General features: G+C 51.8%; 60 protein-coding genes and 1 pseudogene (1 of these 61 running past the window's edge). 33 read left to right on the plus strand and 28 right to left on the minus strand.

Translation table 11 applies throughout. The annotated features are described in order from the left end of the window. Positions 1–240: pseudogene (locus ACN2TU_RS26480) on the plus strand (hypothetical protein); the annotation flags it as partial. Positions 241–428: 188 nt separating this feature from the next. On the opposite strand, the gene ACN2TU_RS26485 reads toward ACN2TU_RS26480, so the two are convergent. From ACN2TU_RS26485 to ACN2TU_RS26495, 3 genes are all read right to left on the minus strand, one after another. After that, on the minus strand, positions 429–788 hold the full coding sequence (locus tag ACN2TU_RS26485) for a DUF7344 domain-containing protein (protein ID WP_435159788.1): 360 nt from the start codon (positions 786–788) through the stop codon (positions 429–431). A 28-nt stretch (positions 789–816) separates the two neighbouring features. After that, complete coding sequence (locus ACN2TU_RS26490; RefSeq protein WP_435159854.1) at positions 817–1,515, minus strand: helix-turn-helix domain-containing protein; 699 nt, start codon at positions 1,513–1,515, stop codon at positions 817–819. A 121-nt stretch (positions 1,516–1,636) separates the two neighbouring features. Beyond that, positions 1,637–2,458 (minus strand): IS5 family transposase, encoded by an 822-nt coding sequence (locus tag ACN2TU_RS26495; RefSeq protein ID WP_435159789.1) that lies wholly within the window; start codon positions 2,456–2,458, stop codon positions 1,637–1,639. A 155-nt stretch (positions 2,459–2,613) separates the two neighbouring features. Between ACN2TU_RS26495 and ACN2TU_RS26500 the strand changes: the two genes are divergently transcribed. The 4 genes from ACN2TU_RS26500 to ACN2TU_RS26515 all read left to right on the plus strand — a co-directional run bounded on the left by ACN2TU_RS26500 (position 2,614) and on the right by ACN2TU_RS26515 (position 4,883). After that, positions 2,614–2,844, plus strand: a complete 231-nt coding sequence (locus ACN2TU_RS26500) for a DUF7317 family protein (RefSeq protein WP_069452556.1) — start codon at positions 2,614–2,616, stop codon at positions 2,842–2,844. Then, on the plus strand, positions 2,841–3,371 hold the full coding sequence (locus ACN2TU_RS26505) for a PIN domain-containing protein (RefSeq protein WP_435159790.1): 531 nt from the start codon (positions 2,841–2,843) through the stop codon (positions 3,369–3,371). Before ACN2TU_RS26500 ends, ACN2TU_RS26505 begins: the two co-directional genes overlap by 4 nt. A gap of 205 nt (positions 3,372–3,576) precedes the next feature. Next, entirely contained in the window at positions 3,577–4,362 is a 786-nt protein-coding gene (locus ACN2TU_RS26510; RefSeq protein ID WP_435159791.1) for a ParA family protein, read from the plus strand. Further along, complete coding sequence (locus ACN2TU_RS26515) at positions 4,359–4,883, plus strand: DUF8160 family protein (RefSeq protein WP_435159792.1); 525 nt, start codon at positions 4,359–4,361, stop codon at positions 4,881–4,883. The genes ACN2TU_RS26510 and ACN2TU_RS26515 overlap by 4 nt, the downstream gene beginning before the upstream one ends. A gap of 11 nt (positions 4,884–4,894) precedes the next feature. Here the strand turns inward: ACN2TU_RS26515 and ACN2TU_RS26520 are convergent, their stop codons facing one another. Both ACN2TU_RS26520 and ACN2TU_RS26525 read right to left on the minus strand, forming a co-directional pair. Beyond that, positions 4,895–6,103, minus strand: a complete 1,209-nt coding sequence (locus ACN2TU_RS26520; RefSeq protein WP_435159855.1) for a Cdc6/Cdc18 family protein — start codon at positions 6,101–6,103, stop codon at positions 4,895–4,897. Positions 6,104–6,661: 558 nt separating this feature from the next. Beyond that, positions 6,662–7,102, minus strand: a complete 441-nt coding sequence (locus ACN2TU_RS26525) for a helix-turn-helix domain-containing protein (RefSeq protein ID WP_435159793.1) — start codon at positions 7,100–7,102, stop codon at positions 6,662–6,664. 134 nt (positions 7,103–7,236) lie between these two features. On the opposite strand from ACN2TU_RS26525, the gene ACN2TU_RS26530 reads away from it, so the two are divergent. Beyond that, on the plus strand, positions 7,237–8,088 hold the full coding sequence (locus ACN2TU_RS26530) for a geranylgeranylglycerol-phosphate geranylgeranyltransferase (RefSeq protein ID WP_435159794.1): 852 nt from the start codon (positions 7,237–7,239) through the stop codon (positions 8,086–8,088). Between the two features lie 43 nt (positions 8,089–8,131). On the opposite strand, the gene ACN2TU_RS26535 is transcribed toward ACN2TU_RS26530, so the two are convergent. Next, positions 8,132–9,541, minus strand: coding sequence for a cytochrome P450 (locus ACN2TU_RS26535; RefSeq protein WP_435159795.1), 1,410 nt, complete (start codon positions 9,539–9,541; stop codon positions 8,132–8,134). A 115-nt stretch (positions 9,542–9,656) separates the two neighbouring features. Here ACN2TU_RS26535 and ACN2TU_RS26540 point away from each other — a divergent pair, with 115 nt between their 5' ends. Beyond that, on the plus strand, positions 9,657–10,766 hold the full coding sequence (locus tag ACN2TU_RS26540; protein ID WP_435159796.1) for a helix-turn-helix transcriptional regulator: 1,110 nt from the start codon (positions 9,657–9,659) through the stop codon (positions 10,764–10,766). A gap of 791 nt (positions 10,767–11,557) precedes the next feature. Next, on the plus strand, positions 11,558–12,394 hold the full coding sequence (locus ACN2TU_RS26545) for a hypothetical protein (RefSeq protein ID WP_435159797.1): 837 nt from the start codon (positions 11,558–11,560) through the stop codon (positions 12,392–12,394). 317 nt (positions 12,395–12,711) lie between these two features. On the opposite strand, the gene ACN2TU_RS26550 is transcribed toward ACN2TU_RS26545, so the two are convergent. The 3 genes from ACN2TU_RS26550 to ACN2TU_RS26560 form a co-directional block, all read right to left on the minus strand. Continuing rightward, the gene (locus tag ACN2TU_RS26550) at positions 12,712–13,119 is read right to left on the minus strand and encodes a hypothetical protein (RefSeq protein WP_435159798.1); all 408 of its coding nucleotides are present in this window, start codon (positions 13,117–13,119) and stop codon (positions 12,712–12,714) included. 238 nt (positions 13,120–13,357) lie between these two features. Continuing rightward, positions 13,358–13,687 (minus strand): DUF7344 domain-containing protein, encoded by a 330-nt coding sequence (locus ACN2TU_RS26555; protein WP_435159799.1) that lies wholly within the window; start codon positions 13,685–13,687, stop codon positions 13,358–13,360. Then, on the minus strand, positions 13,684–14,109 hold the full coding sequence (locus ACN2TU_RS26560; RefSeq protein ID WP_435159800.1) for a DUF7344 domain-containing protein: 426 nt from the start codon (positions 14,107–14,109) through the stop codon (positions 13,684–13,686). The genes ACN2TU_RS26555 and ACN2TU_RS26560 overlap by 4 nt, the downstream gene beginning before the upstream one ends. 217 nt (positions 14,110–14,326) lie before the next feature. Between ACN2TU_RS26560 and ACN2TU_RS26565 the strand changes: the two genes are divergently transcribed. The 3 genes from ACN2TU_RS26565 to ACN2TU_RS26575 all read left to right on the plus strand — a co-directional run bounded on the left by ACN2TU_RS26565 (position 14,327) and on the right by ACN2TU_RS26575 (position 18,419). Further along, entirely contained in the window at positions 14,327–14,977 is a 651-nt protein-coding gene (locus ACN2TU_RS26565) for a helix-turn-helix domain-containing protein (RefSeq protein ID WP_435159801.1), read from the plus strand. 260 nt (positions 14,978–15,237) lie between these two features. Next, positions 15,238–15,597: a DUF7344 domain-containing protein gene (locus ACN2TU_RS26570; protein ID WP_435159802.1), complete on the plus strand. Its 360-nt coding sequence runs from the start codon at positions 15,238–15,240 to the stop codon at positions 15,595–15,597. A 2,438-nt stretch (positions 15,598–18,035) separates the two neighbouring features. Then, positions 18,036–18,419, plus strand: a complete 384-nt coding sequence (locus ACN2TU_RS26575) for a DUF8070 family membrane protein (RefSeq protein WP_435159803.1) — start codon at positions 18,036–18,038, stop codon at positions 18,417–18,419. A 165-nt stretch (positions 18,420–18,584) separates the two neighbouring features. On the opposite strand, the gene ACN2TU_RS26580 is transcribed toward ACN2TU_RS26575, so the two are convergent. After that, complete coding sequence (locus tag ACN2TU_RS26580; protein WP_435159804.1) at positions 18,585–19,328, minus strand: hypothetical protein; 744 nt, start codon at positions 19,326–19,328, stop codon at positions 18,585–18,587. A gap of 632 nt (positions 19,329–19,960) precedes the next feature. On the opposite strand from ACN2TU_RS26580, the gene ACN2TU_RS26585 reads away from it, so the two are divergent. Further along, entirely contained in the window at positions 19,961–20,509 is a 549-nt protein-coding gene (locus ACN2TU_RS26585; RefSeq protein ID WP_435159805.1) for a hypothetical protein, read from the plus strand. 355 nt (positions 20,510–20,864) lie between these two features. On the opposite strand, the gene ACN2TU_RS26590 is transcribed toward ACN2TU_RS26585, so the two are convergent. Together ACN2TU_RS26590 and ACN2TU_RS26595 are read right to left on the minus strand one after the other, a co-directional pair. Further along, entirely contained in the window at positions 20,865–21,197 is a 333-nt protein-coding gene (locus ACN2TU_RS26590) for an ArsR family transcriptional regulator (protein WP_435159806.1), read from the minus strand. A gap of 154 nt (positions 21,198–21,351) precedes the next feature. After that, positions 21,352–21,834, minus strand: a complete 483-nt coding sequence (locus ACN2TU_RS26595) for an Lrp/AsnC family transcriptional regulator (protein WP_435159807.1) — start codon at positions 21,832–21,834, stop codon at positions 21,352–21,354. Positions 21,835–22,555: 721 nt separating this feature from the next. On the opposite strand from ACN2TU_RS26595, the gene ACN2TU_RS26600 reads away from it, so the two are divergent. Next, a complete protein-coding gene (locus ACN2TU_RS26600; protein ID WP_435159808.1) occupies positions 22,556–22,855 on the plus strand; it encodes a HalOD1 output domain-containing protein in 300 nt (99 codons plus the stop codon). Between the two features lie 96 nt (positions 22,856–22,951). Here the strand turns inward: ACN2TU_RS26600 and ACN2TU_RS26605 are convergent, their stop codons facing one another. Next, on the minus strand, positions 22,952–23,791 hold the full coding sequence (locus tag ACN2TU_RS26605) for a TrmB family transcriptional regulator (RefSeq protein ID WP_435159809.1): 840 nt from the start codon (positions 23,789–23,791) through the stop codon (positions 22,952–22,954). Positions 23,792–24,275: 484 nt separating this feature from the next. Further along, positions 24,276–24,590, minus strand: coding sequence for a DUF7344 domain-containing protein (locus ACN2TU_RS26610; protein WP_076433540.1), 315 nt, complete (start codon positions 24,588–24,590; stop codon positions 24,276–24,278). Positions 24,591–24,748: 158 nt separating this feature from the next. Here ACN2TU_RS26610 and ACN2TU_RS26615 point away from each other — a divergent pair, with 158 nt between their 5' ends. After that, positions 24,749–25,240, plus strand: a complete 492-nt coding sequence (locus ACN2TU_RS26615) for an Lrp/AsnC family transcriptional regulator (RefSeq protein WP_435159810.1) — start codon at positions 24,749–24,751, stop codon at positions 25,238–25,240. A 134-nt stretch (positions 25,241–25,374) separates the two neighbouring features. Here ACN2TU_RS26615 and ACN2TU_RS26620 read toward each other — a convergent pair whose 3' ends face one another. After that, on the minus strand, positions 25,375–25,713 hold the full coding sequence (locus ACN2TU_RS26620; RefSeq protein WP_435159811.1) for a DUF7344 domain-containing protein: 339 nt from the start codon (positions 25,711–25,713) through the stop codon (positions 25,375–25,377). 462 nt (positions 25,714–26,175) lie between these two features. Beyond that, positions 26,176–26,544 (minus strand): helix-turn-helix transcriptional regulator, encoded by a 369-nt coding sequence (locus tag ACN2TU_RS26625; RefSeq protein ID WP_435159812.1) that lies wholly within the window; start codon positions 26,542–26,544, stop codon positions 26,176–26,178. Between the two features lie 368 nt (positions 26,545–26,912). Between ACN2TU_RS26625 and ACN2TU_RS26630 the strand changes: the two genes are divergently transcribed. The 4 genes from ACN2TU_RS26630 to ACN2TU_RS26645 all read left to right on the plus strand — a co-directional run bounded on the left by ACN2TU_RS26630 (position 26,913) and on the right by ACN2TU_RS26645 (position 30,899). Then, on the plus strand, positions 26,913–27,623 hold the full coding sequence (locus ACN2TU_RS26630; RefSeq protein WP_435159813.1) for a phosphoglycerol geranylgeranyltransferase: 711 nt from the start codon (positions 26,913–26,915) through the stop codon (positions 27,621–27,623). 135 nt (positions 27,624–27,758) lie between these two features. Next, entirely contained in the window at positions 27,759–27,998 is a 240-nt protein-coding gene (locus ACN2TU_RS26635; RefSeq protein ID WP_435159814.1) for a hypothetical protein, read from the plus strand. Between the two features lie 334 nt (positions 27,999–28,332). Then, entirely contained in the window at positions 28,333–29,289 is a 957-nt protein-coding gene (locus ACN2TU_RS26640; RefSeq protein WP_435159815.1) for a DUF3267 domain-containing protein, read from the plus strand. A gap of 257 nt (positions 29,290–29,546) precedes the next feature. Beyond that, on the plus strand, positions 29,547–30,899 hold the full coding sequence (locus ACN2TU_RS26645; RefSeq protein WP_435159816.1) for a hypothetical protein: 1,353 nt from the start codon (positions 29,547–29,549) through the stop codon (positions 30,897–30,899). 9 nt (positions 30,900–30,908) lie between these two features. Here ACN2TU_RS26645 and ACN2TU_RS26650 read toward each other — a convergent pair whose 3' ends face one another. Genes ACN2TU_RS26650 through ACN2TU_RS26660 form a run of 3 tightly spaced genes read right to left on the minus strand, consistent with a single transcriptional unit; the run spans position 30,909 to position 31,506 of the window. Then, positions 30,909–31,103 (minus strand): hypothetical protein, encoded by a 195-nt coding sequence (locus ACN2TU_RS26650; RefSeq protein WP_435159817.1) that lies wholly within the window; start codon positions 31,101–31,103, stop codon positions 30,909–30,911. Positions 31,104–31,105: 2 nt separating this feature from the next. Next, complete coding sequence (locus ACN2TU_RS26655) at positions 31,106–31,276, minus strand: hypothetical protein (protein WP_435159818.1); 171 nt, start codon at positions 31,274–31,276, stop codon at positions 31,106–31,108. Beyond that, on the minus strand, positions 31,273–31,506 hold the full coding sequence (locus tag ACN2TU_RS26660) for a winged helix-turn-helix domain-containing protein (protein WP_435159819.1): 234 nt from the start codon (positions 31,504–31,506) through the stop codon (positions 31,273–31,275). Before ACN2TU_RS26660 ends, ACN2TU_RS26655 begins: the two co-directional genes overlap by 4 nt. Before the next feature lie 255 nt (positions 31,507–31,761). On the opposite strand from ACN2TU_RS26660, the gene ACN2TU_RS26665 reads away from it, so the two are divergent. The 7 genes from ACN2TU_RS26665 to ACN2TU_RS26695 all read left to right on the plus strand — a co-directional run bounded on the left by ACN2TU_RS26665 (position 31,762) and on the right by ACN2TU_RS26695 (position 41,024). After that, a complete protein-coding gene (locus ACN2TU_RS26665) occupies positions 31,762–32,172 on the plus strand; it encodes a hypothetical protein (protein ID WP_435159820.1) in 411 nt (136 codons plus the stop codon). A gap of 10 nt (positions 32,173–32,182) precedes the next feature. Next, positions 32,183–33,586 (plus strand): TrbL/VirB6 family protein, encoded by a 1,404-nt coding sequence (locus ACN2TU_RS26670; RefSeq protein ID WP_435159821.1) that lies wholly within the window; start codon positions 32,183–32,185, stop codon positions 33,584–33,586. 151 nt (positions 33,587–33,737) lie between these two features. Beyond that, positions 33,738–34,010: a PrgI-related protein gene (locus ACN2TU_RS26675; protein WP_435159822.1), complete on the plus strand. Its 273-nt coding sequence runs from the start codon at positions 33,738–33,740 to the stop codon at positions 34,008–34,010. Between the two features lie 43 nt (positions 34,011–34,053). Beyond that, the gene (locus ACN2TU_RS26680) at positions 34,054–36,966 is read left to right on the plus strand and encodes a VirB4 family type IV secretion system protein (RefSeq protein WP_435159823.1); all 2,913 of its coding nucleotides are present in this window, start codon (positions 34,054–34,056) and stop codon (positions 36,964–36,966) included. Beyond that, positions 36,963–37,223: a hypothetical protein gene (locus tag ACN2TU_RS26685; protein ID WP_435159824.1), complete on the plus strand. Its 261-nt coding sequence runs from the start codon at positions 36,963–36,965 to the stop codon at positions 37,221–37,223. The genes ACN2TU_RS26680 and ACN2TU_RS26685 overlap by 4 nt, the downstream gene beginning before the upstream one ends. After that, a complete protein-coding gene (locus ACN2TU_RS26690; RefSeq protein ID WP_435159825.1) occupies positions 37,220–38,284 on the plus strand; it encodes a DUF8128 domain-containing protein in 1,065 nt (354 codons plus the stop codon). The genes ACN2TU_RS26685 and ACN2TU_RS26690 overlap by 4 nt, the downstream gene beginning before the upstream one ends. Further along, positions 38,277–41,024, plus strand: coding sequence for a type IV secretory system conjugative DNA transfer family protein (locus ACN2TU_RS26695; protein ID WP_435159826.1), 2,748 nt, complete (start codon positions 38,277–38,279; stop codon positions 41,022–41,024). The genes ACN2TU_RS26690 and ACN2TU_RS26695 overlap by 8 nt, the downstream gene beginning before the upstream one ends. Here the strand turns inward: ACN2TU_RS26695 and ACN2TU_RS26700 are convergent. From ACN2TU_RS26700 to ACN2TU_RS27055, 4 genes are all read right to left on the minus strand, one after another. Then, positions 41,021–41,539: a helix-turn-helix domain-containing protein gene (locus tag ACN2TU_RS26700; protein ID WP_435159827.1), complete on the minus strand. Its 519-nt coding sequence runs from the start codon at positions 41,537–41,539 to the stop codon at positions 41,021–41,023. The genes ACN2TU_RS26695 and ACN2TU_RS26700 overlap by 4 nt on opposite strands. 1,429 nt (positions 41,540–42,968) lie before the next feature. Further along, entirely contained in the window at positions 42,969–43,658 is a 690-nt protein-coding gene (locus tag ACN2TU_RS26705; protein ID WP_435159828.1) for a hypothetical protein, read from the minus strand. Between the two features lie 215 nt (positions 43,659–43,873). After that, a complete protein-coding gene (locus ACN2TU_RS26710) occupies positions 43,874–44,428 on the minus strand; it encodes a SprT family zinc-dependent metalloprotease (RefSeq protein WP_435159829.1) in 555 nt (184 codons plus the stop codon). Positions 44,429–44,464: 36 nt separating this feature from the next. Then, positions 44,465–44,668: a DUF8118 domain-containing protein gene (locus ACN2TU_RS27055; RefSeq protein ID WP_472850227.1), complete on the minus strand. Its 204-nt coding sequence runs from the start codon at positions 44,666–44,668 to the stop codon at positions 44,465–44,467. 581 nt (positions 44,669–45,249) lie between these two features. Here ACN2TU_RS27055 and ACN2TU_RS26715 point away from each other — a divergent pair. The 3 genes from ACN2TU_RS26715 to ACN2TU_RS26725 are packed head-to-tail and all read left to right on the plus strand — an operon-like array spanning position 45,250 to position 46,750. After that, positions 45,250–45,432, plus strand: coding sequence for a hypothetical protein (locus ACN2TU_RS26715; RefSeq protein WP_435159830.1), 183 nt, complete (start codon positions 45,250–45,252; stop codon positions 45,430–45,432). 8 nt (positions 45,433–45,440) lie between these two features. Continuing rightward, the gene (locus tag ACN2TU_RS26720) at positions 45,441–46,466 is read left to right on the plus strand and encodes a hypothetical protein (RefSeq protein WP_435159831.1); all 1,026 of its coding nucleotides are present in this window, start codon (positions 45,441–45,443) and stop codon (positions 46,464–46,466) included. A gap of 26 nt (positions 46,467–46,492) precedes the next feature. Further along, positions 46,493–46,750 (plus strand): hypothetical protein, encoded by a 258-nt coding sequence (locus ACN2TU_RS26725; protein WP_435159832.1) that lies wholly within the window; start codon positions 46,493–46,495, stop codon positions 46,748–46,750. Positions 46,751–46,794: 44 nt separating this feature from the next. Here the strand turns inward: ACN2TU_RS26725 and ACN2TU_RS26730 are convergent, their stop codons facing one another. Next, positions 46,795–47,184 (minus strand): SWIM zinc finger family protein, encoded by a 390-nt coding sequence (locus ACN2TU_RS26730; RefSeq protein WP_435159833.1) that lies wholly within the window; start codon positions 47,182–47,184, stop codon positions 46,795–46,797. A 179-nt stretch (positions 47,185–47,363) separates the two neighbouring features. Between ACN2TU_RS26730 and ACN2TU_RS26735 the strand changes: the two genes are divergently transcribed. Further along, positions 47,364–47,609 carry a hypothetical protein gene (locus ACN2TU_RS26735; RefSeq protein ID WP_435159834.1) on the plus strand — a complete coding sequence of 82 codons (246 nt, stop codon included), beginning with the start codon at positions 47,364–47,366 and terminating at the stop codon, positions 47,607–47,609. A 34-nt stretch (positions 47,610–47,643) separates the two neighbouring features. Here ACN2TU_RS26735 and ACN2TU_RS26740 read toward each other — a convergent pair whose 3' ends face one another. The 3 genes from ACN2TU_RS26740 to ACN2TU_RS26750 all read right to left on the minus strand — a co-directional run bounded on the left by ACN2TU_RS26740 (position 47,644) and on the right by ACN2TU_RS26750 (position 49,258). Next, on the minus strand, positions 47,644–48,132 hold the full coding sequence (locus ACN2TU_RS26740; RefSeq protein ID WP_435159835.1) for a Pycsar system effector family protein: 489 nt from the start codon (positions 48,130–48,132) through the stop codon (positions 47,644–47,646). 6 nt (positions 48,133–48,138) lie between these two features. Then, complete coding sequence (locus ACN2TU_RS26745) at positions 48,139–48,891, minus strand: adenylate/guanylate cyclase domain-containing protein (RefSeq protein WP_435159836.1); 753 nt, start codon at positions 48,889–48,891, stop codon at positions 48,139–48,141. Positions 48,892–49,072: 181 nt separating this feature from the next. Beyond that, the gene (locus tag ACN2TU_RS26750; RefSeq protein WP_435159837.1) at positions 49,073–49,258 is read right to left on the minus strand and encodes a hypothetical protein; all 186 of its coding nucleotides are present in this window, start codon (positions 49,256–49,258) and stop codon (positions 49,073–49,075) included. A 389-nt stretch (positions 49,259–49,647) separates the two neighbouring features. Here ACN2TU_RS26750 and ACN2TU_RS26755 point away from each other — a divergent pair, with 389 nt between their 5' ends. From ACN2TU_RS26755 to ACN2TU_RS26770, 4 genes are all read left to right on the plus strand, one after another. Continuing rightward, complete coding sequence (locus ACN2TU_RS26755; protein WP_435159838.1) at positions 49,648–51,792, plus strand: ATP-binding protein; 2,145 nt, start codon at positions 49,648–49,650, stop codon at positions 51,790–51,792. Then, positions 51,785–52,567, plus strand: coding sequence for an adenylate/guanylate cyclase domain-containing protein (locus ACN2TU_RS26760; protein WP_435159839.1), 783 nt, complete (start codon positions 51,785–51,787; stop codon positions 52,565–52,567). Before ACN2TU_RS26755 ends, ACN2TU_RS26760 begins: the two co-directional genes overlap by 8 nt. Continuing rightward, positions 52,567–53,079, plus strand: coding sequence for a Pycsar system effector family protein (locus ACN2TU_RS26765; RefSeq protein WP_435159840.1), 513 nt, complete (start codon positions 52,567–52,569; stop codon positions 53,077–53,079). The genes ACN2TU_RS26760 and ACN2TU_RS26765 overlap by 1 nt, the downstream gene beginning before the upstream one ends. A gap of 122 nt (positions 53,080–53,201) precedes the next feature. After that, positions 53,202–54,737 (plus strand): hypothetical protein, encoded by a 1,536-nt coding sequence (locus ACN2TU_RS26770; RefSeq protein WP_435159841.1) that lies wholly within the window; start codon positions 53,202–53,204, stop codon positions 54,735–54,737. Here the strand turns inward: ACN2TU_RS26770 and ACN2TU_RS26775 are convergent. Then, positions 54,734–55,058: the 3' portion of a DNA-methyltransferase gene (locus tag ACN2TU_RS26775; protein ID WP_435159842.1), read on the minus strand. Its footprint extends 728 nt past the window's final position; the window shows 325 of its 1,053 coding nt (coding positions 729–1,053); its start codon lies off the right edge, out of view; its stop codon occupies positions 54,734–54,736. The two genes, ACN2TU_RS26770 and ACN2TU_RS26775, sit on opposite strands and share 4 nt — an antisense overlap.

Genomic DNA, 55,058 nt, shown 5'->3' on the forward strand with positions numbered 1-55,058 from the left:
ATCGTCGAACTCGCAACGTCAGCCGCGCTCGACACCGTCTCGATTCACCGTGTTACAAACGCCTCACTCCAAATCGCAGGGAACGGGTATCAAGTCCAACTGCCGGGTGCTGCAGATGCAGGATTTCACATTGGTGATCAAGCGCCCTGCACGCCAGCGCCAAATCTGCTCGTGATTGCAGCAGAAGAATCGGGACGAGTGGCAGCCGATATAGTGACAATTCGGAAAGAGCAAGCCTGAAACCAGTAAGACTACTCGGTGTGCCGTTCGTCCAAATCGGCTCTGTTGAAATCCTCTTCTTTTGACACTGGCCATGGTAGAACTACTGGTCACTACACGCCCATATTGTTCGTCGCCCTTATTTCCTCAATTATATGATCTGGCACCAGACGAAAATAGAGAAGAGAATGGACAGCGGTTGATCGACACTAGCGTTGGATCGGCCCTTCAAGAGTGGGGTCGGCATCGAGGATTGTAGACACGGTCGGCTGTACATGCTCGAACTGTTCGGTCGGTTCCACGAGCTGTCGATTTGGATCATTGGTGATGAGCCCCTCTGAGGCCAACTTTGGGAGGTGAACGTGATGGAGTGAGAGGCGAATCTCTGCTATCACGTCTTCAGACGCCTCTGCAATTGAGGTCTGATGATTGTACTTGAGGATAGCCTGCGTGAGGTCATCGAGCGTCAACGACCGCTGTTCTTCTGCGAGTACTCCAAGTACGATACGACGATGCTGGTGTTGACACAGGTCGAGTACCGAGTCGAAGGCGGTAGATGATCCATTCATTGTTTTCACTATGGGTGCTCGACGGGCATCAGGATAGATTTTTCATACACAAACCGATTTTACATAGTCGTTCAGGATCGGCTGTGACTGCCGAGAGCGTACTCCCGAGGACGTGCTTGATCCCACCCCGGAGACGGGAACCGACGGCCTGCTGTGAGATGCCGAGTTCCTCGCCGAGTGCTTCCAATGTGACCTGCCGCGGGGAGTCGAAGTAACCGCGCTCGTAGGCGAGCACCAGTGCCTCTTGCTGGGTGTCGGTAAGGCCGTATTCAGTCGTCGTCTCCACCGGTGTGAGCGCGTGTAACTCCGTCAGCGTGATCGGGATGTCCAGCTCTCGACAGCGTCGTTGAAAGTCTGCGATGTTGCTTCGATCGTCGCCGCGGATCTCGAACGTCCACAGCTGATTTGTGCCAACGGCCTTGAGGAGTGGCACCTCTGTCTCCGTCAATACGGTTAGCACGTCGGCGTAGTCGAGCATCCACTCAACGCGTAACAGGTACTCGTCCTCGACAGAGTCAACGAGCCGAATCTCCTTCACGCCCGGGTGCTTGGTGAATGTGCTCTCGATGTCGGCGACTTCGGTTCCCCGTACCCAGAAGTAGGGGATTACCACGTCCCGCGCGGGGATCAGTCGCTCCAGTTCGACCGTCACGTTCGGCAGTTGGCTGAACACTGTTCCCAAGGGGAATTGGTCTGACGGAACCGTGAACGTCGCTTCGGTAGCCATCGTCTTTCCTGTGGGCTTCCAGACGTATAGGTCTACGACAAATCGTACCATGCTCAGGACGCCACCGTTCCCGGACGCTTGATCGCCCGGATATAGTTGCCTGCTGCCTCTGTACTGCTCGTTAGATAGCTCGGTCGAGGTTGTGGACAATACACGTTAGGGCGAGTTCACGAAACTGCTTCCACCAGCGTCGTGACCGGACGAACGCACCGTATTTCCGTTTGAGTCGGGAGTTCACCGTTTCGCTCTGGCTTCGCTGGCCGTAGAGTTCAGTATCCAACCGAGCGTTCCACGCTTTCTGAAGTGAGGAGAACTCTCGGTGTTTGATGAGCGGACGAATCGAATTTTCGCGGGCAATCGCCCGAACCTGCTGATCGTCATATCCCTTGTCTCCAAGCAGAACTCCGATTTCAGCTGCGTTGCGGTTGATCAGCGATGGTGCGATCTGCGTATCGTGTTTTCGGGTTGTTGTGACGTGGAGGTCAAGGATTGCGTTTGCTCTCGTATCGACTAAGAGTGTGACTTTTAGTTGTTGAACCGTCAGCTTCGCTCGTTTTGTGTAATGCTTTGAGGCGTGACTGCGGGCGAATCCTGAAGCGTCAATCCCCGCAACACTGTTAGTCGGGAGCAGTGAAACAGAGAGATTGAGAAGCACTCGCCAGACCGCCATATCGAGTCTATCGAACGCTTTGCACAGCGTTGACGGGGAAGGAAGTTCAGTGAGGTTGATCGCTTTCCGAATACGGGCCATCTCGATGAGTTCATCGAGGAGTGATCGGTAGGTTGTGTTCTTCCGAACTTTGAGACACAGGAGAACGATGTGCTGATGAATCGTGTAGCGTTGTTTCGAGAACTTCGAGGAGTATCGAGCCACAGTACGTTGCGCTAACTGAAATGCTTCTTCTACAAATTGGAGTAATCGTGACTTCGGGAGAGTCTGCATTCTGTCAAACTACCGCCCAAACTTGTAACTCCTCAGGGATTTCAACAGAGCCTCCAAATCCGAATAACCCACTTCTCGCGTATAAGCGAATACCAAAGTCAAGACAGTCGGAGACACATTAATAGGTCAGCCACTCATTTGTTCAAATAGAATCTATGGCTACCGACCGCCGCAGCAACACCGTGCAAAATAAAGAGGAGCTCGCGACGACGATCGGGCTCTACGTCCTTGGTGAAATCTCACTCGGGAAAGCCGCAGAGCGCACTGGTGTTACTCGCTGGGAAATGGAGGAAATCCTCCAGGATGCAGGCGTTGAGCTTCGCCTCGGTCCGCAAACCAAAGACGATCTTGAAGACGAAGTCGACGTTGCACTTGATATTGAATGAGCAAGCCATTCTCTCGCCCTCTTTTCCTTGATGCAACAGTTCTGAGTAACTACGCGAGTACCGACTCTATCGATTGGCTCGTTTCGACGTTTGATGGTCTCCAAACCGTCCCTGCCGTCAAGGATGAAATGTCACAGGGATACGACGCAGGATATACGTACCTGAAAAATGCGGTCGACGTGCTCGAGGTGGGTGAGATCAAGCTCAGAGAAAGCGCAGCCACAGAGCTTCAAGAGGAGTATCCAGAGATCCAGCAGCGGCTTGATCTCGGCGAAGCGGAGGCGCTTGTGGGTGCTCACGTGACTGGAGGAACACTCGCCACAGATGATGCACAAGGGCGTTCACTCGCATCGTCGTACGACGTTCCCGTGACTGGCTCAATTGGGCTTCTTGTCCGAGGAGTCGTCGAGGGGCAACTAACTGTTGAGACAGCAGATGAGTGGTTAACAACGTGGGTCGACAAGCGAAACTACTTTTCGCCGGTTGAGAGCGTGATGGCGGTACTACCGGACGGATTCGAGGAATAACGGATACCATCCTCTACGGTATCGGTGTAATCTCTTCCAACAGTATATAAAGCAGGATATATCCAGTCTTCCAAATCCAGCGATATCGGGGAGGTCATCTGGTTTTTCTGACTGATGTCTGACGTAGAACTAAGTTGTATGCAGAACACGGATAATATAGGACACAGGTACTACCCGTATTACCCGTGTCACACGGACAATACACATGACACTTGCAATCTCAATTGCGATGCAAAAAGGCGGCGTCGGGAAGACAACAACCGCGCTCAACCTCTCAGGAGCCCTCGCCGACCGAGGGAAGGAGGTGCTGCTTGTTGATGCTGATCCACAGGGATACGCGACAAAATCCCTCGGTCTCGGAGATCAATACCTGGTCGATGACATTACCATGTATGATGTGTTCCTTGATGCGAACAATTTCGACGAGGTCAACGAACTGGTTGTCGAGTACGATGAATTCGATGTCCTGCCCTCGCATCTCAGAATGTTCAAACTTGAAAAAGAGCTTCATTTTGAGCGACGAGCCGAGAAGCGGCTGTCGATGATGCTTGATGAGCTCGACAAAGAGTATGATTACATCATCATGGACTCACCGCCAAATCTCGGTCCACTCACCGACAACGCGATCATCGCATCGGAACACGTGTTGTTCCCGGCACAAGCCCACGAAGCTAGCAAAGACGCGCTTGAAATGCTATTTGACGAGATAGAATCGATCGAGAGCGAATTTGGGATTGATATTGTGACGATGGGAGCGGTCGTCAACATGACCACCCGTGATAATATTAACAAAGGGATGATCGACTGGTTCAACACCGCGTTTGGTGAAGAACACGTCTTCGAAATCCCAGATCGAGCTGCTCTTCGACGAGCATGGCAGCAAGGGAGATCGATTTTTGGGTATGAAGGTGAGCGACACGAAGAGAAAACGATCGAGGATCTGCAAAGTAGGTATAATGACCTGGCCGATCACGTGGAGGGTTACCAATGACTGAACAAGTAGACAAAAACGAGGAGCTGAGCGACCGATTTAGCACGCGAAGCAAACCGAAGAATAACTCGGATAGCACGGAAGATGCGAAGGATACGGGTGATAAAAGTGATCCGGGTGAGGTGAAGGATACGAGTGACACAGATGGTACAGGTGGTATGGGTGGCACGGGTCACACGGGTGAGGCAGATGACCAAGGTACCGTAAAAAAAGTACAAGATGCAGATGATACAGGTCACACGGATGGTGCAGATGATACGGAGAATGCGGGCCACACGGGTAATACGGGCCACACAAAGAACACGGATAGCACACGAAATCGAACGCAATACGTGATGTACCTACCAGATGATCTCCAGGAAGAGCTCAACAATCTCTACGATCAATACAACGGTCAAAGCTTGATCAACGGAAATGGAGGGATTGAGAAGCACAAAGACTTCCTCGAGGGATTAGTTCGAGCTGGGCTTGAAAACGACGATCTAGACGAGTATATCGGTGTGAAAGGCCAGTCGAAGTGAAATCCTGAGACTCACGACTCAAAGAGATCTGAAACACGGGCGTTACTTTGCTGCAAAGCATTCTCGACGATCTCCTGTCGTATATCCAGGCTATACAGGTAGTAGCTGCCGCCGTGAATACCATCATTCCGTTCATCATGTTGGATGAACCCCTTCAGTCGAAGCTGACTGATACGGTCATGGATGGTTCGGTCGGAAACAATATCCGAGCTAACAAGGTCAGCGACTACCTGGTACCGTTCGTAGATATCCGACCGTTTGCATGGTGTTTTACCTTCGCTCTCTAGTTGGAGTAAACTGAACAACGTCAACTGACTTTGTGTCGGTAAGGATTCGAGCTCGTCCTGTACTTTTCCTTTCTCGATTAAATCCCGAGCCTCTCGAACGTAGCTTTCGCCAACCTCCGAATCGTCCCGTGTACGCGCCAGATCTCCCGCTTTATACAACAATTTTAACGCCTGTCTCGCGCTTCCTGATTCTTGAGCTGAAAACGCCGAACACAATGGAATCGTATCACCGTCCAAAACCCCATCACGAAACGCGTTCGTCGCACGCTGTTTGAGGATATTTCGAAGTTGGTTTGCATCATATGGTGGGAAGTGGATCTCCTCGTCGCAGAGGCTGTCTTTCACGCGTGCACTCAGATTATCCCGGAACGTGAAGTCATTCGAGATCCCGATAACGCCGACTAGTGTATCATCTACACTCTCGTTGTCGTTCGCTCGTGGCAGTTCATAGAGGATGTCGTCGTCATTGCCAATCGAATCGATCTCGTCCAGAACAACGAGCAAGTGGGTTGCATCTAAGTCGTTGATATGATTCCACAGCATCTGGTACACTTGGCTTGACGCATATCCCGTGGACGGAATTTTCTCGGTCGTATCTCGGAATTGGTTCACGAGATCAACCGATACCTGATAGCTGCTAGACGCAGATTTGCAGTTCAGGTTTACAACTTCGATATTGAGATCGTCATAGTTCTCTTGGTCGGATAGTAACTGGTTCAATACGAGCCGAGTTGCAAGGGTCTTCCCGACACCAGTTTGACCATATAAGAAGATGTTTTTCGGCGGAGCAGCATTAATGACGGGACGGAGTGCTTCCTGGTACTCGGATAATTCAGCATCACGCTCTACTAGTTCTTCCGGACGATAGTTATCACGGAGAACAGCTTCGTTGACGAAGATTGGGTCATCCCGAGTGAATTCCTTCAACCCCATTGTTTCTGATATGAGACCATGATGGTATAGTATATAAAACCCGGCGTTCACGAGCAACATGAGCTTCACCAGCTTCACGAGTTGCTAACTCTTTAAGTACAGTCCCTCTCCGTTTTTCACGAGAAGGCCTCCACAAACCACTGGGGGACTGCTACAGGGATCAGCTTCCCGTGTATCTTGGTTAGAAAACACTCGGTGTATAACCATAGTAAACGCTTTGAAGAATGGAAAGATTTAACACTGTGTTTGTTATACTAGTCCGTAGTAGGTCTAGTCTAGTGGCGCATGGACTAGAAAATAAGTGTTTTTAGCGCCATCGGGCTTTCTCAAGAGAGAGCTCGTGAAAAGTGGTGTGTGGGTGTCTCGACCCGGTGTGCCAACGTGTAGCATGGGCTCGTGAAATTTGGAGTGTCAGACGTACCGCTGTCTGCCAAATCCAGCTATACAGCGTTACGCTCACCAGTACAATATACTAATGCCAATTCCAGATCGAGCCATCTCCACGTTTTGATTCAACCTCAGTATATTGCTACTTGGGAGGTTGAATCCGTTGAATGATTAGTTCACGTGAAGTTCTGTGAGTTGATTCATAACCGCATCCGTCCAGGTGTCCAGTTCGTGCTGGAGCCACTTTGTGGTCTTATCGAGCGACTGTGCAACATGGAAATATTTGACGCCCCCGTCAGCGGCATTCCGGGGATACCGAGTCACAAATTCTTGTCCGAGAAGCGATTTCAATTGTTTACCAATTGTACTGGGATCGCGGTCAAGAATATCTGCAATCTCTGCGATTGAGCAGTGTGGATGATCGAGTATCACCAAATATACGCGAAATTCAGCTTCGTTGATTCCGCAAACCGTTGCCATTGCGTCCGTCAGTTCCACATTAGGGCTTCTTTCGAGAAGTTGCTGAAACGCCTGGGTTCGTCTGGAGGGGTTCTCTGCTTGACCATCAGAGCATGCCGATTTTCCCGCTATTTTGTCGTCTGCTATTTCCATAGCAGAATTATCTAGTGATGACTAATAGGTTTTTCCGACACACCAACAAAAGCATGCGACGGGATTCTATTCAACCTGATTACGATGTTATCCGTTTCGTGTTGTTTATAGCCACTGCAAAGAAAATCGCTGGTGTGTCATCTGACGAGCGCATTCGAGGACTTCTCGAACTCACCCGGCCAGGGAATGCCATTGCGTCGGGCGTACTGACGTTTACTGGCGCGTTCGTTGCTCAAGGCAGCGAAATTCTGTCCCATCTTGGCGCGAGCAGTGCCGCCGTCGTCACAACGATTCTTGCTACTGGTGCGGGTATGGCTATCAACGACTACTTCGATCGGGATATCGACCGAATCAACAACCCCGAGCGGCCCATTCCGCGTGGTGCAGTCTCCCCCAGAACTGTCCTCATCTTTAGTCTTGTCTTGTTTGCTATCGCTGGCACACTCGCTCTGATGCTTCCGATGCTGGCAACGGGTATCGCCATTCTCAATCTTGTTGCGCTCGTCACGTATACAGAATTCTTCAAAGGGCTGCCGGGGGTCGGCAACCTGCTTGTGTCGTACCTTGGCGGGAGTACATTCCTGTTCGGTGCAGCCGCTGTCGGCAATTTGAGTCCGGCAGTTGGTGTCCTGTTCCTGTTAGCAGCACTGTCGACGTTCGCACGCGAAGTAATCAAGGACGTCGAGGATCTTGCAGGCGATCGCGAGGAAGGACTGAATACACTTCCAATCTCGATCGGTCGACAGCCAGCACTGTTGATCGCGATGGTAGTACTCCTTGTCGGGATGCTCGCGAGTCCGATACCGTATTTCATTGGCACCTTTGGCACAGCGTATCTCGTCTTAGTTGCACCGGCGGTTCTCCTCATGCTCTACTCCGGCTATCGAAGTTTCGACGACCCAGCGGGCGGGCAGTCACTATTGAAGTACGGGATGTATATCTCGGCAGTGGCATTCATCGGCGGACGCTTAACCCTCCTTGTGTGAAATGCGTATCTGCCTCAGAAAAAGCCACATCGCAGATGAACCACTATTTTGAGTTCTCTCGCTCCTTCATCCACATCGGTAGGCCATCCTGAGTTTGAAGCGTGAGTTCGGGTTCAATCGACATCGAGTCGTCTTCTCCTTTCCACTCAAATACCCAGCCTTGCCCAATCGTCGCCAACACCAGTGTTGCTTCGAGCAGCGCAAAGTCGCGCCCAATACACGTCCGACGCCCACCACCAAACGGCATGTACGCGTATTCGGGCAACTGATCTTCTAAGTCTGCTTCCCATCGATCCGGTCGGAACGACTCCGGATCGTCGTAGAATCGCTCGTCACGATGGACGGCAAAGATACTCAGATGCACCTCTTCATCGGCCGGCAGCTCATATCCGTTGACCTCGACTGCCCGAGTAGTTTGACGGGGTATCGTGTGGACTGATGGATACAGCCGCATGGTCTCTTTGACAATCCGACGCGTGAGCGTGAGGTTCTCAATATCTGCATGCGTCGGTGCATCGCCATCAAGGACAGAATCGAGTTCCTCATGAAATGCGTCTTGGATCTCCGGATGCGTAGCAAGAGAGTACCAGGCAAATGCAAGAGCCGATGCCGTGGTCTCGTATCCCGCGAAGATCATTGTAATCATCACTCCCTCAACTTCCTTCTGGCTCAACTGATTCCCATCCGTTGCTTCGCGTGCTTCCTTGAGTTTCGAGAGAAGCGTCTCTGAGTGATGAGTGTCGATGTTATCCGATGGGGCCTGCTCTGCGAGAAGCTCGCGAATTTCTGTTCGAAGTCGTTCTTTCGAGTGCTTAAAATCACGACGAGAGAGGGTTGGAACCCAATTCGGCAACAGCCAGGATGTGGGTGCAAACCAGCTGTTGAGACCATCTGCTGCAGTACGAAGATCGTCACCCTCTCCAGGCTGAAGTTCGCGGCCAAAGAGTGTCGCGAACAGCACCTCAAGGGTAAGATTCTGCATTTCGGTTTCCATGTCGCGAATTTCTCGATGGCGCCAAGTATCGAGACGGCGTTGTGTTGTCGCTACCATGGAGTCGCTGTACTCTGCAACCTGCCTTCGGGTAAAAAACGATTGGAGTACACCCCGCTGTCGACGCCATTGATCACCCTCTGCCGCAAGTACACCATCTGCAAATGCGGTTTGAAAATCATCGGTCTTGCCAAAGGCATCGATTTCGGTTACCAGGGCTTGTTTAAAGTAGTCTGGATGAGCGAGTGCGAATACTTGACTGCCTGGCAGTTTCATCCGATAGACGTCGCCACACTCTTCGATTGCTCGGTCGACGAAATCGAACGGACCCTGGGCGAAATCGATCGTATGGCCGATAAAGGGATGTCCTTCAGGAGTTGGAGGGTGGCGGAGATTTGATTTCATAATATTGTATCCTGTGACACCATAAATAAAACCAGTGAGGCCCGACTCTCTTGCCATTTTATAGGAATTAGTTGAACATATTGGCTATATTTCCATATATTTTGAATTCACACAGTCAACTTCGTAATTATATAAACAACATAAACAAAAAACTACTGTAGGAGATGACGATATGACTACTATGGATTGTCGAGCGATGAATCCACTGTCTGGTGAAGAACTGGTTGTCCGAGATGAAATCAACGAGGCGATTGATTCAAACCGTTTGCTTGTACTCCGCACGATCAATTCGCTCTCGAATCCAGTCACTCAAATCGATATCACCAATGAGATCGACCCAATTCGACAAGTGGTCTCAACTCACCTCGCTGTGCTTCAGGATCGAGGGTTCGTAAATCGTGATGAGAACAAAATCGAGCTGACTGCTGGCGGTCTTTTGTTTCTTGATGCGTTTGATACATGTCTTGAGACCCTTTCAGAGGAAGAATTGGGCCTCCTCACTCGCTCCGACTATCTGCTCCCTATTTTGGAAGCACTGACGAGTGAACCGTACCGAGTCCATGAGTTCCAAACAGCACTCGATGAGCCACCCTCTGATTCCACAATCAGGCGTGCTCTGTCCGACTTCGTCGAGAAAGACTGGGTAGGAGGGGGTCGTGGTGAATACCAAATCACAGAAACCGGTCGGCAAGTGCTGTCGGCCTATACTGACTTAGCAGCATCGCTCACGCAGCTTATCGAGAAAGCGCCCTGGTTCCAACGCCTCCCACCAGAAAATGCGACCGTCCCAATCCAGGCGCTCGCTGACGCCGAGTTAACCATCTCGAACCCGAGTAGCCCCTCTTCCGTTTTGACCACAGCATTGGCACTCTACGACAGGAACGTTGACCGATTTCGCGGAATGAGTTCTATTTACAATTCGCTCCTTTTCAAAACCTACAACAAGATTCAGCAATTCAATATCGGGCCGAACTATGAGGTCATCGTGGATCGACCAACGTTTTTCAAGATGCTTGAGACGACTGATTTTGAGTATCAGGTTGACGATGAGGATATCGACGGTGATGACCCACTGGTTCTAGACACATCTCATACGCTTGGCATCGGTATCTATGACGAACGAAAAGTAGCAATTGGTGCGTATAACAAGTTCGGACGGGGCCAGCACATTGCGATGATTGTGAGTTCGGATGATCGTATTGTCGAATGGGCCATTGATCTGTACGAAACCTATCGTGAGCAAGCGAAGCACCCGACCGAAATGGAGCTAGCTCCGTACTAGAGGTCGTTATACGCTTATTTTCTCCATTAGTCTGCTTTTGCTGTGGTATCTAAAAATGTCGTCTCTATTTTCATTGTTTCATACGAATTAACATCGTTAACTGCGATGCAAATAATACATCCCGGTGAGAAGCAATAGCCACGCCGGAGGTGAGTTCCCGACCCACGCGCCTGGATAGCTCGTCAGTTGACGTTGTCCGGGCGGCACACGCTAACCGCATGGCTCTCGGGATAACTGCTGCCGGTGCGCAAAGCAGCGAACGTCTGTGGGATCTAAGCACTCGTTCGCGGGCGCACCGACCGTCTCTGGCGTAGCATGACCCAGTTACAAGTCTATGATCATGTCCCAGAGTACTCGAAACTACGAATCCAGTTCTTGTAAAGTTTCCCCGCTGTCGGACGCGCAGTGCCGGCTAAATCAGTGGGCAAAGTCTTCAGAGCAGAATCATCCGAGTTCGTTGTCGACGGACCCCTCCACATCCTCTCCACGCCTCTCAACGCGCGTCTCCTCGCTGACGACAGCCAACGAACTCAAGCAGCATCCGTACCGTGATCCAGATCGGCTGCGGACTGTCTTTGAGCAGGAAGGAACAATCGCTGGCACCGCTGCCCACTTCGACGTGTCAGAAACCACAGCTCGCCTGTGGTTGATTCAGTATGAGCTGTACGATCCCGAACGGCAAGGAATGTCATCTGTTGCGAATCGGTTAGGAGAGCTGTCGCCCGAGGATCTTGGACTTCCACCATTGGGGGAACACCAATGAGAGCGACGGATTTCGGAGGTGAACACTGATGGCTCCCGAATTGGCGTCTGAGAACGATAACGAGAATGCGATCTCGGATGACGATGTAACCCCCGCAATAGGGATCGACATGCCCGAGCCGAGCACATCGAATGCGAGTACGGCTGAGCAGGAGCTCCCAAGCCGCGAAACGATGTGGGCAGTGATCCAGCAGCAGGCCGAGCAGATCGACACGCTAGAAGAGCGCCTGGAGACGGTAGAGCAAGATCGTGAGAACGCCGAGAAGAAACGTGCGAAGGACCGGAGCCGTCTGAGTGCACTCGAGGAAACAACCGACGAAATACAGGACGACGTCGACGATCTTGTGGACCATGAAGAGAAGAACGCTCGGACACGGGCGTCTGTAACACGAATCATCAATCTGGTGCGCGATTACGAGAGTGCGGACGGAGTGGACGATGAGTCGGAGAACCTCGCCGCGGAAGCGTCCAACGTTGGTCGGCAACTCTTCGAGACGGTCCAGCAGTCAGAACAGAATACCGAGCTCATGAACTTCCGCGAGAAGCGTGCAGAGAGCCGGCAAATCGAAGACAAGTATCTCGCCGTGCTGGAAGCGGGACAGCAGCTCGCGACGGAAAACGAGACAATGATTGCCCGGATGAATTATCGGAAGGTCGCAACGCACTACGGGTGTGCGTACAAGAACGATGGCTATCGGGTGATGGAGGAGATGGCCGAGCGTGTGCCCGGTGTGACCTACAAGGAGTCGAAGAATCTCGGACCAGAGACAATGGGTGTTGGCGGTCGTCACATCCAGATCTCGTTTGCGCATCCCGATCTTGCCGGATGGATGCGTGCCCACAAAGCTGACACAGGAGGGAACTAACCACGGACGGAGCGGATTATAACGTTGTAATCACGGGGATTCCACGAACCCCCCTCTGTGGCGGTCCCACCGCAAGAGATTCACACCGCGTTGCCGGTGACACACGGTGGTAACGGTTGTACGGCTACTGTGGAGTGCGTCATTTTCTGCGTCTGTTTCTGCGAAACGAGGGGGGTTGTCTCGGCCAACCCCCCTTATTACAATGTTGTAATCGATCGCGCCTCTTCGCCCCGCACAACCCAGCTACCGATCTCGTCTTCTTCTGTAGAAGAGGTGAACGACATGATCCGAGGTAGTTGAATGGAACCTGCGCTGAGTCACCGACCAAGGAGCCGTGCCAGCAGGCCGCCAGAGTTGTTGTCAGCGGATTCTGCTGGTCGCAATGCAGTTTCCTTCCGTGCCTTGTTCGCGTACTTCTGTGCTTCCTGCGCTTCGGAGAGACGTGCATTCAGGGTTTGTTTGTCAGCTTGGAGTTCTGCGATTCGTTCGTCTTTCTCATCGAGAAGATCCTGGGTTCGATTGAGTTCGCCTTTCAAACGTTCTGATTTCTTGAGAAATTCTTCTCGTTCCTTTCGTAATTCCTCGTCCCCATTCTGATTGTCTTCATTTTCACTTCGTATTGCTTCGTAATGGTTCAGCTTTTCTCGCAGAAGGCTACTTACCGAGATATCCCGTCTTTCGGCTTCTTGGCGGTATTGTTCGGCCGTATCGTCGTGTATACGCACCGAGAGGGGTTCCATACGATTGTATACAAACCGTTACGCTTCGCATTTTCTAATGTCAAATGATACTTTATGCTCTATCTCTATACTATCGTTATTTCTGTATTAGCTTCCTCCAACCTGACGGCGGACATAAGTTGAGACTGTCGCTCTCAATGCATAGTGTACTATGGTGCAGGGATCACTCTTATTCAAAAGGAAAGCCGAGTGTTTTGATGCTCACTCCTTGTTTGCGTTTCGTTCAGAGCCACCCATCAGGCAGTTCGTCGGCGTGAGTATGCATTAGTTGGACGAGTGGCCGAATGTCATCGAATCGAGGACCCTTCCTCACTTCGTTCGTCTCCCGATTCCATTCGATGAAGCCTGCATCTTCTAGTTTCGGAAGATGGGTGTGGGTCATCTGGATCCTGAGATTCTCGACATCCTTGTCCTCGATTGTGAGGTTTGCAATTTGTGTGTCCGTATCATCTTGTGGATTGTGTTCGAGGAGTGCAATAAGCAATCTGCGCCGGTAGTTGTTTGCAAGCGCGTCAAGACAGATGTCAAGTGGTGTGTGTGTCATTTCTTTCATGGGCTGGTCGCCTCCTCATTCCTCTCTGTATACCGGCGAGAAAACGCAAGTAGTCCCGCGACCATCGGCTGCTTCTGATAGTGAACCTCCTGCTGGAGGATGTCGTATGTGATGAGTCCCGCTGCGTCCAATAGTGGCAAGTGGTAGTGATGCAACGTTTCTAATTCTAACGCACCTGATTCACGGGGTTCCTCCGATGGCGACTCCGACGTGTCTCCACTAGTAGTGGCATGCACATGTGCAACGAGGTCTGCCACATCGACTACGTTTTCCGTGATTCCATCCAAATACTGCAGAATGGCTCGGCGGTACTTGTCACGCGCAACGTCGAATAGTACTTCGATCGGCGGCGGGGGTGGCTCTTCGGCGGGCGATTTTACGTGAGAATCGTGTCTTTTGCTATCAAAACTCACTCTGGGCATGATTATCTAATACACTCACTGTAGTAACAAGAGGGGTGCCTTCACAGGCGAGGGCTCTTATACCAGACGTACTATTGCAGCCACCTCTCGATTGTTCCCTTCGGAGGTGAAGGTACCTAGGAGAAAATCATACATCTGTTCCAGTGCTATACTTAGTGGATGGCTCACTATGGTTCGCACAGACTATGGGAGAGACACGAAATAGGAGATACAGACCATGATTGTGATTGCTGATCTGAGTATCCCCGCCGATGCGTTCCCGTTGGGCCGTATCCTGGACGAATACCCCGAGGTAGAGATCGAACTCGAACGCATCATCCCACTCCGGAACGCTATTATTCCGTTGTTCTGGGTGAGTAATGGCGACACAGAGGAAATCGAAGCAACGCTCACCGAAGATCCATTAACTGAGAGTGTAACGCCACTCACACAGACTGATTCACGCGTCTTGTACGAGGTCGAATGGAGTCCTGATGTCAACGGCGTCGTCCAATCCATGTTCGAATCTGATGCCCGATTACTCGAAGCAGAAGGCACCGTTGACGTGTGGGACTTCCGGCTTCAGTTCCGCACCCGGAGTGACCTTGCGAAATTTCGGACTGCCTGCGAGGAGAACGACGTCCCAGTGACGCTGCGCCGGTTGTATAATCCTGCGCTCCCCGAGGATAATGGCCAACTCTCGGCCCGACAGTACGAGGCACTTGTTTCTGCGTACAAAGGCGGGTATTTCGAGGTTCCGCGCGGAACCTCGATGAGTGCACTCGGCACAGAATTTGGGATTAGTGACAGTGCTGTCTCTCAACGGCTTCGTCGCGGGACTGCTGCGCTCATTGCCGAGACGCTGCTCCCCGAGTATTCTCAATCCTAGGATTCCTTCGTTGCTGAAGGCTATCGTGGCACAGTCGTCTTTTGAGTCGGTAGCCATGCAGCGTGTCGTCTGCTTCTTCTCGTCCTTTACGGGCCCAGTATCGGCGGTCTAACTGCCTGCACCACTGGAGGTGCCAATCTAGACCTGGTGTTCTCACCTTCAGTGGTGCAGGTAAGAACTTCATCACTGCAGATATTACTCCACAGGTTCCTTCACTACCGAAGGAAAACACTCTAAGGGTAGGATGCATACAGAAGACCATGGAGCGAGACGACCATCCATCGGTTGATGAGATTTTTGCGGTGCTCACGTACCCTCGTCGGAGACTCCTCCTCCAGTATTTTAAGCACAATCCTAATCCGATCGACCTTGATGACCTCGCAGCGCGCGTCGCCCGTTGGGAACAACAGCCAGCTGCAGTCCCAGCAGAGATTGAGATCGACCAGGTTTCCACGGCGCTCCACAAAACGCATCTACCGCAAATCGATGCAATCGGGCTGATCAACTATGATCCCGACAGCCAAACGATCCACTATAACCAGAGGAAGATTACAGCCATGATGGAAAATGCCATCAATACTATCGAATTTCTCTATACCGTAGAGCCCGATGATGATTGATCAGTAGTATGGCTGCGTAACTCTCTCCGAAGCTTACGCGGTTGGGAGTGGCTATCCGTGTTTGTGAAAGCGGTGACTGTTGGACATTGAGTGTACCACTAGCGAGGAAGAGAGGTGGCTACTCACTCGAAGATGGGACCTTTTATTTCATATTATATATCTCAATTAACTTCTGTACAGAGCGTCTATAAATGACGACCTCCACGTATCAGTGGCCGATCTATGATGCGACGCCACTGTATGACCGAGGCCCACTCGGTGTTCTCGAAGAGGACATTCGGACCATTGGGAAGGTCTAGTTCGAGCATGGCGCTCATGAGTCAGTCGAGCCCTTCGTTTCTTCCACTGCCGCACGTTTGATGTAGCGACATGTGATTTATATATCCTCGAATGGCTGTTATCGGTCGATAGGGGATTTGTATCGGCTGTTTACACTGGAAGTGGTGGTGTGTTTGATACTTCCGCTTAAATCCATAAGCGGAAGTAACCAACCCCCGGTACCCCCACATCGATCTGTGCTCAGTTCGTACGGACAAAGATCTTCTCGCGCGATGATTTTACCTTCTATGCCACGGCTTCTTACATCGTCGCAACGGAGTGCTCAAATCGGTCTTCGAACTCCGATGAGTAATTACGGGGCCTAACGACCTCCAGAATTTCGTTAGCATATAATACTAACCGTACGCGACGGCTTCGTCGCCGACACTGTACAGGGGGAAGACTATCATTCGGAGCAGGGAATGTGATTCCCGAGTGATTCGACGGCACGTTCACAATGAGGACACTGAATAGACGAACTGCTCCCATGGCTGCACTTGCCGCGAATATGGTACCATACATCGCTTGGAGGCCGCTCTACTCGATCGGCGATTTCGTTGGGTGAAAAGCCATCGTTGTCGAATCGCTGAATCCGTTCACACTCATCGACCGAGATTGCAGTCGGATTCGACTGATACGACATATGGCCGAATTGTAGAGGAATCAATTTGAACGCTAGTATTTCATTACGCGTTTGAGTTCAGCAGTATCTATGAGCCTGCTACACCGTGGTCCTCTAAAAAGAGATCAATGGTCTCCCATCTCAATTTTCGTTTGACCTAGTCGCTGTCTGTACCGGCGTAGTGTCCGATACACTCACATGCCATTTCTCTGTTTGTACGAAAATTCCTCCACTTCTGGGAGCAATACGAATGGGTTCATTGATCATCTGCGGGGGGTGATTCACCGTGAACGTCCCGTTGGCGTGAAGCTCCTGCCCAACTTTAGACGTGTTTGTAACAGTGAGATAGGCACTCTCATCGGGTCTCAGCTGCTTTGGAAGCGTTGCGCTTCCGGTAATGCGAGATGAGTTGTTAGTTACTACAAACGAAATATTGGTGCCCGCTGGAATCGCTTTCCCGCCCGTTTGATCGATTCTTAGTGCCCCAGCATCAGTCGTCGTCACGCGAAGGTGTGGCATCCGATTTATCCAAGATGGTCGAGATGGTGGATGGGCCACACGAGAAAACGAGTAGGAGAACGACACCTGCGCTGTCCGAACGCCCCTTGTTTCGAGTACGCCATGTAGCTCATGGATCATTCCACTCTGATCGATAAGGACCGTCGCATTAATCGACTGAATGCTTGACTGTGATGACTTCCCTGTCGTATTGTACTGATAGAGCGTTGTGCCGTTTTGGCTCTGTGTGCCATTTGCGAGGAAGTCACCACTAGATAGAATCGTTTCTATTTGCTCGGTCACGACCCGCCGGTTGGCTTCTGAGACAGAGCTACGTAATTGCGTATAGCTATATTTCGGGCCGATTGGGTTGCTCTCGCGCCGAACAGCGGTTCCGTTCCATACATATCCCACATATGGAGAGCTACTACCATTGAACGCAGTGGTGTCCCCTGTTTCCTGTATTTTCATTCGATGGTTCCCCTGGTGAACAGTCAGTGTCGAGTTTGCCCACCTTGGAGTGGCCACCCCGTGGTTTGAGCGAAGTCGAGCTTCTAATTGGTATGCCGTCTGGTTGAGAGCCGTTCGATGGGCTCGCAGGAGTTGGTCTGATGCGACAATCCAGTCACTGTTCACTCCTGGTGGATACTCAATCGTATTCTCCTGGGGCTGCGGGGGTGAGTGCGATTGCGACCACGGGAGGAAATCAGCACAGCCCGCGCTCAGGACGAGGAGGATCACTAGGAGGGCACGATAACGACGCATAGTCTGTTCGTTTCATTCCACTATAATTAATCTAGTTACTGATTCAGTAAGTATTGTTATCTAATCCATCCTCGAAAAATCGCACACTAGAGAAGGTGGTCGAACACCTCCATCGTTTGCATACCGTATCGGACTATGCTGAAGCATGCAATTGAGTTTACTCCGAGTTCATATCTGTCCTATAGTCTGCGTATCAAATGAATACAACTATATCGTATAGTACATTCAATTTGTCATGGTTGATTGGCTTCTCATTCGTCGATCCACGCTACGGTACAGTCTCGGTTATGCACTACCCACAGTGGCCCTTGCAGCCGGAATTGCCGTTGTCGTCCAGTCATCTATTCTTCTGTTTGCACCGCTCGTTGGAGGTGCTATCTTACTCCTGTTCGTGTTAGGTGGCACCGGCAAAGTACGAATGGGACCAATCGGTGCGAATGCCGAATCGCCCGGTCTCACAGGGACAGTTATTGCGCCAAACGAGAATAACACTCACTCGAAGCCACTGACGAGTGATGTAAAACTCCTTTTCTATGGCCTCGGGTTGTGTATTTTCGGACTGATTGCGCTTGTCGCAGTCGGCATGCTCAGTCAGAGCGTGTTCGCAGGTGGCTTTTAATATTTCGTCACCAGTAATTTTCAACTACGGCCCGTCACTTGAGAGCGGGTGTGTCCACACCTGCTTAGTGCAACAATCCTGTTAGTTCAATGGATTTGTTCGCGATTCGTAGTGCGAATAGGTCCTATTCAGTAGTCTCATTGGGGACACTGTAATCCCACTAATCTACTGCTTCGTCGTCGTGGTCGCTTTTTGGCTTCCAAAGTCTTTCCCATTTACTAATTCAACCCAATAGACTTGCCCATCGTATGTGGCGAGATAGTCCCCAGTTACGCCTTCCTTCCCATCAGCGACTGCCTCGTGCTGCTGGAAGATTTTGATCAGGGACCAGAACGCATCAGAAGGCGATCCACCGCGGTCGATGTTATATCCATATTTCCCGATAGATTTCTCTACGAGATTGCGCTCAGCATCAGAGAGCCCCGAAAGTTCGAACGTGTATCGGGTGCGGAGCTGCTGACCATACGCTTCGACGGTCGGTGCCAGTTGATGCGCCGTATACCGGTACGTTTTGAGCGTCGCGTTTTTGGAGTTCGAGTCGGTAATTGAGAACCGTGCGCGTGAGCCAGACGACCATTCAATAACCGATCGATCAGGAGTCGGTACGAGTGCTGATTGATTTCGATCAGCATTCGCGTATACGAATGTCATTCCAACATCAAGTGGTGTCTCTTCATCCACAGCATCGTCTCCAAGGCCAACTAACCGAAACTTCTCGCGATCGAGACGTGGAAGCTCATCAAACTGCACGATGTTATCCTGGTCAGCTTGTTGCACAGGAGTGAGGTCCCAGAAGTAGCGAGTCGCTGGGCGCTCGTTTTGTACCTCATACGAGAGTCGATACACACCGCCGTCGCACACCCACGGTCTACTGTCGTCCCAGATTGGCGGCGACTGGTCGTCAACCATCGTTGATCCGTTTTGCACGGCTCGTTTGATGACGCGTCGACCTTTCTCTGAATTCTCCCGTAGAGATAGGGCATGCCGTCTACCGATGTCTCTGTCATCGACTGCTCTCATCCGTAACCGAGCAGCCGGCGGCGGGTTTCCAGCAGACTCTGAATTTCGTTGGGGATTGCTGTCTTGGCTGAGCAAACCGAAACCGTTGGTACACCCGGCTATCGAGGCCGTGAGAACCGTTGAGGTGGTGGCGAGGAATACACGTCGGGAGTAATTCATTGTGATGTACTAGCATGAAGAACGGTTATAATTATTCCGATGACACAAAGAAACATTTGACACTTCCGAGTGACACATAGCTGGCCTTGCTAAGGAGCGGGTATTATGGAATGTACGCTCTGCAGTCGGCAAAGAGGTAATCTCCTGCCGCCTAACCTCCCAAGCGGAAGTAGACTCCCCAAACATCCTTGAGTGGATCACTGTGTATTTCGTTGTACAGATCTCACGGGAGAAAATCTCCAACAGGATGTTTTATTAGCGGATGTCGACTGCTAATCGTCGATAAATCACTACTATTCGGACGGTCAAAGAGTTATTTGACTCACCACGAAGCTTATGTTGTTATCAAAACATAACGAACTATGAATCGCCGTACCTTCCTCGGTTCGATTGGTATCCTCGGAGCCTCCGGGATTGCTGGTTACAGTTTCCTACGTCGCCGGTTCTCGAGCTATCCCAACCTGCCGGACAACGCCACGAGTCTCTCGTACACTGTCCACCGTCGGGTAGACAACGGAGTCCTGTTGAAGGGCGACTTCAGCTCCGGACTCGCGCTCGTCACAGATGCTGCTGGCCTCGATCAGTTCCGCACCGACTGGCAAACGGCTGAGGATAAGGCGTTCTTCGAAGCGACCGACTTCTCGGCTTCGTTCCTTCTCGGCCCTCAAATCATCACGTCGGGGGATTCGACGGGCATCGACATCGTCGACGTCGTACAAACTCCCGACGGGGCAGTTCACTCGTACAGCTACGTGGAAAATCCCTCGATGCAGGACGATGCGTTCCTGCGGGGGTTCGTCGTCCGCGTCGAGCGAACCGGGACGCCACCGACTGAGGCGCACCACATGCATCGAGGAGGGAATACCGACATCGATGTGACGGCAACACCCGCTGGACAAGCCGAAGAGTAGGACGATATATGCACGCTCTGAGTGAGTCGAACAGATCCCTCACCAGTTGGCCGGTGGTCGGTATCCGATACGCGCTCTCTGCTCAGCATAGCTTCGACAAACGATCACCAGCCAAGGATTTCAACAGAGTCACCAGAGACTCACGCCCAAATGCTGACTGTTCTATGATGATTAAGTCCGTTTATACCTGATACACTAAATATCTAAACAAGGTGGAACGCAAGACAGGGCCGACGTCGTGTGTGCAGACACACCGCGTATTGAGTGAATTACTTCCTGTGGGCAGTATAATCGGTAGTGGCCTCCCAATGGGATTCCCATCCTGATTCGTGCGCAGTTCGTGGGGCGAATTTCCTCACTCGTCGAACCACTGCGAGTCACCCGAACGGTCTGAATGCTCGTCAAAAAATTTGAGGACCGGGCGAATATTCTCAAACTGTGGTCCAGTCTTCACTTCGTAAGCGTCCTTGTTCCAGTGAATAAACCCCTTATCTTCCAGTCGCGGCAGGTGTTTATGATGCATCGCTGGCTGGCGGCGATCCTGTTCCACTGCCATCCACTCGGAGCGGGAATCGTGCTCACGGAGTTCGACGAGGAGCCGCCGCCGAGCGGGATTTGCCAGAGCATCGAACGAATCATTGATCACGTCGTCCACATCCCTCTCATGGCTGGATTCTGCCTCGGTCATCTGTCTCTCACTTCATCACACAATGGGAGCGGTGTGCAAAATGCTTGCGGTTCTGCGGATATCGCACCCAATTAGCTGCGATATCTGCACCAATAGGGGATTCCACACCGCGATATTGCAGTCCAGTCTCCTGTTCAGTTCGATCGCTCTTCGATTACTCTTCGTCAGCGCCGTATTCAAAGGGACTCCAAGGTTGGGTGTAGTTGTTCGAGATGATCTCTGAGCTGTGGATGATGAGTCCGTACTCGTTCAATTGCGCAGTGATGTCCGCGAGATCGAGGGTGTTCGTTGCGACGGCCTTGACGTGGAGGTTGCGTTCGCTGGTGAGCATCTCGTCCACGTCGATGATACCGGGAACCTCCAGCACGTCTTGAGCGACGGCTTCGCGATCGTCGGGATCGGCCGAACAAATAAACATGATATTCAACGAAAAGCCCGCCCGTTCATAATTGATTTTTGGCGCGTACCCCTCGATCACGCCCATGGACTCCATGGCCTCGATCCGGTTGCGGACTGTACTCCCGGAGACGTCCACCTCGGCGGCGATCTCCTGAATCGTGACGTTGCGCGCGTCTTGCTGCAGCGCGTACAATATGCCTCGGTCCACTTCGTCGAGGACGAGTTCCTTGTGAGCCATAGGAGCACTTCCAGCGCGAACGAGAAGAGAATTCCCATCCCACCCAGTCTCCTTCACCAGCGAAGGAGACCGAGGACTCGAACCACTAACGGACGAGCAATCACAGGAAGCCTGCAGACACACAAGCGATAGTACTATCTCAGGGAGTGGGTGGTGGGCCATGCAGCGGGAATTTGATACCGCTGGAAGTCTCTCACGGTCTCCACCAGTGTGGCTTGATGACTGGTGGGCCTCCGTACAAGCAATCCGTCGTCAATTTGTTTAGAATCATTCGGTTGGCAGTCATAACGTAGCCAGTAGTCGTCGACCGCTCTTAGGAGAAGAGGAGATCGCAGCAGACACGTGGTGCTAGCAGAGTTGGAGTGCCCGGTATTGATGCTCAAAATCCGTCCGCAACCCGGAGCAGTACAGCTGTAGCGAGTGCGACGATTCACTCCGTGTCGAGAAGACCAACGGTAACCGATTGACTCTCGTTTACGTAATTCTCGCGATAAGGAGTAGATGTGAGGAAGATTTTCGCGGACTGCTGCTTTGTGCTTGAATTCTCATCGGTGCCCTGGCTTCAGTGATACTGCTGGAGTTAGTATACTATTCTAACATAGAGTACGGCCGATGTTAGACACTGAATGGCTAAATTTTGCTGCCTCAACTGCTCTATCGCGTTGTATCTCAATTACTCACACAACATTTTTGCCAACTGCCTTCGTAGTACAGGCAATTCATGAGTAATGAGGATTCGCCGAACTCTGATGACGGCGACCCACCCAAAGGGATTCAACTTCAGTACGACTGGTCGTCGACAGAACCAAGCACCGCTGTCGTCGAAACAACTGCCCAGGCAGCGAACTGTGAGCACCAGGAACTCGGTCCGCTCTACGATTCCATCGACCCTGATGCCTTTGACGCAATTCTTGCACGAACGAGAACAAACATCGATACGACCACGTCAATCTCGTTCGCGTACGCTGGCTATTCCGTCACAGTCCACAGCACCGGGACCGTTCACGTTGCTCCCGTCTAAAAACACATCTCGAATCGAAACCACACGCTTTCAAAACCACCGATCACGCGGAGAGTTCGCGCCTGTTAAAACAGCGCCACGATAACGCACTACCCATCATTCGTCATCAGGCATGTCCGGATCTTGCCTCCGCGGTAATCCCGTCGCCATCAGTCGCCGAGCAATCACCACAATCCCATTATCGAAGCCTCGTCCGAATACGGCCTTCTCAGTCTCGACCTCCCCAGTGTCCGTCTCGTGGATCGAACTCACCAGAATCGTGTTCTTGTCGATCAACACCAATCGACTGATCGTCGTGTCATCATTGGCATCCAGCGGCGAACTGTTCAACCATTCCAACCCGGAGACGAACACTTCCGCGTTAGGCACTGCCTCTGCAATCCGCTCACGAAGCTCCTCGGTCTGCGTGCCAATCAGCACATCAAGTCCCGTCTCTAGCGCCTCGTGGAGTTGTTCGAGCAGCTCCTCGGTGACGACCTCGTCCCGTCCGATGATGAAGACGATTTCCTGTCCGGCGGCATCGATGAGTTGCTGGGTCCGATTCGCAACGGCGCTCGTGCCCGAGAGCGCCCAGACTTCGTGGGTAATTTCCTCATCACCACCGTTCGATTCTGCAGGCTCGATCGCAGCAAGCGCCTCGACAAGCGTGTCCGTCCGCGATTCATACTCTTGGCGCAGTGTCTCGGCGGCTTCCTCGATCGGCACGGCGCGAAATTGCTGCGGATTCGAGTGCTGGATCTCGACGAGTCCCTTTGTCTCTAACACCCGAATCGCATCATAGACGCGTGTTCGGGGGACTTCGGAGGTTTCGCTAATCCCTTTTGCTGTCCCCTTTGGGAGGCGTGCTAAGGCCACAAAGCAGCGTGCTTCGTATTCTTTCAATCCAAGTTGTTGGAGCAGTTCGATCGATTGCTGTTGATTAGATAGCTCGTTCATGGGTCCCAACCATTTACCCCAGACATTCCGGGGTTGTTCATACTGTTTTGGCGTCGCTCACAAGACAGTCCGTGTCGAAGCCACCGCGCTTGTCCGACAGCACTGTCTCCCATACAGTGAGAATGATTGTCGAGACGTATCAAAGGCACTCATTCCTAAACTGCCATATTGCTCATTTACCAACAATCTAAGTATTCACTCAGATAATCACACTAACTCTCTCATGAATTCGCAATACACGCCATGTTGAATTGCGGATTTCACAGCAAGACGAACTTCCTGGAGAGAGCATGTTCGACGAAAGCAGTCGTTAGAAACATATCTTTCTATACTTTATATACCGAAAGAAATCAGTAACTCGAATACTCACAGTAGGATTATACAGGACGAGCGCAAAGAACGAAGTGGTACGGAGGTCGGCTGGGTCCCAACCATTCGCTACTCCGTACCAAACTGCCACCCACGTGGCAGTTTCTCACGTGAACTAGTCAGGGGGCTCGGTATTGAATTGCGTACTGTACTTCTCTGTGAGGTCTGTGAGTAGGGGTTCGATCTCGGCGAATTGTGGCCCTTTTGTCACTGTGTCTGTCTTCTGATCCCACGTGATAAGGCCGTGATCTTCTAGTCGCGGCAGATGGACATGGTGCAGTGTAATTGCGTGCTCGCGGTCGCCGCCGTTCGTCGCCACAGTGGTTGGCGAAACGGCGACCGTGTCGGGCGCGGAGTCCTCCGTAAGTGCGTGGAGAAGCTGCCGTCTCTCACTGCTTGCAAGTACGGAAAATTTGTCATCGAGGAGCATGATTTCGTCCCAGAATCGCTTTGTAGAGGCTTAAACACCATTGACTTTGCACATTGCTCGTCGTTTGAGGAACTGAGTGAACCGATGACCATAGACGCTGTTTTGAAGTCTCTCAGATCCTCACAACACTCTTTATGCTCAGCTATCTATTCTCAACTATGAGCCGACCACTTGACAACGTGGATCGTGGCATCCTCTATCACCTCCAAAGGGATGCACGCAATACAACCACCCAAGAGATCGCCGAAACGGTCGGTACCTCTGCGAGTACGGTGCGCAACCGCATCGAAGCGCTCGAAGAGGATGGCATCATCAAGGGCTACCATCCCGAAATCGACTATGAAGCAGCGAATCTTCCACTCCGTGTGCTGTTCGTCTGTACCGCGCCAGCAACCGAACGCACCGAATACGTCGAGCATCTGCTCGAAATACAGGGTGTCGTCGATGTCCGTGAGATGCTTGTCGGGAGACGGAATATCTATGTGGAAGTCGTTGGCACAAGTACGAACGATATCACACGTATCACGGACACGCTGCACGAGTCAGGGATCACGGTCGAGAGTTCCGAGATCTTGCGCTCACGGTATGTCCAGCCATTCAACCATTTCCATTTTAGTGACGGTTTTGGTGACGAACAGAAAGAGGGCTAGTTTGGAGAGCAGAACACTCCAAGCGTGACCGTTACACTCGGCTCGATTCGTACTATCGCCCCCACTTCACCGCTTGTAGGTGCGATGAAAAATGGAAAACGGTCTCTCTGTCCTCATTCCGAGGCGTTCGAGGGCTACGGCCAGTCGTCAGGTAACTCGTCTGCATGATCAGACATCAGTTTGAGGAGTGGCGCAACGTCATCGAAATTTGGCCCGCGACGAACCGTTTCAGTCATTGGGTCCCACTCGATATAGCCTGCATCCGCTAACTTGGGCAAATGCGTGTGATGCAACTGCGTTTTTAGCGAGTCGAGGTCCTCATCGGCTATCGTATCTGTTGGAATCTCATCTGGGGTAAACTCATCTTCATCACGGGGATTGTGGTCTGCGACCGCGAGCAGGATCCGGCGGCGATGGACGTTGCTGAGCGCGTTGAGCATAACGTCAAGTGACGCTGAATTGGAGCGTGGCATGGGTGATCGGTCGGTATTGCGGAACGGTTGAACTCTGTGAGCGTTCCGCGTGATACCTCACGCGAAGAAAACGAGGAAAACCCATCAGTGCCGGTGAACCCGGTTCAAGCGACCCCTCCATTATCGGGGTACAAACGTAGAGTTATCAATTCCGTACTTGATGCTCGGGGTCCAAGACAAATAAAGGGAGGGGGGAGATTCACTCAGTTACTCACAGTATGGGTTGGTCTCGTGGGTCGCCCATTTGACGCACTGTCGTTTGCAACGCGACTGCACGTGATGGGATGTCCACTCCCGCTTAGTGCAACATGAGGCAGTGGGATTGATGGATCTCGACTCGCAAACACTATCTACTTGTTACTTGGCGTACTCGCGATGGCGACAGTCATTTTCACACTCTCTCCGCTTGCAGGAGCATTCCCGTGAGAAAATCAGACCCGAATCAAGTTCTATTTTTGATGGCTACTCCGGCGTCACAATATCGTGCATGAATCGGTGATATTCTTCGACCGCCCAGTCACCCCGCCCAACGGTTGCATACGCATTCCGTCGCTTATCGCTTGCTTTCGTCTGCTTCGAGATCAGCCCTTTCTCAACAAGTCGATCAAGCCCCGGATATAATCGACCGTGATTGATCGGCTCCGGATAAATGTCTTCCAAGGCTTCCTGCAGATCGACACCCTCAGCTGGCCCTAACCGGTAGATGACGCACAAGAGGTGTGCCTGAAAGGCAGTGAGATCGGTCGGGAGATTATAGGACGCAAAGTCAAGACCGGATTCATTCTCGTCTGTGTCAGCAGAGTCGTCGTGGTCAGAATCTGAAGTAGTCATACTGGAGTGACTAATCTGCGCTACTTAAAATCTACTATTACTACGATAGTAAATTGGTGCTAGCGAGTGGGAGTGTTTGTGGTCAACACTCGCTATTTCGGGAAGAGAAGCGCATTGGTTGCTTTGATTCCTCCGAGAAAACCTTCTAGGTGAGTCGGAGTTGCCTCACAGTGCTTTGTGGAACCCAGTTGATATTCATAGGGACTAATACTTCTAGCAAGAGGAACCCGAACGAACTGATACAAACGACTTCCATTTCGACAACGGAGAGTACGGCACGGATATCTATAGGGCTAGAATGGTGCACAAACGTAGATCAATTTTTGCGGAGAGAAAGTGGTTTGCGTGTCATCGCATTACAGTGAGCTATGGCGGGTGTATGGGCGCAGTGGGATCACGTCACGAAGGTCGATCCAGACAAACCACTCCACAATGGGGATACCTACGCTGGCATTGCTGACACAGGAACGGATGCAATTATCATCGGTGGCACCACGAACGTCACGGAAGCACGTGTTCAACCAATTCTTGATGCACTTGCTTCCGCTACGATTCCCATATTTGTCGAACCGACCTATCGCCCGTCGTCGTCTCATACCGAGGCACTCTCTGGCTATCTGCTTCCGATCGTTCTGAACGCCAGTGACACCATGTGGATCACAGGAGCGCATCATGAATTGGTTCGCTCTTCGAATCTCGAGTGGGACTACGTCCACCCAGAAGCCTATATTGTCCTGAATCCAACGTCATCAGTTGCGACGCTCACACAAGCGGACTGTGACCTTGATATCGATGACGTCGTTGCCTATGCTGAACTCGCAGAACAGGTCCTCGGCCAAGAAATCGTCTACCTCGAGTATTCGGGCACCCTCGGTGATCCAGCAGTTGTCGCTGCCACACGGAATGCACTCTCATCAGCGCAGCTCTTCTATGGGGGCGGGATTCACGACTACGACTCGGCCTACGAGATGGCGAGTGTCGCCGACACGGTCGTTGTCGGCGATGTGCTCCATGAAGCCGGTGTCGAGGCGGTCGAGGCAACCGTTCGTGGAACAAGGGATGCAAAGCACGAGTCATAATCCTATGCTCTCCAATCGGCGGAGTGATTGTGTCGATCAGGAGTATGCGCCTGCAATCAACCGTTTGCAGGTTAGTATATTATACTAATTAATATCGCCCACCGATTTAACGACGTTCGGACACTACCACTCGATATGAGCGAGAATGCCGCAATCGTTGCTCGGATAATCGAGCATAACACGGGCGGGCAGAACCGTGCGACAATCGATCGCGACCACATCGGTGTGATTGTATCCCAGCATGGTCGCTTTGACGGCGATATTGATGACTCAATAGCCGAGGCCCTTGCTGAAGGATACATCGAAGAGCAGGACGACGAGTATGTCGCGACTGACCGCGTGTGGGAACTTGTGCCGGGTACCTCTCGTTCATGATTCGGGTAATGTCCCATTCTCTTATCCTCCAAGCACCTGTTTAATGATAAGATATATCCGAGGGAAAATTAATGGGTAGCTGTGGCACGCACGCCACAGTGTCGGTCCGTACTCACGGTGGTCAGTTCCACAGGGAAGTAATGCGTGGTCTCATGAGCAAGACTGACCACCGTGAATGCGTTCCCTCTACGCCATCAGCGAGTTCCAACCTACTCTCCCTCGCTCATACAAGCGAGGGAGAGTAGGTTGCTGTCATCCATTTCGCTTGTAGCGACTAACACCCCCTCAGTTCCCCAAACGGATTTATACGCATCTACTCAGTATTCGTATTGTGATGTACTGGAAGAAAGCACCCCAAATCGCCTGGCACGGGGTCATACAAACGTGGAACCGCTACCACCGTCTTCGGTTGGGCGTCGTCCTCTTGGCTCTATGGTTTGCCGTGTTCGTCATTGATAATCCGACCCCAGCAACGATTACTAACTTCGAGCAATGGACGGTCGGTATCACGTTCTTTGTGTTTCTCATCAGCAGCCTCACGCTGATTCTCGATTCGCTGACCCAGGCAGTTGCCGCATGGCGAACCACTCCCCTCACAGATCTAGAGACATGGGGCGAGTCTCCTACTCCCCCGGACCCTGCGCCGATACTCAGTACGAATGGCTATGAGCCACACTCGCTTGTCGAGGGCTCAAACTTCGAGTTCTCTGGGCGAGCATCCGTGAGCTGTTTCCCGCTGGTTGCACTCGGCTGGTTTGCCATCTTTGCCATCCCTCTCGTCCGGGGGTCGTACCCCGCCGTCCCCACCCTCTCGCCACTCGGGTATCTTGTACTCACTGGCGGAATTGTGCTTGGCATGATCGTCATCCATGAAGGGTTGCATGGGCTTGTCGCTGCTGTGTATGGAGCAGATGTCTCGTTCTCACTCACTCTCGTCGGTCCAGCAACCATCTATGAGAATACGGTTCTCTCTCGCCGTGCGCTGATTTTGATTACAGCAGCCCCATTTCTTGTCATTACGCCCCTCGCTGTTGGTCTCGCACTCTCGGGCTCCTGGGTACTGATGGCGATCGGTGCCCTCGTGCTGTTGTTCCACACGGGAATGGCGGGCGGGGATCTGTATCAGGTGCTGCACTGGTTGTCGGAACCACCGGGAACGAAGTTCTATCCATCAGCGGACGAAGGGATGGTTCGCTATTATCCCACCACGGCTGATTTACCGGCACAATCTGTACTCGCGCGGGTGGATGCGGGAATTGCTCGGGTGACCGCACCACTGAAAATCTCGTGATTACTTTGCAGTTTACAAATTGACGTGAGAGTCTGATTCTGTCGCTGTGAGCGGTATCTCTTTAGTTTGTTGTATGCTCCTGTCCCTCCCCGTCCTGATCGGTTTCTTTTTGTTGGTATAGCCTGCTAACGCCTCGTACTATACCTTATCCAAATCCAAATTGTATATTTTGATTAAGGTGCACAAATCTTATCTAGATAGATGTAATAACGTAATCTAGAGACAACGTCTGCACTGAAACGCGAGTGATCTCCTCCATGACACCACCAACCGCTGACAAAGATGGCCACAAATCGCACAGTCGACGGGCGTTTCTCGCAACAACCGCTAGCCTCAGCCTTGCGTCGCTGTCCGGGTGTGTGTACGGCAGTGGAATTGGTGCGGTAGATACTGGATCGAACAGCACCAATAGCACGAATTCAACAAATGGCACGCCGTCGGGACTCGATCCGACAAAGTACGCCAATCAGTTCAAGCACCGAGTCAACATCGCGAAGAAAGGCGCAGACAACACCGGAAGGCAAGCGATCGATGACGTTCTCGACCGTGTAATCGACAACGATACACTCGTCTACTTCCCACCCGGTCGGTACAAGCTTAATACGAGCCATCGCCACGTTGGACTCCGTAATCTCGGGATTATCGGACAAAATGCCGTCCTTACGCACGGACGTGTAGACGCGATCGAGGGGTTCGATGTCACCGAGGGGGAGTATCACGGCCCTGCTCAGCATTTCAAAATCGGAGTGCCTGATACACCGCACAAGGGACGCTTTGTGTTTGGTGGATTCTCAGTTGATTGGCGCGGGAAGAACGAAGGGATGCAGATTCTGAACCATCATACCGCCGGGAAATCGGTGATTCAGAACATTCGGCAAATTGGCATGCACTCGCTAGGGTGTCAGGGACCATTCCGACTCAACCCAGCGACTGAGAATGCGTTCATTCGAGCCCGAAATATCGACATCCGACACGGTGGACTCACGTACCAGAAGACGATCAACACGCGCGATACCTACGACGGTGGGCCATATGCTGGTCGTTCGTGGGCGACGTCGGGGATTACGATGCATCCACGCACGCAAGGGAAGCTCCGCTTAGAACGGGTTATCTGTGGCGGGTGGCCTGACAACGGGATCTACGTAATCGGTGGTCATCCGAGTACAGGAGACGGCACTGTCGAAGTGATAAACTGCATTGCAGGCAATTCACAGGCATCGAACATCCGAATTGGTGGGACAAACTCGAAAATCATCGGGTGTAAGGTCATCATCGACCAGTCGTTCGGGAACAAGTTCTACTACGAGCAGCGTCCCATCCGGCTCGATGATGGTTCCTGTACGGTCAAGAATACCCAGATCATCCAGAAGAAGCCGACTGGATGGAGCCTTACTGTCCTTCATGCGGTGCAGAAAGCGTTGATCGAGAACGTCTCGATAACAATCCACGAGTCGCCGACGAAAGCACTCGTTATCGATGATGCAGCAAACAATGTCACGGTTCGGAATCTACAGGTTCAGACGCCCGGCTGGCAGGCGACGAAGAATATGCTCTTTCGCGGGTCGGGTGACGTAATGGAGAATATCACTGTAGATGGGAAGCCGGTTTGATCCTCGAGATCAGATTTTTCTGATATCGCGGAGGACACCCCAGACACAAATAAGCGAAATAAGAAACGCCGCTGGTTTTGCCCAGTCTTCGGGAAGGTACATCGAGAGATAGTACCAGAATCCGATGAAAGAGAGTCCGAACGCGATGAACGGGGCTCCAAACGCGAATAGAATTGCAGATGCTCCTCTCCCGAGGGTGCCCATTGTTACGCCCTCCAGTTTGCGATGGCGGCGGTACCAAGGACGATGATGAATGATCCAATCCCCTTGATACCAAAGGCATAGCAAACGAGGAGTGCCAGGAGAATTGCTCCCCAGAAGCGCACTTTTCGACTGTGCTTGACCGCATCGATGAGTGTCGATTTGAGGGTGGTCATGAGTTTGTCTCTTGATTGTCCTCGGTGTTTTCGCGCGGGTCAGTAAGGAGGTGGTACAGTGCGGATTTGGCGTGGATGTTTTCGATGTAACCCGCTGCTTCCAGCACTTCTAATCGCTGATGGATGTATTGCCGGGTGTAGCCGGTTTCGTCGACCAGATAGGATTGCGTTCGATCGCCTTCGTGAAACAGGTCGAGTATTTGCTTGTCAACATCCTTTAGTCGAACCATCGGCTGCAATTCGTAGCGTATCATACGTAAGTGTTGTCTGTCATTGCCCCTTTGTAGTTTACGGACAGTCAAGTACGAAAAGACACTACTGTCCGTAAACTATTTATTTCTCTTTCTAGTTGAGTAGGATGGAATATGGTTCCCTCAAGAAACCACGAACAGAGCGACAGAAACGGGTCAGAAACAGCGTCTAGTGACTCTATTTCACAGACAATTGCAGGGACGGTTGACGCTGGTATAGAGTTGGTAGACACAATGGCCGTGCGTGCTGGTCGAGCAGTCGGAGTTACAGATGAGACGGTTGCAAAAGCGATTCCGAAGGCATACAGTGTCGCGCTTACGTCAGGCCTCGTTATTGGTCGTGCCGCCGCCCAATCGGGTGGAGGCGTGAACGTCTGTAATCAATCCAAGTTCATTGGTCAAGCACTCCCGTTCTTTCTCACCGCTGGCGGCACATTCCTCGTTGGCGCGTACGCGCTGAGCCAGCTCATTGGCGGTGGTGGACAGGCACTCACGATGTCGAGTGGCAAGCAAGGCACGTTCAAGCAGATGCAGATGAGAGGACACAAGGGCTTCATCAGCGCTCTCGTCGGTCTCTCGCTACTTGGCATTATGATGGGTTGGATGGCTTTCCCGGTCGATACCAGCTGCCTGCCCGGTGTCTAAGGAGGAATGCATGCACGCCAACACCCGACGAGTGTTGGTTGTCAGTCTTACCGCGGCCCTTCTGGTGCCACTGCTGATTTCGCCAGCGATCGCCGCCACTTCCCACTCGTCACACTCGATGTATCAAGCTACCTCGCCCAACGGATCTGAGAACAATAATTCGACGACAACGACGCCAGCCAACGGCTCGCACGCCCCTAGCGGTGGTTCGTCCGGAAGTGGTGGCTTCGGTGGGTTCATGCCTGATATTCCAGGTCCGAAGGAGACCGCGAAGATCGCGATTAATTTCCTCGCTGGGACGTGGCTTGTTGAGCAAATTACCACAGCAATCGAGGAGTTCATCAACGCCTTTACCGGATTCATTGTCGGGACACCATTCCCGACAAATGATGGCTATCTCGGTATCCTTGGCTACCCAGTCGAGAATCAGAATCCCAATTGGAACGATATCTTCTGGCAGCTCTACGTTCCATTCGTCGGCTCGACCTCGATGGTCCTGCTGGTGTTGAATCACTGGTTTTCCGCGATCAAGGTCACCGCACCCGGTATGGGACGGGATCTTGATGGAGGTGATTTACTGATGAAGACGACGGCTGGCGGAATGTTCATCGGCCTCTGGTGGCAGATCGGGACAGCAATCGCCCGGCTGAACAACGCCTTTGCAACCACGCTTGCTCCGAGCGGGGCAGAGATGGCCACGACGCTGAATGGATTGGCCAAGCTCGCCTCTGGGGGAATACTCACCATCATCTTGACCCAGGGAGCAAGCCTCTCCGAGATATTTGCCTTGGCGATTATGTTCGGTACGCGCCACGCACTACTCATCCTCTATCAGGTGTGCATGCCCATTCTGGTGATCATGGCGCTCACGGCACCTGCTGAGTGGATACGTGGGTTCTTCGCTCGATTAGCGTGGCACTACCTCACGCTTCTCATCCTGGTCTTCCCGGCGGCCTTCCTTCTCCGCCTTGGGTTGATTATCGACTTCGATTTCGGATTTGGAGTCCTCGGCGACATGCTCGTCGGAATGGGCTTTCTCGGTGGCGCTGTCCTGTCGATCGCGATTCTCGGCTGGACGTCGATCGCAACACGACGCTATGCGGGAAAGATGAGCAAAGCGGCCGGGAACAGTCGTCCTACGAAGGATGGTATGGAGAAATCCTATGAGCGTGCCAAAGAGCGCAAAGAATCTGCCACCAATTGGCTTCACAGCCGACGCCAAAATCTGCGAGCCATTCGGTCAGATGGCGGCACAGACGATTCCTCGTCTTCGCCTGAACCTAAGAAATCACCCATCACACGGCAGGGATCGCAGCCTGAAATGGCGCCCTCGCGTCCAAACGAAAGCATGCGAAAGCGCCGAAACGAAGGCGGATGGCGGTTGTCCGGACGGAAAGGCTATACCGATGACTGACAGCCAGTATCGACTTGCAACCACGGAGGGCGGGTTCTGTCCTCCCACTCACAGTCAAGCAGTGTCGTTCTCGAGCGGCACTGTGCTGCGGTGATCCACTACACCCAGATCACACATGTCAAATTCACCCGGAGCAGAAGTCCTCGATCAAATGGCTAGCGGACGGGACGTCTTCGGTCGGTGGGACATGAACGAACTCGTTCGTGCCATCTACCCGGCACTCGGGATCTTGGTCCTCACGCCATTCCTCCCGAAGCGACTCCAAATCGCGGGCATCCTCCTGACGCTCGCCGCGTTGGCAGGTGCAGGAGTTGTGCTCGCTGTTGAACCGGCGTACCTCACAGCAGGTGAGTTCGTCGCTCAACGAACGAAATGGCTCACCCGGCAGTCGGTGAAGCTCCATTCCCGTCAGAAACGCCGCTAACCCACAGTATCGCCCGCAAATCAACACCCCGACATTCAAACCAATGAGTCAGAACGCCCAACCCCCAAACAAGCATCCGACCGCACAGAAGCTTTTCCAAACAGTCCCCCTCGTCCGTCGATTCGTGACGAGTACCAGCGGCCAATCCACCCAAGAGTGGGTTCCCGTGAATCGCCCACTCCCGGCACACAACGCCGTGGAATTGACAGACCGATCGGTCGTTGCCGCGATCCGTGTCGACCCAGCGAATATGAGTACGAAAACAGCGGATCAATGGGAGGATCGCATCAAGCAGCTGGATGAAGCCCTCTCAACGACCGTCGATTTCGAGATTGAACAATACAGTACGCTTCGCTCGCTCGATAAGCAGAGCTATCGCGAGGATTATCACGAAATGGCCGCTGAACGCCCCGACGAAAAGGATCTGTCCGGGATGGACCGCCTGCAACGTCGCCTGCTCGATGAACGAGTGGAGATCATCGACGATGACCACGAGAGTGTGCTTGTTCGCGAGCATTACGTCCTCGTGAAGGTCATGCCGGTCGAACTCTCCGAATCATGGGACGACGCGGCTGGACTCTTTGGAAGCGCAACAAACCTCCCGTTCATCGGCGATCAGATCAAGGCCCGTCGAATGAACAACTACGGCGACGACCTCGAGCAGCTTCGCATTGACCTGACTGCTCGCCTGAACAAGCGCGTCGAAAGCGTCGTTCAAGCACTCGGGAGCGTTGATGGGATCACCGGGACGCCCATCTCACTTGTGGAGTTCACGCGGTTGCTTCGCTCCTACTACCGAGCAGATAACGCCGCGACAATTTCCGATGAGACGATTCGGGCACTAATCCATGATTCGCCGGTTGTAGGTGCGAACGCCGATGTAGGCGCAGATTACGAGGTCGACGTACAAACGAAGGACACCGATCCACTCGCTGAGAACTATCGGTCATTTCTGGCTCCTGAATCAGTTCGGTATGATGATCAGCGCTATCTCGTCCTGGACGAAGAGACCTACGTCCTCGGGATGTGGGTCGAGAATTGGCCGGAGAACCCTGATATCGGCATGTTCAGAGACGTGTTGAACACGCCCGGTGTGCATATTACGCTCTCCACGCACGCGCTCGGCGTCTCAAAATCTGATGCCCGGCAACAATCCCAGAAGAACAAGATCAAACACAAAAGCGACTACGAGAAGAAAGAGCAGGAAGGCCATTGGGGAGCCGAATCGGCTTATCGGAAGTGGCAAGCAGCTTCTGACATCGAGGATTCTCTGACCGAATCAGGATCGGGGCTGTTCATGACGAGTACCTACGTGAGCCTTCGTGCCAGCTCTGAAGAGCAGCTGCTCGATGCGGCGAAGACGATGAAACAGCGCTTCAAAGAGCAACCCGCTCGGTGCGAAGTCGTCCCTGCCCACTTTCAGCAGGAAGAGATGGCTCACTCGGCCGCCCCACTTGTCTACGATTCGATGAACAAAGCCACACCGATGCTTGGGCGGGCGTTGGCAAAACAGATGCCCTACACGTCGAACAACATCTACGAGCCATCAGGAATCGAGGTCGGTATTCACCACGACCGTGATGAGCCGACGATTGTCGATCCGTACCTTCGGGGTATGGGCTACAATATGATGGTCTTCGGCAAAATCGGGAGCGGCAAGTCCACTACGTCGAAGAAGATCCTCACCCAACTCAAAGAACGCAACCCCGAGATGAACGTCGTCCTCATCGACCCTCTCGAGGGGCTCGCTGGCCCGTCGAAGCTCTTCGATGCTGAGCAGATCGTCGTAGGCGGAGAGACGGGCCTCAATCCGTTGGAGATCAAAGAGACACCCGAGGAGAAACTATCCGTTGTTGGTCGGACGACGCCGTTCAGCGAAGCGATGGAGCGCTTCATAAGTTTCGTCGAGACGTTCTACGACCTCGAAGGCCGAGAACTCGAAGCCGAGAAAAAGAACGTCTGGGAGAAAGCCGGACGTCGTGCTTACAACGAGAAGGGGATCACGAAGGACCCGGGCACGCACGGCAACGAATCACCGACGCTTCGGGACGTGATTCAGGAGATTGCGCATATTGCTGGAGTCGGCGATAACCCCGAGATTCACCAGATGGGCGACCTCCTCGACGCTGATTTGAGTGAGACGGACGTCCCGCTGCGAACCCGCGAAGCAGCCGAACGGGTGCTCTCCGAGGACATTGAAGCGTTCCGCACACGCTATCGGCATTTCACGAAGGAAACTGGCTTCGATTTGAATGCCGATGGTGGAAGTTTCTACCTGGATCTCCAACTCAAGGAGGGGAAAGGTGAGACGGGGCTGATGCTCGGATTGCTTCTCACGTCGGTCTATGAGATGGCCAAAGAGAGCGACGACCCGACGATGATTCTGATTGACGAAGCGCAGTATCTCACCAAGCACGCGGATAACCTCACGTTCTTGGAGCAGGTTGTCCGTCACTCTCGGCACTACAACCTCTCGCTGCTCTTTAGTACGCAGTCGATCAGCGAGTTCTACGCGAAAGACGACGAGGGGACGAGTGCGCTCAAATCACAAGCGGAAGTCATCTTCAACAATTCCTCGATGATGTGCTTCCACCACTTGGACGATATGACGCCCGAGTTCGGGAGTGAAATTGGGCTCAACGCCGAGGAAGCAACCTTTGTCAATAGTGCCCTCCCCGGGGATAAGGACCGTGGCTATTCGGAAATGCTGCTCGCCGTGGACGAGGATGGAACACGGGAGTGCTATCCACAGCGGGTTGAGATGAGCATGGATGTGAACCCAGTCGAGTTCTCGATTGTCGATTATGAACCGAGTGACCACGGCAACTGGCATGAGTACTTAGAACGCCAGCTTGGCGACCGCTTCGATGATGGGCAGCAATCCAGTGATGAGTCGGAGAACGAGACGACGGCGAAGCGTTCGGTAATAGCGGCTGACGGAGGTGAGCAGGAATGAACCTCCTGTTCCATGCTGTCGAGATGGTAGTGGCCGCGTTTCACACACTCGCAAGTGTTCCACCTATCCAGCAGTTCTCAACGTTCCTCGCTGAGCGGCTGTTCGCGGTCTTCTTCACGAACAGCCTCGTGCCGGGGTTCCTGGGCTACTCGGCACCGGAACTCAACGCGCTGCTCGGTGACATCGTTGCGTCGTATCTCGCGATCTTCGGTGTGTTGATCGGCGCCTCGAAACTCATTCCGGGGGCAGGTCGATGAGTCGCCTGGGTCGGTCAGCCGAGTACAGTGCTGCACAACTCGGTGCAGCGTCCAACAGCCACGCGAGTGATGAACTCATTCGCGTTCGGCCATTCAAAGACGATGGCGGGATAGACACCGCGATCGAGTGGTTCGAATCAGTTCATCCGTCTCACTCAGACCTGAGTGGCAAACGAAGCGTGCCCCGTGCAGCAGAGATCGTCTACGACGGTGAACAGATCAGCTTCCGGTACCTCCCGTGTAGCGACGATTTCCACTGGTTCCTCACTCGACTCCGGCACAAGTATCCTGATTCGGACGTTCGGCGGGAAGAGGCCGACCTCATACACATCGATGAGGGGGATTACGTCGCCGGTGGTGAGTGGACGCTCCGGAAGCACCGATGGTGGCCGATTCGTCGTCGTGACCTCGAAGGGTTCCGCGAAGACGACCCATACGAAACCGTCCTCGGCGATATCGTGGATGATGCAGTGAAAGCCGGTGGTGCAACTGGTCGAGAGACGATTCGGAGCGTCATCCAAGTCATGTTTCGCCCGACAACGCGGAACTGGCAGACTGGACGGCTTCTGACGACGAATCTCACCGAACTATACTATCATTTGAACGGTGTCTACACGATTCACGACCTCGCCGAAACCAAGCGCGAGAAAGAAACAGCCGATGCAACGGAGATCGGGAACGTCCTCGATCGGCGTGCAAAGGAGAAGGCGTTTGATGTGATGATTCGCCACCTCTCGGTCGGTGACGATGAGGAAGCAGTCAAGCACCACGCCGAGGCGGTCGGTGCCTCTTTCGCGAGCTATTACAACTCAAAGACCGAGCAGGCGTTCATCGTCGAGCCGAGTAGTTCGCCGAACGCGCTCGCCGAAACGATGGCCCGACGGGAGTGGTCGGGTGAGAAGATGCTGCTCACGTCGCTAGAGATCGCCCCGATTGTGCATCTACCACCAGCGGATATCTCGATCGCCCAGCTCGATCGCCGCCAGACCAAACGTGGTGAAGAGGTGCCGGTCGGGTCCAAAGAGCACAGCGGGTACATCACGGGGGAGAAAGATGCTTAATCGACTCTTCGGGAGTGGAGAAGACGATTCGACGGACGAATCATCGGAGAATGATGCCGAGGAAGACGCTTCCGTTCCGACGACAATCACGAACGAACCGTACGGGTTCACGCAAACGGGTGCAGAGTACGCGGCGGACGGCATGACCGAAACGATCACCGAGACCAAAGAGCAGGGACCGGTGGCAGGCCCAGAGATCCGCGAATTGCTCGAACGGGCCCGAGACCATCCAGACATGCCACTATGGTTGGGCTACAACGACAGCGCCCAGCAGGGCTTCGATCCGGCTCCCGTCGAATTCAACCAGCTCTTCCAGCATCTCTGGGTTGTCGGAACCACTGGCGCGGGGAAAACGACCGAAATGCTGAATTGGATGGTTCAATTAGCGTGGGCAGGCTACGGGTTCATCTACTTCGACCCCAAGGCCGAGGACAGCAAAGAACTCCTCCAGAAACTCCCCGAGTATCGGCATGACGACGTGATCTGGATTGAGCCAGGTGACGACGACCACGATCGAAGTATCGGGATCAACTTCCTGGAAGTGCCGGACTGTGAGAGCGAGATGGAGCTTGAACAGCACGTCACCGATCGTATTCAGGTTCTCAAGGCCGTTCTCTCGGGTGACGATTACTGGGGGCCGCGGATGAACGCCATCGTGGAATCGATGGCACGGGCGATGATGCAGGCGAATCATGAGATCGAGGACCGAGACGAACAGTACTGTGTGCTCGATATGTACTTCGTCCTCCTGAACGCCCAACGGCGTGAGGACTTCGCCGAGGAAATCGACGATCCGTGGGTGGGTGAGTTCGTCTCTGAAATCGCCGAAATGGATGATGACGCCGTGCGACCGGTGATTACCCGCCTAAAACCGTGGGTCGAGAGTCCCGTCACCCGCCGCATCGCAGGCTGTCGTGAGAGTACGATCGACTTTCGGGAGATCCTCGATGACGAGAAGATCGTAATCGTTCGCACAGCCGTCTCTGACGATGATATCAAGCAACTCGTGACACTCGGCACGCTTCGTCCGCTGTGGAACGCGATTCAGAACCGCTCGATCGAAGGCGCGGAGAAAACCCCGTTCTTCGCGATCCTCGACGAGGCCGACCGTGTCCTTCACAAGAATCTTGACGTCGATGACATGCTGGCACGTGCTCGCTCGATGCGCCTCTCAGTCACCTTAGCCTGCCAGTATCCAACGCAACTCGAAGAGTCGGGTGTACTCAAGCCAGTCAAGAACAACTGCAACACGGGTGTGTTCTTCCGCGTACTGGACGACGAAGACGCCCGTCCACTTACACGGCGGTTGAGTGACTGTGATATCGAGGATTTCACTGAACTCGAAAATCATCGAATCTGGTCACGTATTCCGTTAGACGGCGGTACCCGGTTCTCTGGAGCGCTCAAGCTCAAGACATTCGCACCGTATCCGAACATCCGCGATGAAGACGAAGCGGAGGCAATTATCACTGAAAGTCTGGAGCGGTTCGCGGCCCCGCCGCTCACGGACGATGAGATGATGCGCCAGCTCAAGTTTGGCGGGATGAACGAGAGTGTCACGCCGGAGAAAGCGAGTGCTAAGACGCTCGATACGGCAAATGATGAAAAGGCGCGTGATGCAGCACTGAAAGCCATCTACGACGAGAGCATCCGGCAGGGACAACCGGGTGCGTTCATCCCGATTGAGGCGTGTCTCGATCGACTCAATAGGTATCTTCCCGCGAGGGGCGGGGTTGAGACCGCCGAACGTGCGTGGCGGCATGTGCTCAAGGACATTCCAGAGGCCTATCTAGAATATCGCGAGGAAAACGAGCAGGGGCAAGTCAAAGTACGCTCTCGGAGCTTCATGAACATCGGCGATCGCGAGAATGACGGTGGCGCAGAACACTGGGCACCAATGGCTGATGCCTACGTTCCACTGACGCAACTCGGGTTTGTCGTTGATATCCTCGCACAGGATGGCGGCGACATGCCAGACGCGCTCGCCAGCGTCGAGGACGCATTAGACATCCCTAACGACGCAGACAATGAGGAAATTGCTGACGCTGTCGCACACTATCGAGAGCATCATCCCGTGATGAATCGATTGGCTGGTGCTCGCGAGGTCTACATCGAAAGTGAGCACACGACCGGCAATAGCCAACCCTCACAGACTGTTCGGAACGTCATGCAGGCGGTCAACGAAGGGAAACGATGTCTGCTCGTCTCGCGGGAACAGACAGCCAGACGTGTCCATACGACGCTGCTTAAGGAACCGAAGGGCTGTCACAAGAACCATTCCGTCGATGGCGAACAACGCTTCTACACGCTCACCGGTGACGTAGCGATCGACGGCGAGGTCATAACTCGTCCTGGGAGCAGCGACAACGTCTGGGTGTATGAGGAGAGCAGTGGGGAGTATGTCCTCCGCGACGACAACGGAACAGAGCACGCTCGTTTCGAAAACGCAGAGGCGATTTTCGAGGACGCCACCGCCTATCCGATGGGCGGCGACCGATCGATAAAAGCGCCGATCATTCCCGACTACGACACGGATATGCTGGATATCATCGTCGTCAAAGAAGACGCGAAGACGCCAGCGGACTTGTCCCTCTACCGGCCAGATGGCAACCATGTCCCGCTGGATATGCTTGCTACCGACGATGGGGAAGTTATCCAGACGGTCGCTAACGACGATCACAGCCACGAGGAACCTGAGTCAGAAGATGACGGCGGAGATATCGTTGACGCCCTCCGCTAATTGACGTCGAGCAGGTCACGCATCTCTGCGACATTCTCATCACTCACTGCATCGCTTTTCGACGCCAACAAGACGAGCGCTTTCTTGATTTTCTCCTGATCGTCCAGCTGATTCTCGACAGTTTCAAGCCGATTCTCTATAGCTGCTACCCGCGCCGCTGTCTCGGCAGTTGGCGGCGGACTGAGCGCCGTGTCAGTCGTCTCGATGAACTCTTCTGCGAACTCGGTGAGTCGCCAGATCCGCGCCGGACGACCACCGCCAGCGGGATACTCGCGCTCACCAGTATCCTCGATCAGGCCCCACTCTTCCATCGTCACCAAGTGGTGATTTGCACTCCCTGTCGGCACGTCGGCACGCTCGCGAAGAATGGATGTGTTCAACTCGCTTTCATCTGCATTGGCGAATGCAGCAAGGATACTCCGGCGGTGCTGGCTCCCCTGATTGAGCTTCCGCTCGATAGTGTCCATCTGTGCACCCCAGTCCTCGTCGTCATGGTTGGATGTATCAGCTGGCATGAGTAGTCACGTGCAAGGATAACGGAGTGAGACAACTATAATATTACGATTGTACCAAGTTGGTTTACCCAGGCCGAAGGAAGAGCCATGGGAACCAACCAATGGGCAAAAAATAGCGAAGCCGGGCTATCAGATAGAAATATCAGAAACTGGAAGCGAGTGTGTGCGACACAACGCGGGAGGCTGGCACCCCCCGACTACAGAGTAGAATGAACCACCGAAGAACACAGACGAAGCCAGGACAGCAAAAGCCAGTGGGCACCCCCAATCTATCACAAAACAGACGGTGACCAACACACGCGAAAAGAGGGCACCCCAACAGGCAGTCAACAGAGCCAGCAACAACGATACGAGAGAGCAGACAGCCGGGAAATAGCACCCGGACAGTCTGCCAGAGCGAATTCTCGACGACGAGGACACGAAGAATAGGACAGTCCACCATGCAGAACAACCGAGAAAAAAAGAACAACGAGAGAGAGAGAGAGGACAGTCAGACCGTACCGGATCCAGAGAGAAACAACGGAGTGACAGAAGGGGACAGTCCAACAGTGCGAGCAATAAGGGCGCAGTGGAGAGCGCATTACCAGAAGGACCAGCGATACAGCACTGGCGGCAAGCCGCCATGAGTAGCACCAGGCGATGTGCTGCACGGTAAGAAACCGCACAGCGAACAGGCTACCACAGTAAAGCGACAGCGACCGCAACAGCAGACCTGGAATGATGGCCAGCACAAGCGATTGGGGCCGTGATATCCTCGAGCCAGAGATAGACGAGAAGAGTGGACAGTCTGGCCTGCCAGGATATACTGAGAAAACCGCGAGCGACTATGTGGGGTGCCAGTATCCGCACTGGAATGGGGTGCCGACGAGCGACACGCAGTCAACCAGTCTTGGTACACTAGCTGGGGTGCCAGTAGCACGTACCCATGGAATACCCATGTGACGGCAAAGGTGGGGTGCCACATAGGCGCCATACTGGGTGCCAACAGGAGAGTACCTGTCTTCCGCAGAACGCACAAGTGAGTAGCAGTAAAGCACTGCCAGACTGCCCACAGGACGTCAAGAGGGACTGTCCCTGGGACGGCACGGGGCAGCATATTGGACTGTCCAAGGCTACGAGCATAGTAGAGATGAGCTGGCTAGAGCCCGGTGGACTGTCCTCTGTGTACCAGCAGGAGTGAGTCAGATCTAGTGACGGTGGGACTGTCGAGTGAGTGCTATTACAAAGGAACTCTGGTGTCTCACCAGGAGGACGGTTAGAAGAACACCAACTGACTGTCTAGCCGGTGGAAAAGCAGATGAAATCCGGTGTGTTGCAGCTGGGTGGGCACCCCGTCTGGTTTCTGCCGGCCGACTGTCCACCAATCGGGCACGTTTCATTCGGTCATCTTCGACGACAGCGTACAAAAGTCTCGATGGTAGCAACATCGTTAATTACGCTCGATAATCCATTCAGAAAACGCCTGTTCCGATCGGAGCGTATAGTTCATCCCGCCAAGAAATCCCTTAAATGACTGCATGTAGAGTCCACTAAAGACATCTTGATGATAGACATCTTCGTAGTCGATTACCACCGGACGATCGTTGAGCGCCATGACTTCAACGTCATGTGGTTCCCAACCTCGGCTTCTGAGTACCCTTTGAAAATGTCGGCGCATCTGATAAGCATGCATTCGACCATCATTCCGAAGTCCATGTAGTCCAGGCAACGTTCCCAATGGAGCGGCCTGTTGCATTACTTCCCACCCCCCAGTCCTGTCTGCTGCAATAATTGGAGCAAAGAACCGACTATCTCCTCGCCGTATCGCTTCTTCCCATACCCAGACTTCCTGATCAACAAAACAGTCCTGATGTGCTCGACCGTCGATACAACGAAAGCAAAGCTTCAGGACAAATCGACTCTGCTCGGTTAATGAGGGATCGTCCGTTACGAGATGATCGCCGTCGTGTTGAGATGGAAATGAAACCATGTGGCTTTTCCCAAAACTACGATCTGCTCCCAATGTCTGTTCAAGATGATCCCTGACAGCTCGGCTCCCATTTTCATATTGATTGATGGCGTCTACGATGTGACTATGGGCTATTTTCGTCAAGGATGGATAGGATGGAACTGTAGACATACAGTTACATAGCCGCTACAACCGGATTAACATTATTCCAATCGTAGTGGTCGGCTTACAATGTTCTGACTGGAGGTTAGTATGACCTACTAACTTGTGCACGCACAACATCCGAAGCAAGAGCGATAGAACAGACTCACGCAGAATACTGCAACTCGAGAAAATCTTTCTCGTATCTACTCCTTATCGCGAGAACTACTTAAGCGAGAATTCGGTCAGTGGCCGTTGCCCCCTTCCACACGAATTGCACCGCCGCACTTGCTACAACTGTACTGCTCGGGGTTACGGACCGTCTTCGAGCGTCGGTAGCGCGGAATCCGTCCACCGCAGTCATCGCAGATGAGCCACCACTTCGGCGATGTGAACCGCTCGCAGTGCTGGGTTGTATCGAGGGCATCGGTCCACCGGTCGAACGTTCGCTCGTGATCTGCCTCGCCGAACTCGTGATACTGCCATGCGTGGATTAGTTCGTGGCGCACCGTCGAACTGAATTGCTTCCAGCCGTGTTGCTCAAAAGCGTCCCAAGCGAGCGAGATCGTTATCTCGCCGTTCGCAGGGTCGTATTTCGTCGCTCCTGCCGACCGCTGTCGTCGGTGGGACACCTCCCACACAATCTCATCAATCGGCAAATCGGGGAAATGCTCAACGGCGACGTCCGCCGCGTGTGCTTTCGCTCGGTTGAGCAGATCGCATTCAGGTGTCGGTGTGTCATCGCGTTCGGTCGTATCCGCGCACTCAGTCAGCGTTCGCTTGGCACCATCGGACAACACCGTTTGGCGAGACAGAACTGAAAAAGGGAGACGGGGTTAGCAGCAGTCGGTGAGTGCGTCTTTCCGAGTGGCTTCCGCCCCACAGTCCTCACACGTCCAGTATGTGTGATCGACGTCGCCGTACTTGTCGTAGTCGGTGTACGGGCCACTGATACTCTCGTCGTCGTTGTCCTCCGATGGGAACGACTCAACGATGATGAATACTCTTTGTCGGGGGGAGCTCAGGCGATGCTTGAACAGGCATCAGATCACAAGGGGTCTGTAAATGGCCCATATTATTTCCAGCATTTTAAATCAGATAATAAGAGATTCAATGTTTTACGCGACGAAATACGATCGTGAGAACTCACAAGCGTTGCTCGGGAGACCTAACCGAATCAATGTCACAGTCCGCACCTTTCCCACTGCATGATGCCGAAAATGAGGAGAGTGTCGAAATTACGCTACGGGAATATGAGAAAGCGGAGCCACTAGACATGAGTGAATCAGCGCGTTCCAGCTCCGGCGGGAACTCTACCGAAAACCAGGACGAGATGCTCTCAAACATGCTGTCCGAGTAACGCTCTGAAATCAGCAATATGCTACCTAAGAGCGTGCTATTCAAAAGTGATCTTACTTGGGGAAGAGTTTGTCATTGAGGCCATCGACTGCCTACAAAATAATTTGCTAAATATCCACATTTACTGCTTTGATCTCTCATAACCGACATATCTATCAAAACCATGTTTTATCAAATAAAAAATGTTAAAAACCCAACCATATGTCAAATAATGATGGTTAGATTAAGTTAAATATTTGCTATGATGGCGCGTCTATTGACCATGGGCGAAGAAGAAATTCAACAGATTGCTAAAGACACGAAGGAAAGTGCTAACTCGGACTTTGTTTCGAATTTGGGAGAAGAAAAGATTGAGTTAGTTCTTAGAGAAGCAGTCCCTCATATAAATGAATATTATGAAGAGAAGGAACCGGATGACACGGAAACTACAGAATGGCTTGATTAACTACTTTTATGGTTGGAGAGTTCCCGGCGTTGGACGTTATCTATTCGTTTTTATTCCTCATACCTGGATTTTTATCATTTAAAATCGTAAGCTTTTTTAAAGCTCATCAGGAGCCGCTTGATAGTTTTGAGAAAACAGCATGGAGCCTTTTAGCAAGTGGAATTGCACTCTCTGGTTCTTATTTAATTGTTGGTGCCTCAAAAGATAAGTTTCCAGCTAATATCAATCCTGTGCTATTTGCCCGCCTATTTACTTACTCACTCATACTTTCCTTTGTAGTTGGGATTTTCACCACAATAATATATAAAAAATATATTGAATATAATCCACACACGCCAAGAGGGAATGCTTGGCAATATTTAGCAATTCAGACACCAAGTGAAAAAGTACGGGTTAGTATTATCACCCAAGAAAATATTGAGCTTGCAGGAAGTGTGACGTTTTTTGGGACATTAGGTAAAAATGACATATTAATAAATGATCCGGTTGTTGTAAAACGTGGACAAGATATTAACGGAGAGAATATGCCTGGGGAAGAAGGGGAAATAAAAGTAAAAGATAGTGGCGAAAAGATAAGAATGATAAAGAAGGGTCGAGCAGCATATGTCCCTGAGGAGGAAATAGCTCGGCTTTACTTATTGTCTCCATTATCTCACTCTGGTGAGGGAGTTACTTTTCTTGGGGTTCTCAAGCGGAAAAAATCCTTACGACAGTATCTATTATATAAATTTGGTAGGGAAAGTGATGAACAGAATGGTAAGGATGATCACGATAGTTCAAACAAACAATTGGATACCCAATCTAATAGCAGTATGATAAATATATTCTGGAACAATTTTTCAGTTGATACTAGAGATACAGATATGCAGATAGGAATGGGAATCATGTTTATATTACTAAGTGTAATTAGCGGGGTGATATTATTTACTGCGCCATTCTTTCCAACTCTTGGGCCCTTTGTTAGTTGGAGCTTTGCTTCTGCTTTAGTTTCCGGGATCTTTACAATCATATTTATTCACATATACTCCAATTAAAATCGATTATAAATAGTTTTAAAAAATTGGCTATAGATGATTTTGGTTGGGGCTACAACGGAGCAGGTTCAGCAAACGCCTCTCGTTCGATTCTTGAACATGCAATGGATATTGCAGAGCCTCCTCCGGATGTTGACCCGGCTGAGGTAAGAAAGGACTTCCGAGGGATTTACGCCTATACCGAGCCGGAAACCAATGAGAGTGGGGATATGATTTCCCACAACTATGTGATGGAGTTTCTGCGACAGATAAAGCGCGAGGCTGAGGGAGGAAAGAAACCGTAGATTCCCAATGCTTATTCCCTTATTCTCCTGTCACCGAGACGGGATCAGTTCGGCAGTTCTTTGCGACCCTCACGAACGCACGGCCAGCACGGGAAGTCACCGAGGCCGTCACAGTCGCAGTCTTCCAGTTCAGTATCGTTGTCGTTCTCGGACGGGAACGCATCGAGTGTCCCGTCGTCGGTTGCGTTTTCGACGGCGGCCATGTGTTTGCAGAAGGCGTTCCGGTGGACGTGATGCGGGCACGTGCAGGCCATCAGTTCTTCAGTCACGTCGTCGATGGAGACAGTGTACTGGTGGTCTGCAGGGTTCTCGTGGCTCTCGTTGGTGACTTCGATGAGTCCAGGAGCATCGACGTCGAAGGCGAATTGTTCGGCCTGTGCGCGTTTCTGAGCCGTCTCGTCAGCTTCAAGGGCTGCGGATTGTTTTGTACTCATGGTCTTACCTGAGATCCATTAGGAAGACCAGTGCCGGGTGTTGCAAGCACCCGGCGCGTTTCTACACACGCCCGAGGGCACCGTTCTTCCTACCATATCCTATGTGGGCGTCGGTATTAAAGATTGCGATATCCTACGTGGGAGATGGTATTAAGTAGATGGATACGATACTATGCGCTATGACTGAAAACGAGAGTGAACGCGACGAGCAGGGACGATTTGCAGAGCAAACAAGTGATGACGATATCCTGCGGGTGATTCGTGAATCCGAGTTCCCAGCAGTGACCGCTCGATGGGTTGCAGACACGGTCGAGATGGAGCGGCGGCCAGTGCATCAGCGGCTCGAAGAGTTGCATGAGCAAGGCAAGTTAGAGCGTGGGAAATTGAGCCCGCGAGTGGTTATCTGGTGGATTGCAGAGAGATAATCGTTAGGTGTCTCCCCGCGAAAACTAGAGGTACTTATCCAAGCCAAAACAAGGAGATAGCAGATAGTGTGGCAAAGAGCACGGTCCCAGCTGTCGAAATCAAGGAAATTTTCAACCGCCAATATTTGATTGATGCTACTTTCGCTAACAAGTGATTTTCCTCAATCAAGTCTTCCAACACCGCATCCTCGGTCAAGTCCTTAATTTGCGATTCGTAATCATCGTGAGACTCGACGTTTATATTCTCCCAGAACAGTAAATTGTCGCCAGAAGGTTCTGTCTGTGGATAGATCACCCATCCTGCGAGCACTACTGCGACTAAGGTAGCCCCGATTGTCACCGATGCGAGGACTTGGAACTCAATGCCTGGCCCGAACCAGTTTTGGCTAAGAAAGTTAACGAACAGCCCAAGGAACGCTAATTGTCCCGTTAGGAGGACGGACGCTTTCTGATCTGCGAATTTGATGTACTCATTTAAATGAGCAAGTGTCTGCGTCGAAAAGTCAGTAGGTGGTGACGGCATGAAAAATCACACCTTCCAAATGCCAGTGAATTTGTAGTACTGCGCCGTATCGTACCCGTTTAACGTACTCCCCCACTTGTACCCGTTATGATTACCGACACGTGTGAGGTATTGACCCCAACCGTTCTCGGCGTCAGCATACTTGAAGACACCGTCGTTTACGTAATGCTCATTCGTACCTGCCATTCCTTCAAGCTCTGATGCCACATTCGCACCTGATGAAACGGCGGTCAATCTGTTCATTCGCTGTTTACCGCTGTGCGCACCAATCCGCGAGATGTAGACGTTATCATAAGCAGACCCGGTACTGATTGATATTGTTTCGATATCGTGATCTTCCAGTATCGGATTAATGTGATTGTCCAGCGTCCATTTGACGGTGGCAATATACTCTAACAGCGTTTCAACTGCACTCTCATCGTCGTCGCCTGCTCCAAAGTACGCGAGAATTCCATCCCCAGTGTTCTTCTCAAGTTTCCCGCCAAAATCGCGTACTAACTCCATAATCTCGGGGATGAACACGTTCAGCATGAAAAGGGTGTCTTCGTCGTCGTTATCGCTCATGTAGTCACTGAACCCATTGATATCGACGAAAACCACCCCGAGGCGGTATCTCTTTGCGGAGTGGATTGTTAGGTCTCCCAACGACGGGTTCGTTCGCCCCTTCGGGATGTCCTCAAGTCGCTCTTCTACGGTCTCTGTTCTCTCCTCAATCCGTTCGACGATTTCTTCTTGGTGAGAGTCCGGGAAATTCGGCATTCTATTAGCGAACAATTGTTATTGGGAGATTGTATAGTTATGCGAAGCGTAGTAGTACTATACTAGTAACTCACGTGAGGTAGTACTGTTTCCCTGCCGAAACTCTCTTCCCGGGCGTGTGATGGTCTTGAACAGCCAGAGTTTCACCGATGAAAGAGCCACGAAATCGGCTCGTACTGGGCTATGGCCGGTACACTCGCCACTCGATATACAACCACGCGGCGAATACCGCGACGCGCGCTATCATCGCGCCGATTGTCATTCTGAGTTGGTCATGGTTCATATTATCGTACCGCGACTCCCCCGGTTTCGTTTTCGATACGACTTCTCGCCATTTCATATTCAGCGCCGCTGCGTATTCGCTCAAGAACACCTCCAATATCCACCCAGCAAGACAGAATATGAACGCCGCACCCCTCATTTTGAACACGACTTTCCCCAGGAGAGATGTGGTATCATTTTGTCTATACTAGAATTTTAACATCTATAACTTATAGACGAAAATTGAGATCTGCTTCCTGCGGATCAATACTGATTGTGTGCCTATATTCGGTGTTGAGTAGCTACGGAGTTTAAGCAGTTGAGCAGCTGTAAAGACAGAAATCAATGAACTCCAACTCAAAGTTGGGAACTGATATATTCATAGACCTTTACAGCAATGTTCAGGAATATTGGACCTAAACCGAGTCTGCCTCGTGCTTTACGAATTCTTAGAACCTTATGATTTATGCCGTCATGACACCAATCGGGGTTTTAATGTCAAAAGGCGACGAAACGTACGATCTCGCTCCTAGTAAACAGACATATCGCTCGTTGAAGTCAGACGTTAATCCAATATCTTCGGTGAAAGAACTCGTAGATAACGTTCTTGACAATTGGCGGCGGGCGGGCAAAAGTGGTGATTTCGACCTCACAATTGATATTGACATTGACTTTGATGCTGGGACGTTCCGAATTGAGGATGATAGTGGTGGGATTAGTGATGGAGATATTTCAAAAATATTTGCACTGGGTGAGTCTACTAATTCAGATGTTTCGTGGTCGATAGGCGCATATGGTATGGGTGCCAAAAAGGCGATCGTTCGCTTAGGCCGGAAAGCAACGATCAAGAGCCGAATGAGGGATGAAGAACAGGGTTATGGCTTTGTCGTCGACGAGGAATGGCTCAATAGCGATAGTTGGAGTGTGGACCGGCAAATCTTCGATAATCTCCGTGAAGGGACGACTATAATCGAAATTGAGGATCTTCAGATACAGGTAGAATCAGAGATGGATGAAACCGGAGAGGAAACCGACGGCGATGAGGAAGCTGAGGCTGAGGAAGTGTCAGCGTCGTTCAAATCTCCAAAGGATTTCGCTCAACAGCTCCGAGAAGACCTCTCCGAGAGCTATCAGGAATTTCTCTACGGCCGTGCAACCCCAAGTGATGGAAATTTGACTATTGTAGTGAACGGTGAAGAAGTCAAAAACCCGAGCCCGCCAGACTGGTCGTATACGCCATACGATGGATTCCACCCCCGCCTGTTTAAACAGTACCAGATCTCTCCCTCTAACCTCCCTTCTAACATTGATAGAGCAACACCGATATCGATTGACGTGGAGGTCGGACTACTCCGAGAGGGTAAAGAGGAGGAAGCAGGGACAGACGTTATCATCCAGAATCGCAAAATAATTTCAGCCAGTAAGGAAGAAGAGGGTGGTTGGGGTAATTTCCTTCCAGCATTCAATCCCCAACGGAGGCGCACGAAATTCGTTTTGAAGCTCAGCACCGAAAAGGAACCAGACGATTTACCGTGGGACACACAAAAAAGCCACCTCGATATAAGCAACCCTATCGCGGAGAAGGCGTATAATTTCCTCAAGCGAGCTGGCGAAGAGTACGCGAAGGCCGAATATGGAGATTTCCCCACTGCATTTACTAAACCATATAAATCAGATCACGACGAAGCATGGGGCGATTCACTTGATGAAGAAGACTATTCCAGCAGAAAGCGTGTTATGCACAGCCCTGATGGATCTAAACCCCAAACAACCGAACTCAGAGATCTTGTTGAGTACCATAAGGAAATAGGAGTCTTTGCACCCTGTTCAGTACCTAAAAGCCATCGTGCAGCATATCGACCAGAGTTCCATGACCAACAGTCACCTGATATAGATTATACGCCGGAAGAGGGGGGAGAATATGTTATCATTGGAGACGAAATTGAAGATCTATCGGAACAAGTGTTCCACGGGTGGCTTTCTACACTTTCAGATTTGGCAAAGAATCATGTTGAGATCGGTGAACGCGTCGATTTTAATGGCGAAGAGCCATGGTGGAAAGAATATTATAATCGAGAGATTATCGAGGCGGAGGGCAATCTAAGTGAACTTACGGCGACTATCCTGATCGAAAGCATAGAAGACACTGTTAGTGAAAAACTGGGACGCGGCAATCTTCCAGACCCTATATTAGATAAAATTTTAAATGTGAAAGATGAAAAGGTAGAAGAGTCTGGGGACGAAGAAGACACAGACGAACATGAAACCAACGATATAGATGATACTGTCGGTGAAGATTCCGTTGGCAAATCTAAAAGAGAGAATGAAGAAAGTGATGAACGGGATCGCGAACGCAAATCATCTGATGTGGAGGATGAGGAAGGTGAAGAGAAGGACGACGGCAGTGATTTTGATTTAGGTGATGGCTTAGGTGGCACGGAAAACATTAGCTCTAGGGATGACACAAAATCTACGTCAATCCTGTTAGAACTCACTCCTGAAGTACATCAAGAACTTTGTGATGAAGTTGGACAAGACCCAGAAAATGTAACCCCGGGCCAATTAGGTCGAAAAGTTATGAAAGCGGGCATTGATATTCGAGACTATCTGGAACGAGATGAAATGAGGAGTAATGTCTAAACCAACTTTAACACGCTCAGAAAAGCGAAAAATAGTGGAACGGTTGTATCGTAGAGCGGATCACATCGAAGAACGTGTCAGAAACATCAGTTCGGGACGGAGTATCCCGATTAAGGAGCACCAGCGGTTAAATGAACCCAAACGGTTTGAGTTAGCGATTGTATTCGTAGATATTAATGACTTCACAAAATACGTCATGGACAATGGCCCAAAGAAGGCACTGTATATGGTTAGCGTGTTTATGTCTGAAGCTATGAAACTTGTCCAGGATTTTAACGGATATTTCGAGAAGAATACAGGTGATGGACTATTGGCTTACTTTGGGTTTGGAAAGGATGCATCAGAAGCAGTCGTCGAGTTGTTGTCTTATCTGAGTACGGTAAAGTGGGTTCTAAATGAGCATGTAAACCTGCTGTTTGAGGAGAATAAAATTAATTCTATTCAAATTAGTGCTGGTGCGGCATATGGTCCTGCCTATCTCTCTCGAATCGGCGCAAAAAACTATGAACAAGAGCTAAATCGGATCACAGCTGTTTCAAATGCAGCGAATATAGCGTCGAAGCTCGAATCGATTGCAGGAAAAAACGAACTTCTTACTGGACCAAATGTCTGGTTCCATGCAGACAAAGAAATGCGGTCACATCTATCACCGTATGATACCCTTGAAGGGTTTTCTTGGAAAAATCCTAGCACCAACGAGTCTGAGGACTTTCAAATCTACAAATATTCGGGCGAGTGGAGCGGAGAAGTTCAACATGATCAGAAGGAGTCATAATGGTTGACAACGATAAAACAAATAACGACGGAATATCAAGATCAGAGTTTTCATTAATGGTTCATGATCATTTGAATGAATATATTAAAGTAGCAGATCGGAAAGCATCTCTGTTGCTCTCTGCTCAAATTGCCTTTCTCGGTCTGTTTGCTAACTTAGTGAATAGTTCATGGAATACAGCACCTGATAGCTTTAAATTATTCTCAGCATTGACCGTTGTAGCACTGGTTGCCGCCGGTGTATTCGCTGCAAAGGCAGTTTACCCAAACACACCGGAGACATCCCAAGGTCTGATACTCTGGACATCGATTGTTGATGGTTCAGCGAATGATTATCAAAATTCCATCGCTGAAAAGTCAGAGATAGAGCTTAGAGATGAATTGGTGGATGAAAACTACCAATTGGCAAGGGTCACTAAAGGGAAGTATAAAGATATACGTTATACAATAGGGGCCACTGCTGTTGCAATCTTCTTCGCACTAATCTCCGGTATCGTCCTGTTCGCAGTATGAATTCTTGATCTGGAATTTTTATGATTATGGAGATCATCTTCTTGTCGTTTACTCATTCTATGCTCCGCACTATGACTGCGACTAAGTAACTTTATTAAGATTCTTTGAGATGTCGAGCTGACGTGCCAAGAACTACGACAGACCTGCCATTTGGTGACGCCTTCAGCCCGGCACAGCTTTCTGTTGAGGACGACGAGGAAGAACTCGTCGTCGTCCTTGACCTCATTGAACAGCACGAAGGAGACCCGGACGCTTTCGACGCTGCAATCGCAGACCGCTTCTTCAGCGACTCTCCTGACCCCCTGAACCGCGCGAAGAACGTTCGCCTCGGCGTGAGTCCAGTCGGATACGAAATCACCGACGAGGACTTCATGTTCACTGATCTCGGTCAGCAGCTTAACGAACTGAAGGACAAGCAAAACGAGATGTACGACCATTTCGCCCGTCACATTCTGCTCAATCTTCATGGATTGGAAGGAATCGAAATTGTCGAAGATCTCGAAGCAGAGGGAAAGAGAACTATCAACGCCAACATCAAACAGGAGTACCGCGACCAGTACGGCTACCACATTGACGGGACGTCGAATCACTGGTCACAGATGCGAGCGTGGATGGCGAAGGCTGGCATCGTCAACACGCGCTCACATAAGTACGATATCGACCGCGCGAGAATCGACGAACTGATCGGTGTTAGTAAGGACGACACTCTCGCGCTAGAATCACTCGACCCCGAGCCAACCGCGTTCCTCCGGGCCCTCGCGCTCATTAACCCACCTGGAAAGATACGGAACAGCGTTGTCAGAAAGGTCGCTGAGGAAGCGTACGGTGTCTCCATCAACCAGAGTAACATCAGCAAGCGCGTTCTCAACCCGCTCGAAGAAGAGGGATATATCGAATGGGAGCATCGCGACGGCAAAGCCAACCGAATCCATACAACCGACAAGTTCGACGCCGACGTTCTGAAGCCGACGCTGGAAAGCATCGCTCAGCGCAGTGGCATCCCTCGGAGCGTCCTCAGGAAATCATACGACGAGTTGATGGAAGAGATGGACTCTGACTCGACATATGAGAAAGGGACAGCGCTGGAGACCGTCGCCATCAAGCTCGGTCGGCTTATCGGCCTCGACTTCGTCGGTTGGAGGGTAAGGTCGGTCGAGACGAACGGCTCCGAAATCGATGTCGTCATGGACGACGTGGGCAAGGCGTTCACCCGCTGGCAAATCCAGTGCAAGAACACGAAAAGTGAACTTACCCGCGACCACGTCGCTCGCGAGGTCGGAATCTCCAGGACGCTACAAACGAACGTGTTGCTGATGATTGGTCGCGGCGGCGTCAGCAAAGGGGCAGAACTGTTCGCGGCGCAGGTGATGCAGTCCGAAAACATCACTATCCTGTTTCTGACCGGCGAGGAACTCGAACAACTCGACGAGAGACCCGATGTGATGATACACGAACTCCGGGGACAGAGCAACCGGGTGCAGCGTATCAAACGTCTTAGGAAGGATCGCCGTGCTGACGAGGGCGAAGACGCTGAGGAAGTCAGGGAACGCGAAGAGCGTGCGCTGGACGAGTACGAAGAGGAACTCAGCGAATATCAACCCAGAAAGGATACCAACCTGACCGAATTTATCGAAGAGGAGGACGACGAAGACGACTAATCAGAATTCGCAAATTCTGCTAGCCCCGACTGATTCTCATCGAGCATCTTCCGAATCTGCTGCTCCTTCAGGAACCGGAACTGTGAGGTCTGCAGATATTCTTCTTCCTGCTCGAACGCCATCCAATAGCGCCCTTTGTCTTCAGCCGTCTTACCAGTGAGGTTCGAACCGCCAAATATGTCGAGTACCACGGGCCGGTCAAGGTAGCCTCGGTCCCAGTCGTCGTATGGAGGATTCGGAGTTAAGAAATCGATGAAGAATTCGGGGATCTGCCGTGGGAAGCGTGCAGGATGCGAATCAAAGTCGAACTCTCGGCACATC

The sequence above is a fragment of the Haladaptatus marinus genome, assembly GCF_051194195.1.

Excerpts from the sequence above, each read along its gene's own strand:
- ACN2TU_RS26485 (WP_435159788.1), bottom strand. The coding sequence starts at position 788 with ATGAATGGATCATCTACCGCCTTCGACTCGGTACTCGACCTGTGTCAA.
- ACN2TU_RS26490 (WP_435159854.1), bottom strand. The coding sequence starts at position 1,515 with ATGGCTACCGAAGCGACGTTCACGGTTCCGTCAGACCAATTCCCCTTG.
- ACN2TU_RS26495 (WP_435159789.1), bottom strand. The coding sequence starts at position 2,458 with ATGCAGACTCTCCCGAAGTCACGATTACTCCAATTTGTAGAAGAAGCA.
- ACN2TU_RS26500 (WP_069452556.1), top strand. The coding sequence starts at position 2,614 with ATGGCTACCGACCGCCGCAGCAACACCGTGCAAAATAAAGAGGAGCTC.
- ACN2TU_RS26505 (WP_435159790.1), top strand. The coding sequence starts at position 2,841 with ATGAGCAAGCCATTCTCTCGCCCTCTTTTCCTTGATGCAACAGTTCTG.
- ACN2TU_RS26510 (WP_435159791.1), top strand. The coding sequence starts at position 3,577 with ATGACACTTGCAATCTCAATTGCGATGCAAAAAGGCGGCGTCGGGAAG.
- ACN2TU_RS26515 (WP_435159792.1), top strand. The coding sequence starts at position 4,359 with ATGACTGAACAAGTAGACAAAAACGAGGAGCTGAGCGACCGATTTAGC.
- ACN2TU_RS26520 (WP_435159855.1), bottom strand. The coding sequence starts at position 6,103 with ATGGGGTTGAAGGAATTCACTCGGGATGACCCAATCTTCGTCAACGAA.
- ACN2TU_RS26525 (WP_435159793.1), bottom strand. The coding sequence starts at position 7,102 with ATGGAAATAGCAGACGACAAAATAGCGGGAAAATCGGCATGCTCTGAT.
- ACN2TU_RS26535 (WP_435159795.1), bottom strand. The coding sequence starts at position 9,541 with ATGGCAAGAGAGTCGGGCCTCACTGGTTTTATTTATGGTGTCACAGGA.
- ACN2TU_RS26540 (WP_435159796.1), top strand. The coding sequence starts at position 9,657 with ATGACTACTATGGATTGTCGAGCGATGAATCCACTGTCTGGTGAAGAA.
- ACN2TU_RS26545 (WP_435159797.1), top strand. The coding sequence starts at position 11,558 with ATGGCTCCCGAATTGGCGTCTGAGAACGATAACGAGAATGCGATCTCG.
- ACN2TU_RS26555 (WP_435159799.1), bottom strand. The coding sequence starts at position 13,687 with ATGAAAGAAATGACACACACACCACTTGACATCTGTCTTGACGCGCTT.
- ACN2TU_RS26560 (WP_435159800.1), bottom strand. The coding sequence starts at position 14,109 with ATGCCCAGAGTGAGTTTTGATAGCAAAAGACACGATTCTCACGTAAAA.
- ACN2TU_RS26565 (WP_435159801.1), top strand. The coding sequence starts at position 14,327 with ATGATTGTGATTGCTGATCTGAGTATCCCCGCCGATGCGTTCCCGTTG.
- ACN2TU_RS26570 (WP_435159802.1), top strand. The coding sequence starts at position 15,238 with ATGGAGCGAGACGACCATCCATCGGTTGATGAGATTTTTGCGGTGCTC.
- ACN2TU_RS26575 (WP_435159803.1), top strand. The coding sequence starts at position 18,036 with ATGGTTGATTGGCTTCTCATTCGTCGATCCACGCTACGGTACAGTCTC.
- ACN2TU_RS26580 (WP_435159804.1), bottom strand. The coding sequence starts at position 19,328 with ATGGTTGACGACCAGTCGCCGCCAATCTGGGACGACAGTAGACCGTGG.
- ACN2TU_RS26585 (WP_435159805.1), top strand. The coding sequence starts at position 19,961 with ATGAATCGCCGTACCTTCCTCGGTTCGATTGGTATCCTCGGAGCCTCC.
- ACN2TU_RS26590 (WP_435159806.1), bottom strand. The coding sequence starts at position 21,197 with ATGACCGAGGCAGAATCCAGCCATGAGAGGGATGTGGACGACGTGATC.
- ACN2TU_RS26595 (WP_435159807.1), bottom strand. The coding sequence starts at position 21,834 with ATGGCTCACAAGGAACTCGTCCTCGACGAAGTGGACCGAGGCATATTG.
- ACN2TU_RS26600 (WP_435159808.1), top strand. The coding sequence starts at position 22,556 with ATGAGTAATGAGGATTCGCCGAACTCTGATGACGGCGACCCACCCAAA.
- ACN2TU_RS26605 (WP_435159809.1), bottom strand. The coding sequence starts at position 23,791 with ATGAACGAGCTATCTAATCAACAGCAATCGATCGAACTGCTCCAACAA.
- ACN2TU_RS26610 (WP_076433540.1), bottom strand. The coding sequence starts at position 24,590 with ATGCTCCTCGATGACAAATTTTCCGTACTTGCAAGCAGTGAGAGACGG.
- ACN2TU_RS26615 (WP_435159810.1), top strand. The coding sequence starts at position 24,749 with ATGAGCCGACCACTTGACAACGTGGATCGTGGCATCCTCTATCACCTC.
- ACN2TU_RS26620 (WP_435159811.1), bottom strand. The coding sequence starts at position 25,713 with ATGCCACGCTCCAATTCAGCGTCACTTGACGTTATGCTCAACGCGCTC.
- ACN2TU_RS26625 (WP_435159812.1), bottom strand. The coding sequence starts at position 26,544 with ATGACTACTTCAGATTCTGACCACGACGACTCTGCTGACACAGACGAG.
- ACN2TU_RS26630 (WP_435159813.1), top strand. The coding sequence starts at position 26,913 with ATGGCGGGTGTATGGGCGCAGTGGGATCACGTCACGAAGGTCGATCCA.
- ACN2TU_RS26635 (WP_435159814.1), top strand. The coding sequence starts at position 27,759 with ATGAGCGAGAATGCCGCAATCGTTGCTCGGATAATCGAGCATAACACG.
- ACN2TU_RS26640 (WP_435159815.1), top strand. The coding sequence starts at position 28,333 with ATGTACTGGAAGAAAGCACCCCAAATCGCCTGGCACGGGGTCATACAA.
- ACN2TU_RS26645 (WP_435159816.1), top strand. The coding sequence starts at position 29,547 with ATGACACCACCAACCGCTGACAAAGATGGCCACAAATCGCACAGTCGA.
- ACN2TU_RS26650 (WP_435159817.1), bottom strand. The coding sequence starts at position 31,103 with ATGGGCACCCTCGGGAGAGGAGCATCTGCAATTCTATTCGCGTTTGGA.
- ACN2TU_RS26655 (WP_435159818.1), bottom strand. The coding sequence starts at position 31,276 with ATGACCACCCTCAAATCGACACTCATCGATGCGGTCAAGCACAGTCGA.
- ACN2TU_RS26660 (WP_435159819.1), bottom strand. The coding sequence starts at position 31,506 with ATGGTTCGACTAAAGGATGTTGACAAGCAAATACTCGACCTGTTTCAC.
- ACN2TU_RS26665 (WP_435159820.1), top strand. The coding sequence starts at position 31,762 with ATGGCCGTGCGTGCTGGTCGAGCAGTCGGAGTTACAGATGAGACGGTT.
- ACN2TU_RS26670 (WP_435159821.1), top strand. The coding sequence starts at position 32,183 with ATGCACGCCAACACCCGACGAGTGTTGGTTGTCAGTCTTACCGCGGCC.
- ACN2TU_RS26675 (WP_435159822.1), top strand. The coding sequence starts at position 33,738 with ATGGCTAGCGGACGGGACGTCTTCGGTCGGTGGGACATGAACGAACTC.
- ACN2TU_RS26680 (WP_435159823.1), top strand. The coding sequence starts at position 34,054 with ATGAGTCAGAACGCCCAACCCCCAAACAAGCATCCGACCGCACAGAAG.
- ACN2TU_RS26685 (WP_435159824.1), top strand. The coding sequence starts at position 36,963 with ATGAACCTCCTGTTCCATGCTGTCGAGATGGTAGTGGCCGCGTTTCAC.
- ACN2TU_RS26690 (WP_435159825.1), top strand. The coding sequence starts at position 37,220 with ATGAGTCGCCTGGGTCGGTCAGCCGAGTACAGTGCTGCACAACTCGGT.
- ACN2TU_RS26695 (WP_435159826.1), top strand. The coding sequence starts at position 38,277 with ATGCTTAATCGACTCTTCGGGAGTGGAGAAGACGATTCGACGGACGAA.
- ACN2TU_RS26700 (WP_435159827.1), bottom strand. The coding sequence starts at position 41,539 with ATGCCAGCTGATACATCCAACCATGACGACGAGGACTGGGGTGCACAG.
- ACN2TU_RS26705 (WP_435159828.1), bottom strand. The coding sequence starts at position 43,658 with ATGTCTACAGTTCCATCCTATCCATCCTTGACGAAAATAGCCCATAGT.
- ACN2TU_RS26715 (WP_435159830.1), top strand. The coding sequence starts at position 45,250 with ATGGGCGAAGAAGAAATTCAACAGATTGCTAAAGACACGAAGGAAAGT.
- ACN2TU_RS26720 (WP_435159831.1), top strand. The coding sequence starts at position 45,441 with ATGGTTGGAGAGTTCCCGGCGTTGGACGTTATCTATTCGTTTTTATTC.
- ACN2TU_RS26730 (WP_435159833.1), bottom strand. The coding sequence starts at position 47,184 with ATGAGTACAAAACAATCCGCAGCCCTTGAAGCTGACGAGACGGCTCAG.
- ACN2TU_RS26735 (WP_435159834.1), top strand. The coding sequence starts at position 47,364 with ATGACTGAAAACGAGAGTGAACGCGACGAGCAGGGACGATTTGCAGAG.
- ACN2TU_RS26740 (WP_435159835.1), bottom strand. The coding sequence starts at position 48,132 with ATGCCGTCACCACCTACTGACTTTTCGACGCAGACACTTGCTCATTTA.
- ACN2TU_RS26745 (WP_435159836.1), bottom strand. The coding sequence starts at position 48,891 with ATGCCGAATTTCCCGGACTCTCACCAAGAAGAAATCGTCGAACGGATT.
- ACN2TU_RS26755 (WP_435159838.1), top strand. The coding sequence starts at position 49,648 with ATGTCAAAAGGCGACGAAACGTACGATCTCGCTCCTAGTAAACAGACA.
- ACN2TU_RS26760 (WP_435159839.1), top strand. The coding sequence starts at position 51,785 with ATGTCTAAACCAACTTTAACACGCTCAGAAAAGCGAAAAATAGTGGAA.
- ACN2TU_RS26765 (WP_435159840.1), top strand. The coding sequence starts at position 52,567 with ATGGTTGACAACGATAAAACAAATAACGACGGAATATCAAGATCAGAG.